54 protein-coding genes, 2 pseudogenes and 1 riboswitch (2 of these 57 cut by a window edge) are annotated in these 57,671 nt (G+C 46.1%); of the genes and pseudogenes, 20 read left to right on the top strand and 36 right to left on the bottom strand.

Translation table 11 applies throughout. The annotated features are described in order from the left end of the window. The 4 genes in view from ABH897_RS08690 to ABH897_RS08675 are tightly spaced (at most 25 nt apart) and all read right to left on the bottom strand, a layout consistent with a single transcriptional unit that may run on beyond the window. Window positions 1–277, bottom strand: the 5' end (the start) of a protein-coding gene (locus ABH897_RS08690) for a GerAB/ArcD/ProY family transporter (protein ID WP_283653684.1). The gene continues 848 nt to the left of window position 1, outside the view; 277 of the gene's 1,125 nt are visible here — the first part of the coding sequence; its start codon is at window positions 275–277; the stop codon falls past the left edge of the window. Continuing rightward, a complete protein-coding gene (locus tag ABH897_RS08685) occupies window positions 274–1,383 on the bottom strand; it encodes a GerAB/ArcD/ProY family transporter (protein WP_404519377.1) in 1,110 nt (369 codons plus the stop codon). Before ABH897_RS08685 ends, ABH897_RS08690 begins: the two co-directional genes overlap by 4 nt. 25 nt (window positions 1,384–1,408) lie before the next feature. Then, window positions 1,409–2,650 carry a Ger(x)C family spore germination protein gene (locus tag ABH897_RS08680; RefSeq protein ID WP_283653685.1) on the bottom strand — a complete coding sequence of 414 codons (1,242 nt, stop codon included), beginning with the start codon at window positions 2,648–2,650 and terminating at the stop codon, window positions 1,409–1,411. After that, window positions 2,628–4,262 carry a spore germination protein gene (locus ABH897_RS08675; protein ID WP_283653686.1) on the bottom strand — a complete coding sequence of 545 codons (1,635 nt, stop codon included), beginning with the start codon at window positions 4,260–4,262 and terminating at the stop codon, window positions 2,628–2,630. Before ABH897_RS08675 ends, ABH897_RS08680 begins: the two co-directional genes overlap by 23 nt. Before the next feature lie 225 nt (window positions 4,263–4,487). Between ABH897_RS08675 and ABH897_RS08670 the strand changes: the two genes are divergently transcribed. Continuing rightward, complete coding sequence (locus tag ABH897_RS08670) at window positions 4,488–5,579, top strand: GGDEF domain-containing protein (protein ID WP_283653687.1); 1,092 nt, start codon at window positions 4,488–4,490, stop codon at window positions 5,577–5,579. Between the two features lie 116 nt (window positions 5,580–5,695). On the opposite strand, the gene ABH897_RS08665 is transcribed toward ABH897_RS08670, so the two are convergent. The 3 genes and pseudogenes from ABH897_RS08665 to ABH897_RS08655 all read right to left on the bottom strand — a co-directional run. After that, complete coding sequence (locus ABH897_RS08665) at window positions 5,696–6,193, bottom strand: Rrf2 family transcriptional regulator (RefSeq protein WP_283653688.1); 498 nt, start codon at window positions 6,191–6,193, stop codon at window positions 5,696–5,698. A 66-nt stretch (window positions 6,194–6,259) separates the two neighbouring features. Continuing rightward, window positions 6,260–9,190 carry a glycoside hydrolase family 3 C-terminal domain-containing protein gene (locus tag ABH897_RS08660; protein ID WP_404591632.1) on the bottom strand — a complete coding sequence of 977 codons (2,931 nt, stop codon included), beginning with the start codon at window positions 9,188–9,190 and terminating at the stop codon, window positions 6,260–6,262. A 135-nt stretch (window positions 9,191–9,325) separates the two neighbouring features. Beyond that, a pseudogene (locus ABH897_RS08655) lies at window positions 9,326–9,456 on the bottom strand (DUF7916 family protein); the annotation flags it as partial. Window positions 9,457–9,577: 121 nt separating this feature from the next. On the opposite strand from ABH897_RS08655, the gene ABH897_RS08650 reads away from it, so the two are divergent. The 4 genes from ABH897_RS08650 to metE all read left to right on the top strand — a co-directional run bounded on the left by ABH897_RS08650 (window position 9,578) and on the right by metE (window position 15,644). Continuing rightward, window positions 9,578–10,048 carry an AbrB/MazE/SpoVT family DNA-binding domain-containing protein gene (locus ABH897_RS08650; RefSeq protein WP_014278591.1) on the top strand — a complete coding sequence of 157 codons (471 nt, stop codon included), beginning with the start codon at window positions 9,578–9,580 and terminating at the stop codon, window positions 10,046–10,048. Between the two features lie 295 nt (window positions 10,049–10,343). Continuing rightward, on the top strand, window positions 10,344–12,293 hold the full coding sequence (locus tag ABH897_RS08645) for an anaerobic ribonucleoside triphosphate reductase (RefSeq protein WP_283653690.1): 1,950 nt from the start codon (window positions 10,344–10,346) through the stop codon (window positions 12,291–12,293). Beyond that, window positions 12,290–12,787: an anaerobic ribonucleoside-triphosphate reductase activating protein gene (nrdG, locus tag ABH897_RS08640; RefSeq protein ID WP_283653691.1), complete on the top strand. Its 498-nt coding sequence runs from the start codon at window positions 12,290–12,292 to the stop codon at window positions 12,785–12,787. Before ABH897_RS08645 ends, nrdG begins: the two co-directional genes overlap by 4 nt. Before the next feature lie 183 nt (window positions 12,788–12,970). Next, window positions 12,971–13,166, top strand: a riboswitch (cobalamin riboswitch). 159 nt (window positions 13,167–13,325) lie between these two features. After that, a complete protein-coding gene (metE, locus tag ABH897_RS08635; RefSeq protein ID WP_404519373.1) occupies window positions 13,326–15,644 on the top strand; it encodes a 5-methyltetrahydropteroyltriglutamate--homocysteine S-methyltransferase in 2,319 nt (772 codons plus the stop codon). A 56-nt stretch (window positions 15,645–15,700) separates the two neighbouring features. Here the strand turns inward: metE and ABH897_RS08630 are convergent, their stop codons facing one another. Beyond that, the gene (locus tag ABH897_RS08630; RefSeq protein ID WP_283653693.1) at window positions 15,701–16,234 is read right to left on the bottom strand and encodes a DUF6985 domain-containing protein; all 534 of its coding nucleotides are present in this window, start codon (window positions 16,232–16,234) and stop codon (window positions 15,701–15,703) included. A gap of 511 nt (window positions 16,235–16,745) precedes the next feature. Here ABH897_RS08630 and ABH897_RS08625 point away from each other — a divergent pair. From ABH897_RS08625 to ABH897_RS08605, 5 genes are all read left to right on the top strand, one after another. Next, complete coding sequence (locus ABH897_RS08625; RefSeq protein WP_044644363.1) at window positions 16,746–17,075, top strand: PadR family transcriptional regulator; 330 nt, start codon at window positions 16,746–16,748, stop codon at window positions 17,073–17,075. Further along, entirely contained in the window at window positions 17,068–17,625 is a 558-nt protein-coding gene (locus ABH897_RS08620) for a DUF1700 domain-containing protein (protein WP_283653694.1), read from the top strand. The genes ABH897_RS08625 and ABH897_RS08620 overlap by 8 nt, the downstream gene beginning before the upstream one ends. Before the next feature lies 1 nt (window position 17,626). After that, a complete protein-coding gene (locus tag ABH897_RS08615) occupies window positions 17,627–18,478 on the top strand; it encodes a DUF4097 family beta strand repeat-containing protein (RefSeq protein WP_283653695.1) in 852 nt (283 codons plus the stop codon). Window positions 18,479–18,634: 156 nt separating this feature from the next. Then, window positions 18,635–19,354 carry a 3-ketoacyl-ACP reductase gene (locus tag ABH897_RS08610; protein WP_283653696.1) on the top strand — a complete coding sequence of 240 codons (720 nt, stop codon included), beginning with the start codon at window positions 18,635–18,637 and terminating at the stop codon, window positions 19,352–19,354. A 191-nt stretch (window positions 19,355–19,545) separates the two neighbouring features. Beyond that, window positions 19,546–19,983 carry an AbrB/MazE/SpoVT family DNA-binding domain-containing protein gene (locus ABH897_RS08605; RefSeq protein ID WP_283653697.1) on the top strand — a complete coding sequence of 146 codons (438 nt, stop codon included), beginning with the start codon at window positions 19,546–19,548 and terminating at the stop codon, window positions 19,981–19,983. A gap of 71 nt (window positions 19,984–20,054) precedes the next feature. On the opposite strand, the gene ABH897_RS08600 is transcribed toward ABH897_RS08605, so the two are convergent. From ABH897_RS08600 to ABH897_RS08585, 4 genes are all read right to left on the bottom strand, one after another. Then, window positions 20,055–20,513, bottom strand: coding sequence for a hypothetical protein (locus ABH897_RS08600; RefSeq protein ID WP_404519371.1), 459 nt, complete (start codon window positions 20,511–20,513; stop codon window positions 20,055–20,057). 103 nt (window positions 20,514–20,616) lie between these two features. Continuing rightward, on the bottom strand, window positions 20,617–21,741 hold the full coding sequence (locus ABH897_RS08595) for a nitric oxide synthase oxygenase (RefSeq protein WP_283653699.1): 1,125 nt from the start codon (window positions 21,739–21,741) through the stop codon (window positions 20,617–20,619). A 150-nt stretch (window positions 21,742–21,891) separates the two neighbouring features. Then, window positions 21,892–22,371 carry a Dps family protein gene (locus tag ABH897_RS08590; RefSeq protein WP_283653700.1) on the bottom strand — a complete coding sequence of 160 codons (480 nt, stop codon included), beginning with the start codon at window positions 22,369–22,371 and terminating at the stop codon, window positions 21,892–21,894. A gap of 230 nt (window positions 22,372–22,601) precedes the next feature. Next, window positions 22,602–23,831, bottom strand: a complete 1,230-nt coding sequence (locus ABH897_RS08585; protein ID WP_404580939.1) for a M20 metallopeptidase family protein — start codon at window positions 23,829–23,831, stop codon at window positions 22,602–22,604. A 578-nt stretch (window positions 23,832–24,409) separates the two neighbouring features. Here ABH897_RS08585 and ABH897_RS08580 point away from each other — a divergent pair. Next, window positions 24,410–24,751 (top strand): annotated as a pseudogene (locus ABH897_RS08580) (Rpn family recombination-promoting nuclease/putative transposase); the annotation flags it as partial. Between the two features lie 49 nt (window positions 24,752–24,800). Here the strand turns inward: ABH897_RS08580 and ABH897_RS08575 are convergent. From ABH897_RS08575 to ABH897_RS08495, 17 genes are all read right to left on the bottom strand, one after another. Then, window positions 24,801–26,528: an adenine deaminase C-terminal domain-containing protein gene (locus ABH897_RS08575; RefSeq protein ID WP_404591629.1), complete on the bottom strand. Its 1,728-nt coding sequence runs from the start codon at window positions 26,526–26,528 to the stop codon at window positions 24,801–24,803. 28 nt (window positions 26,529–26,556) lie between these two features. Continuing rightward, window positions 26,557–27,615 carry an ABC transporter ATP-binding protein gene (locus ABH897_RS08570; protein ID WP_404591627.1) on the bottom strand — a complete coding sequence of 353 codons (1,059 nt, stop codon included), beginning with the start codon at window positions 27,613–27,615 and terminating at the stop codon, window positions 26,557–26,559. Window positions 27,616–27,631: 16 nt separating this feature from the next. Then, window positions 27,632–28,420, bottom strand: coding sequence for an ABC transporter permease (locus ABH897_RS08565; RefSeq protein WP_044644351.1), 789 nt, complete (start codon window positions 28,418–28,420; stop codon window positions 27,632–27,634). 6 nt (window positions 28,421–28,426) lie between these two features. Further along, the gene (locus tag ABH897_RS08560) at window positions 28,427–29,248 is read right to left on the bottom strand and encodes an ABC transporter permease (protein WP_283653704.1); all 822 of its coding nucleotides are present in this window, start codon (window positions 29,246–29,248) and stop codon (window positions 28,427–28,429) included. Window positions 29,249–29,275: 27 nt separating this feature from the next. Next, the gene (locus ABH897_RS08555; protein ID WP_283653705.1) at window positions 29,276–30,205 is read right to left on the bottom strand and encodes a nucleoside hydrolase; all 930 of its coding nucleotides are present in this window, start codon (window positions 30,203–30,205) and stop codon (window positions 29,276–29,278) included. Beyond that, window positions 30,205–31,278: an ABC transporter substrate-binding protein gene (locus ABH897_RS08550; RefSeq protein WP_283653706.1), complete on the bottom strand. Its 1,074-nt coding sequence runs from the start codon at window positions 31,276–31,278 to the stop codon at window positions 30,205–30,207. Before ABH897_RS08550 ends, ABH897_RS08555 begins: the two co-directional genes overlap by 1 nt. A 175-nt stretch (window positions 31,279–31,453) precedes the next feature. After that, the gene (locus ABH897_RS08545; protein WP_014278613.1) at window positions 31,454–31,798 is read right to left on the bottom strand and encodes a hypothetical protein; all 345 of its coding nucleotides are present in this window, start codon (window positions 31,796–31,798) and stop codon (window positions 31,454–31,456) included. 232 nt (window positions 31,799–32,030) lie between these two features. Further along, entirely contained in the window at window positions 32,031–32,177 is a 147-nt protein-coding gene (locus ABH897_RS08540) for a hypothetical protein (protein ID WP_283653707.1), read from the bottom strand. A gap of 28 nt (window positions 32,178–32,205) precedes the next feature. After that, window positions 32,206–33,600, bottom strand: coding sequence for a hypothetical protein (locus ABH897_RS08535; protein WP_283653708.1), 1,395 nt, complete (start codon window positions 33,598–33,600; stop codon window positions 32,206–32,208). Between the two features lie 21 nt (window positions 33,601–33,621). Beyond that, window positions 33,622–35,649, bottom strand: a complete 2,028-nt coding sequence (locus tag ABH897_RS08530) for a polysaccharide deacetylase family protein (RefSeq protein ID WP_404580945.1) — start codon at window positions 35,647–35,649, stop codon at window positions 33,622–33,624. Window positions 35,650–35,666: 17 nt separating this feature from the next. Further along, window positions 35,667–36,716, bottom strand: coding sequence for a hypothetical protein (locus tag ABH897_RS08525; protein WP_283653711.1), 1,050 nt, complete (start codon window positions 36,714–36,716; stop codon window positions 35,667–35,669). A 42-nt stretch (window positions 36,717–36,758) separates the two neighbouring features. Beyond that, window positions 36,759–38,132, bottom strand: a complete 1,374-nt coding sequence (locus ABH897_RS08520) for an N-acetylglucosaminidase (protein ID WP_404591625.1) — start codon at window positions 38,130–38,132, stop codon at window positions 36,759–36,761. Window positions 38,133–38,157: 25 nt separating this feature from the next. Continuing rightward, window positions 38,158–39,600 carry a discoidin domain-containing protein gene (locus ABH897_RS08515; RefSeq protein WP_404591623.1) on the bottom strand — a complete coding sequence of 481 codons (1,443 nt, stop codon included), beginning with the start codon at window positions 39,598–39,600 and terminating at the stop codon, window positions 38,158–38,160. Window positions 39,601–39,602: 2 nt separating this feature from the next. Beyond that, the gene (locus ABH897_RS08510) at window positions 39,603–42,449 is read right to left on the bottom strand and encodes a phage baseplate assembly protein V (protein ID WP_404591621.1); all 2,847 of its coding nucleotides are present in this window, start codon (window positions 42,447–42,449) and stop codon (window positions 39,603–39,605) included. Window positions 42,450–42,501: 52 nt separating this feature from the next. Continuing rightward, window positions 42,502–42,879 (bottom strand): DUF4280 domain-containing protein, encoded by a 378-nt coding sequence (locus tag ABH897_RS08505; RefSeq protein WP_283653715.1) that lies wholly within the window; start codon window positions 42,877–42,879, stop codon window positions 42,502–42,504. Further along, window positions 42,876–43,394: a hypothetical protein gene (locus ABH897_RS08500; RefSeq protein ID WP_283653716.1), complete on the bottom strand. Its 519-nt coding sequence runs from the start codon at window positions 43,392–43,394 to the stop codon at window positions 42,876–42,878. Before ABH897_RS08500 ends, ABH897_RS08505 begins: the two co-directional genes overlap by 4 nt. Then, the gene (locus tag ABH897_RS08495) at window positions 43,378–43,983 is read right to left on the bottom strand and encodes a hypothetical protein (protein WP_404591619.1); all 606 of its coding nucleotides are present in this window, start codon (window positions 43,981–43,983) and stop codon (window positions 43,378–43,380) included. The genes ABH897_RS08500 and ABH897_RS08495 overlap by 17 nt, the downstream gene beginning before the upstream one ends. A gap of 632 nt (window positions 43,984–44,615) precedes the next feature. Between ABH897_RS08495 and ABH897_RS08490 the strand changes: the two genes are divergently transcribed. From ABH897_RS08490 to ABH897_RS08475, 4 genes are all read left to right on the top strand, one after another. Continuing rightward, window positions 44,616–44,975 carry a DUF4181 domain-containing protein gene (locus ABH897_RS08490; RefSeq protein WP_235332153.1) on the top strand — a complete coding sequence of 120 codons (360 nt, stop codon included), beginning with the start codon at window positions 44,616–44,618 and terminating at the stop codon, window positions 44,973–44,975. Between the two features lie 149 nt (window positions 44,976–45,124). After that, a complete protein-coding gene (locus tag ABH897_RS08485; RefSeq protein WP_404591617.1) occupies window positions 45,125–45,337 on the top strand; it encodes a helix-turn-helix domain-containing protein in 213 nt (70 codons plus the stop codon). Between the two features lie 251 nt (window positions 45,338–45,588). Beyond that, on the top strand, window positions 45,589–46,044 hold the full coding sequence (locus ABH897_RS08480) for an IS3 family transposase (RefSeq protein WP_404519492.1): 456 nt from the start codon (window positions 45,589–45,591) through the stop codon (window positions 46,042–46,044). Between the two features lie 41 nt (window positions 46,045–46,085). Then, the gene (locus tag ABH897_RS08475; protein WP_283653719.1) at window positions 46,086–46,283 is read left to right on the top strand and encodes an ATP-binding protein; all 198 of its coding nucleotides are present in this window, start codon (window positions 46,086–46,088) and stop codon (window positions 46,281–46,283) included. Window positions 46,284–46,331: 48 nt separating this feature from the next. Here the strand turns inward: ABH897_RS08475 and ABH897_RS08470 are convergent, their stop codons facing one another. Beyond that, entirely contained in the window at window positions 46,332–47,288 is a 957-nt protein-coding gene (locus ABH897_RS08470; RefSeq protein WP_404591615.1) for a nucleoside hydrolase, read from the bottom strand. A 208-nt stretch (window positions 47,289–47,496) separates the two neighbouring features. On the opposite strand from ABH897_RS08470, the gene ABH897_RS08465 reads away from it, so the two are divergent. Beyond that, window positions 47,497–47,673, top strand: coding sequence for an aspartyl-phosphate phosphatase Spo0E family protein (locus tag ABH897_RS08465; RefSeq protein ID WP_082067086.1), 177 nt, complete (start codon window positions 47,497–47,499; stop codon window positions 47,671–47,673). A 140-nt stretch (window positions 47,674–47,813) separates the two neighbouring features. Here ABH897_RS08465 and ABH897_RS08460 read toward each other — a convergent pair whose 3' ends face one another. The 3 genes from ABH897_RS08460 to ABH897_RS08450 are packed head-to-tail and all read right to left on the bottom strand — an operon-like array spanning window position 47,814 to window position 51,324. After that, window positions 47,814–48,422, bottom strand: coding sequence for a pentapeptide repeat-containing protein (locus tag ABH897_RS08460; protein WP_283653721.1), 609 nt, complete (start codon window positions 48,420–48,422; stop codon window positions 47,814–47,816). A 36-nt stretch (window positions 48,423–48,458) separates the two neighbouring features. Next, complete coding sequence (locus ABH897_RS08455) at window positions 48,459–48,968, bottom strand: MarR family winged helix-turn-helix transcriptional regulator (RefSeq protein WP_283653722.1); 510 nt, start codon at window positions 48,966–48,968, stop codon at window positions 48,459–48,461. Beyond that, window positions 48,958–51,324 carry an ATP-dependent DNA helicase gene (locus ABH897_RS08450; RefSeq protein WP_283653723.1) on the bottom strand — a complete coding sequence of 789 codons (2,367 nt, stop codon included), beginning with the start codon at window positions 51,322–51,324 and terminating at the stop codon, window positions 48,958–48,960. The genes ABH897_RS08455 and ABH897_RS08450 overlap by 11 nt, the downstream gene beginning before the upstream one ends. 167 nt (window positions 51,325–51,491) lie before the next feature. Between ABH897_RS08450 and ABH897_RS08445 the strand changes: the two genes are divergently transcribed. Together ABH897_RS08445 and ABH897_RS08440 are read left to right on the top strand one after the other, a co-directional pair. Further along, window positions 51,492–52,568: a diguanylate cyclase gene (locus ABH897_RS08445; protein ID WP_404591613.1), complete on the top strand. Its 1,077-nt coding sequence runs from the start codon at window positions 51,492–51,494 to the stop codon at window positions 52,566–52,568. Window positions 52,569–52,729: 161 nt separating this feature from the next. Next, window positions 52,730–52,885, top strand: a complete 156-nt coding sequence (locus ABH897_RS08440; protein ID WP_283656341.1) for an aspartyl-phosphate phosphatase Spo0E family protein — start codon at window positions 52,730–52,732, stop codon at window positions 52,883–52,885. Window positions 52,886–53,020: 135 nt separating this feature from the next. Here the strand turns inward: ABH897_RS08440 and cidR are convergent, their stop codons facing one another. Continuing rightward, entirely contained in the window at window positions 53,021–53,920 is a 900-nt protein-coding gene (gene cidR / locus ABH897_RS08435; protein ID WP_044644329.1) for a cidABC operon transcriptional activator CidR, read from the bottom strand. Window positions 53,921–54,052: 132 nt separating this feature from the next. Here cidR and ABH897_RS08430 point away from each other — a divergent pair, with 132 nt between their 5' ends. Next, window positions 54,053–54,424 carry a CidA/LrgA family protein gene (locus ABH897_RS08430; protein ID WP_014278636.1) on the top strand — a complete coding sequence of 124 codons (372 nt, stop codon included), beginning with the start codon at window positions 54,053–54,055 and terminating at the stop codon, window positions 54,422–54,424. Next, entirely contained in the window at window positions 54,421–55,098 is a 678-nt protein-coding gene (locus ABH897_RS08425) for a CidB/LrgB family autolysis modulator (protein ID WP_283653726.1), read from the top strand. Before ABH897_RS08430 ends, ABH897_RS08425 begins: the two co-directional genes overlap by 4 nt. A gap of 435 nt (window positions 55,099–55,533) precedes the next feature. Here the strand turns inward: ABH897_RS08425 and ABH897_RS08420 are convergent, their stop codons facing one another. Further along, entirely contained in the window at window positions 55,534–56,943 is a 1,410-nt protein-coding gene (locus ABH897_RS08420) for a glycoside hydrolase family 1 protein (protein WP_404519352.1), read from the bottom strand. Window positions 56,944–56,993: 50 nt separating this feature from the next. Next, window positions 56,994–57,671: the 3' end of a beta-glucoside-specific PTS transporter subunit IIABC gene (locus tag ABH897_RS08415; RefSeq protein WP_404519350.1), read on the bottom strand. 1,239 nt of this gene lie beyond the right edge of the window; only the last 678 of its 1,917 coding nucleotides appear in the window; the start codon falls outside the window, past its right edge; it ends in the stop codon at window positions 56,994–56,996.

Below are 57,671 nucleotides of genomic sequence, written 5' to 3'. Positions count from 1 at the left end.
GAATGTACAGTATCCCCACTGCTGTTCCACTCGTATTCCCGAGCAATTTACGGGCATAGGTGGTCAACGTTTGGCCGGGAAACATTTCTGCTGTGTAGGTATACATTCGAAACAATACGATCCCGACACCCATAGCGATGAGCTGGGCAATCCATGTATCCCGTTCATATTCATTATCCAAATTGATAATGACCGCATTTCCCAGCAGAAAATGGAACATAAGAATGAGCATTTGCCCGGTACTGACCAGCCTTACGTGTCCAAGACCATGATTCACGAAGCATTCTCCTTCCTTGTTGTGTTTTCGGTCTTCTTAAACCAGGACACCATTAGCAACAGGAGCGGGAAAAATACAGAAAATATAGGGAATATGTATTTCAACACGAAATCGCCTATTTTAATATGCTCCTGATAGCTTTGAGCCATCAGTACCGAAGATATGAGCATAATTATTCCGAATGGCAGCAGCAACTTGCGGCTAGAAGTGTTAAATACGTCTTCTGCTGCCTTTATCGCCGCATAATAGAAAATAAAGATCTTAAAAAAATCAAAGATAATAACGGTCATGACCCCAATAACATCCACCCTGTCGATGAAATCCGATATTTCCACCTTGCTGATCGTGGATAGTATCGGGTACGTGGCCCGCTGGAACACGTCCTCTCCGAGTGAAAGTACGTTTACCAGCGCAACTATGGTCAGGATGATGCCCCCCAGCAGCACAGCGGAAACACCAACGCCGTTGGCACGATAGTCTTTCTTTAATGTGGGAAGAATCATCGTAAAGGTAACCATCTCACCAAACGGCAGCATCAAGGCCTGTGAATAAATCACCCGCCATATCGGCTGCCAGCCATGCTGGGCAATAGGCAGCAGATTCCCCCAGTCCACAATGCCGGACAACACGAGCATTACATTCGTTGCGAGCCCCAGTACCAGCATAAAGACCAGCAGCCAAATCGCTGTTCGCCCCGCCACTTCAAGCCCTAAATGCATCACGTACATCACAAGCGCGATCATCAGAGCACTGATGATGATTAACGGTGTATGCGGGAGTGTCCGATCGGCAATCAGTGTCCCCGTATCTCGAAGATCACGTGCCCCACCGTACATAAAAAAAACAATATACAAAAAAGCAATCACGCCTCCTGCCTTTCTGCCCATGATAACTTTGCTGTATTGCGTCATAAGCAAATTGGGGTAGCGTCTGTGAAGGCTGCCGTAGCACAGAAAAAGCAGGGCCCCAAGCCCTGTAGCGATGAGGATAGCCAGCCATGCATCCTTGCCCGCATCCCTTCCAGGAATGGACATCATAGACGTTCCCAATTCAAATAGAATCATGAGGGAAATTATCTCTATCGCATCTATTTGTATTTTTTTCATCGCCTTGCCTCCTCCCCCTGTTCGACTATTCGGACTCACCCCTTGAATACGGGTTGGTCCGTGCCTGCGTATGCTTCAGTACCGAAGTGACCTGAACACGAACGGTGCTTTCTGCAAAATAACGGCTCCATCGGGAAGAAAGCCTTTTCCATTGCGCAGGATGGCTTCTCTCCAGCTCAAGGCCGAAGCCGAGTACATCGCTACGGGTACGCTGAACCTCTCTAACCGTTGATGAAATCACTTTTTTTGTTTCCTCTGCCCATTGCCTCTGCAAGCTTTTCATCACCTCTGGACTTTTCAAGTCAATCGGACACTCAGCTTCCTGTATCGCCCCGACTTGCTTTAAGTCAATTACAAAAACAGGCTCTCCTTGCTCCATCAGGCTGCGTACATTTGCCTTAGAGAACAAGGTTTCGATCCCGATGACTTCGCCTTTCTTGCCGCAGCTCAATGTGGTTTCAGCACTTTTCACCTTGTTGTTCACGATAGACAGTCCAATCGCCTGGTCATCTTCCAACCAGTGTACGAGACGATCCTTTCGGAACACTCCCATCCCGGTAATACGCACGATCGCTTCCGGTAAAATATTGTCCACATTGTTCTTACGGGGGGCCTGCTCCATCCTACCATCCACTTTTACGCCCGTAAGAAGAGGACCGCCGCCCTTATTGGACATGCTGCGAATGACATCGTCGAGACTCACGGCGTAATCCCCTGCATACAAACGCTGAGATGTTTCCAGCTTTCCTGAAATATCATTAGCAGGAATACGGCCGATCGCGGTCATGGTTGCCAGTACATCCTTCCCAGTCTCACCGCGCGCTACCAGCATTTTCATCGTGAGCCGGGTCTCCGTATACCTTTCCAGAAAATCCAGCGTATCTCCGATTCCACGCCGTGCCAGATTTTCCCCAATGACGACCAATCTTGCATGGGCCAGAGAAATTTCGCGTGGAACCTTCTGTGAAGCTTTGCGGATGGCTTGAAAAAGACTGTTCCCCTTTTCCTGAAACAACACGATAGGGGTATCTCCTCTCGCTTTGGCCCCGGCGATTTCATCTGCCACGATAACCTGCAGGGAAACCTCATAATCCGTTTCTCCAGCCACATCAATGCCTATTGCCGCTACGACTGCTCTCTGATTTAGCTCTACTGAATCCCAACAACCAGACAGGAGGGGCATCAATAGTAGCCCCACCAGGCTCAGAGCCCACATTCTCCCCTTGAAGGTTACCGTGCTTCGTTCATTCCCCTTCCCCTGATACACCCTCGGCTCCCCCCTCCTGCATCGGTGTCGTTTTATCGGAAGAGGAAATTCCGCTTCCATCCTTCATTCGTGTCTGGTTAGTAGATGTAATGCTTTTAGGACGTGTCCGCATCATCCAGAATGGGAGACGCAATACAGCATCCTTTTGACTCTCCAGTACAAAGGGGCTGAAAGGGGCCATGTAGGGCACCCCAAAAGAACGTAGGCTGTTCATATGGGCAATCAGCGCAATCAGCCCCAATGTAATGCCATACAGCCCCATAAACGCTGATAGTATCATAAAAACAAATCGGAACAGTCTCCCGGCCACCGACATGTTATAGGCTGGAATGGCGAAGCTGGCAATCCCCGTCAGGGCTACCACAATCGTGAGCAGCGGGGTGACGATCCCGGCCTCCACAGCCGCTTGTCCCAAGACAAGCGCACCAATAACGGATACCGTTTGTCCACCCACACGTGGCATTCGAATACCCGCTTCACGCAAGATCTCAAAAGTAACCTCCAAAATAAGCGCCTCCAGAAATGCCGGAAAAGGAACGGATTCCCGCTGAGCCAGTATGCTGATCAGCAGCGGGGTCGGTATCATTTCGTAATGATACGTCGTTAGGGCAATGTAGAGAGAAGGCCCCAAGATTAGAATGATAAAGCTGATATATCGAATGAGTCGGACGACAGTCGCCATATCGTAACGTTCCTCATAATCCGAAGCACTCTGAAAGAATTGGGCAAATACGGTAGGCATCACTAGTACAAACGGATTTCCATCTATGATGAGCGCCACTCGGCCCTCCATAATATTGCTACTGATCGTATCTGGTCTTTCCGTGTTATAGATCGTTGGGAATGGTGTGAAATTATGGTCCTGTATCATCTCCTCTACCATACCGGATTCGAATACGGCGTCGATATTGATGTTTTTTACCCGTTGACGAACTTCATCTACAACACTTTGATCTGCAATATTCTTCATATACAGCATGGCTACATTCGTGAGGGACGTGCTTCCTACTTTGAACATCTCCATCGTAAGATCGGAGCTTTTAATCCGCCGTCGGACAAGAGAAATATTCGTGAACAGGGATTCCACAAATCCCTCTTTCGGTCCCCTGACGACAGACTGTGTGGTGGGCTCGTTGACCGCACGCTTCTCTCCTCCACGTGTGCCACACGCAATGGCCTTTGTACACCCTTCCAGTAAAATGATCGTATCTCCCATCAAGAGCTGTTCCATCATGGAGTTCCAATCATCGCATTCCTTCACTTCACCAAGTTCAAGTGCATGGCCCTGTATCCGACTGTAAAGCCCTTCTGCACTTTCTACCTCAGCAGCCACCTCGGCGGATGGTCGGCTAAGCAATGATTTCATGACGAGTTCATTCACTGTGTCCGTCTTGACCATACTATCCAGAAATACAATGGCAGCAGGAACGTCAGCTTTCAGCCCCAGACTAAAGCGGCGAATCAGGAAGTCCGGGCTGCCTGACGTCAATTCCTTGATTTGCTCCAGGTTGGTTTCCAATTGAGCCTCGATCTTAAGAAAATGCGAAGAGCTTCCATTATTCCTGTCCGCCCCCGACTTTTTATTATATTTGCGATAGGGATAGCGAATCATGAGCAAACCTCATCTCCAAAGTGGCAGTAATGGACCCCACATCTTTTTCCTAATTATTGTATATTTGGAGTATGCTCAATCTATTCCCAGTTATGCACTAAGTGTAAGGACGAAACGTTATAAGTCACATCCGCGTAATAAATTTCAATAAATTCTTCATTTCCAAGCCTAATGTCAGTTTTTTTGATAAAATGAAGAAATATGCCTCTCGGGAGGGTTAACATCTTGTTCAGTACGTTTTTTGTAAATACCTGTATCCTTGTCACCTTTTTGTACATAACCGGGCTCATATCTCAAAGATATAAAATCCGCCTACATACCTTAAAGCGTAAGGCACATTGGATCGGAGGCGCTCTTTTTGGATGCTATGGCATTATCTTGATGTACTATTCGTTCCCAGTGGGCTTTAATACAATTGCCGATCTTCGTCATCTGGCCATCGTAGCTACGGCGGCTTACATTGGCGGACCGGCAACACTCATGACTACCCTATTTATATGCTTAGGCAGATTAATGCTGTTTGGTATCACCACTCAAGCCATTGTGGGGGCTTTTTTTATGATGCTCGTGGGCCTGGGTTGCGCTTTGCTGTCACATCTGTCCTGGTCACGTTTAACGAAGATGATGATGATGAACGTTTTCGCTTTGGGCATTATTTTCTGCTCTCTCACAATTAATTTGAATGATATTAATGATGTTCTGGACGTTTATCCGCTCCATTTTGTTATTTCTATGGCAGGCGGATTTCTTCTGTATCTCATTGCTGAGTCCATCAATACCTCCAATGAGCTATTACTTCGTCTGGAGCATACCTCCTATACAGATCATCTCACCAATTTAAGCAACAGAAGACAGCTCGAATTTTCATTGGAAGAGCAGCTTCCTCAAGCTCGTCAACGTCACGAGCACTTATCTGTACTGGTGTTGGATATTGATCATTTTAAGGAAGTGAACGATACCTACGGTCATGCGGCCGGGGATGCAGTGCTGCGTCAGCTAGGTCAGATTTTGAGGGAAAAATGTCGCTCCTTTGATGTGGTAACCCGCAGCGGCGGGGAGGAATTCACCGTACTTCTGCCGAATTGTGCTTTCCGGCAAGCGTTACGCATAGCGAATCAGATCCTTGGCGGGGTAGATCAGTACGAGTTCGTTTTGTCAGACGGGCTTGTACTCAAAGTCACGGTGTCTATCGGCGTAACGACCTTTCCCGATACCGGGGAGGATATGTCAGGGGCGGCTCTGCTGGAACAGGCGGATAGAGCGCTATACGAAGCTAAAAATGCAGGGCGTAATCGGGTCTGCTCCTATCAGGTATAAAGCGGGCATTCTTTTCATTTACGATTTCGCATCATATGAGCACCCTACAGAAATAGCCGATACAACCCTCTCTCGGAAGAGTCGTATCGGCTATTATCCGTTTTGAAAAAAATGTGTTAATCCCCTTTGGAAGAAGCCTTGGCATCCTCGCCTTCACTATGGCTACTGCCGCCCACCACCAGCGTTGTACGCTTGGCGAGTGAGGCCAGCGTATGAGACTCCCATACCTCCAGCATACGTCGTTCGCTCTCGACTACGATTTCCGATACGGCGGTTGCAAGCTCCTCACAAAAAGGATTCGTCTCTGGCTCATGCATCATACCTGGAAAAATCGGATCACATATTTCAATGGCGTGGTATATATCGGCAAGTGTAATATGGTCTGCCGAACGGGTAAGCACATAGCCTCCCTCACGGCCTTCACGTGCTTCTATTAATTCTGCCTGTACAAGTCGCGTCAGCACCCTGCGCACCAAGGTGACCTCACAGTCAATAGAGCGGGCAATAGACCCGCTGGCACAGAGCTCTCCATGCTTTTCCAAATAGACAAGAGCCTTTACCGCCACCCCAAGCCATCTGGGCGTTGCGGTGCGTAGTCTTTTTTCACTATTCAAATGAAATGACACCCCTAAGCTGTAGAAACTTCGTTGAATGCATTGTACGTGAAGTCAGAAGTAAGTTCAAGCCTGAAGGCTGGAATCTCCTGTAGCACAAGCGCTCAAAGTAAAATAACTTAGCCGCACTTCGCCACTCAACCACAGGTACACATCACGTGAACCTGAGACTGTACCCAGTGCTTCGGAGAGCGTCATCCATGCTTGCGCTCCTCCCGTATGGCCAACGTTTATACGTGCTGCAACTTCGCTGTCCGGCGTATCCAAACAAAGCTCAATTGCTGCATCGCTACTATTGCCTGACACGCGGCATTGAAGTTCAACCGCGCTCACCGTATCTAATTCTACGCCATGAAAGGCAATCCAGCCGGGACGTTGAGGTGAACGCGGACGTACACAGGCCTCCTTTTGCTCCTTGCTTTCATCCAGCAGGATACGGGAACAATCATCAAAGTTTTCGGCGCGAATGCTTTGTTCGGCTTGACGGGGCGGAATAACTTCACCTCTAACGTTCACAGGGTGCTCCAGCCGGATATCCGCTGAAGAAGCACCTGCCAGCAAGGTGTACTCGCCAGCTTCAACGCAATAGCGATCCCGTGTGACATCCCAAATCGCCCAATCCTTCACTCGCATTGTAAAAGAAATCGTTCGCGTCTCCCCCGGCTCCAAGCGGATGCGTTGAAATCCACACAACGTCTTCAATGCTCGCTTTACTCGCGAAGCTCCGGGCCGTACATATAGCTGTACAACCTCCTCCCCAGCAGCTATGCCCTGATTCGTAACGTCCACCCATACATTCAGGGTATCCGTGGCATCCAGGGCACCAAAAGAGTTCACACGACCTTCGGGGACGGACCTGTCGTTTGAATCGGGCGCTTGGGCATCTGTGCGCAGATGGCTGTACTCAAATGGCGAATACGTCAAACCGTGGCCGAACACGTATAAAGGTTCACCTTCAAAATATTGATAGGTACGTCCGCCGCGAATAATATCGTAATCTTTGATATTACCCAATTGATCCTCCGCTTGATACCATGTCATATTCAAACGACCCGCTGGCGCGTAATCCCCAAACAGCACATCCGCTACTGCCGTGCCATGCTCTTGCCCGGCATGAGACGTGTACACGATCGCTGGAATATGCTCCTGTACCCAAGGGATGGCAAACGGATAGCTGCCCGTCAGAACCACGATCGTATTAGGGTTAACCCGATACACTTCCTCGATGAGCCGCTGCTGGGAAGCTGCCAGCTCCAAGCCCGGACGGTCATTCTCTTCCTTACCGTTAATCAGCGGGTGATTGCCTACGAATACAATCACTGTATCTGCAGCTTGCGCAGTGGCTATTGCTTCCACTAAACCATCCGACACCGTCTCTACCCGGAATGTTGTATGGTCCTGGTTAGCGGCTTCCGTTACCTTCAATGAACCCTCTGTCCCTGTGATCACAGGCTTGCCGTTCCATGTCGTCCACAGACGCTCCCCTTTTTCAACAGGAGTCAGTCCAAAGACTTCTTTGACATACCAGCCATACGCTTCCTCAGCTGTCACACGAAGCGTTTCCTCATCGCTCGTCACATAGGTACCCAGGCGCTCGTCGGTCAACGTGACGCTGCCGTAGCCCCAATCGTTCACGGTCAAAACCGTTGGTTCGGCATCATGGGACAACCGCATGTCACCGAAGGAATCAACTGTGACCTTCGCTCCGTCAGCCGCCGCCGCGAAGGTCACGCGATCCTTGGCATCGCGGTATATGACGCGCTCCTGCGCGTCTTCGGTTTCCAGCTTGGCGCAAATCGCTTCAAGCGGTGTCACAAAATATGGAAGTGTACCGGAATACCAGTCGCGGTACACCTCATTGCCGAGCGCCCCGATCACCGCCACCTTGCCGCACCCCGCAGGGTCCAGCGGCAGGAGCGAACGCTCATTTTTCAACAGTACGATCTGCTCTCTCGCTGCACGCAACGACAGTTCACGGGCTTGCTCTGTCATCAGGGCCTCTTCCCCGATCAAGGCATAGGGATTGTCTGTGGCCAGATCAAATTCCCCCAGACGAAAGCGAACACGAAATGTATGGAACAACGCCTGATCCAGGTCCGTTTCTTGCAGCTTTCCTTGTGCCAAGGCATCACGAATGGCCTGCTTGGACAAATCCGCATCATCTGTAATGCTGTCGATCCCCGCGCGAATAGATTCAGCCACACCCGGTGTGTGGGAGTCATAATACTGATGGTCCTTTACGATTCCCATCACATCACCAGCATCACTGACGACAAAGCCATCCATTCCCCATTCGTCCCTGACAATATCATTAACACCGTGGTACAACGTAGCAGGCGTTCCATTAATCAGGTTGTAAGAGGTCATCATGGACTGGGCTTTGCCTTCCGTAAAAGGCTTCTCAAAGGCTTTCAGATAGTATTCACGAAGGTTTCGCGGGTCTATGCTGGAGGAATCACTTCCCCGGTCCACCTCGTTATTGTTTCCGAGGAAATGCTTTAATGTCGCAACCGCTTTCAAATATACCGGATGATCACCCTGTATGCCTTTGACCAATTCCTTCGCCAGTTCTCCCGTCAAATACGGGTCTTCTCCATACGCTTCCTCACTACGCCCCCAGCGCGGATCACGCTCCATATCTACGGTTGGTGCCCATAACGTCAGTCCGTTTAGAGCCGGGTCACGGCGGTAGTACACACGCGCTTCATCCGAAATAACCGAGCCGACTTGTCGCATCAGTTCCGTATCCCACGTACAAGCCAACCCCACAGGCTGCGGAAATGAAGTCGCCTCTCCTAACCAGGCTATACCATGTGCTGCTTCCGTACCATGCTTGTATGCGGGGACTCCCAATCGTTCAATGGCAGGCTGATATTGCAGCATGGAATCAATCTTTTCCTCCAAGGTTAGCCGAGACACCAAATCCCGTACACGTTCGTCCAGATGAAGCTTCGGATTTTGAAAAAGATATTCTAGATCCGTTGTTTCATGACTCATATCCGTCATCTCCTTGTCTCCATTTAAAATATCATAAAAGGCCGTTATGAAAGCGTTTTAATATATCATAGCGAAAAAGGAGTACCCCGGCAACAATTGCTGTTGCTCACCATTTGGTGTCTTTCCTCAATCAATACCGAATAGACCAGTGTCGCCAATGGCGTGGATATCGGTGTTTGTTAGGACATGAGCTTATAATCACGAATTGTAGCTTCGTCCGCGCCTTCTACAGAACCATTCAGGAAGCTCTTAGCCAATGTACCTGGTTAGTAACAGTGTGTAAATTAAAAAAATTGTATATTTTCTTCAATAAATAAAGCAAAAAACAAAGCAAAAAATAATATTTTTTGGTATAATCAGGATATATAATCAAAGGAGGAAGGGTTTATGAAAAATACCGGAATGACACGGCCTCTGGATCAATTGGGGCGAATCGTGCTTCCCAAGGAAATGCGCACCACGATGGATATCAATATTGGTGATTCGCTCGAATTTTTCGTGAATGAAGAAGGATTTGTATTAAGGAAATATACAGGTGTATCCTGCAAATTTTGCGGCGCAGTTGATCATTTGACTTATTTTCGTGATAGCTTTATTTGCGCCGATTGCATTCAGGTATTAAAGACAGAGGAAAATGTACATCCCACCAGCACCGAAGCCATCCAGGCTCAAGAACATACCAAGCCGGTTCGTAACCATACAACCTGGCAGCCTAAACAATCCAGAGTCCAGCAAGGAGAAATGGTAAAAAAGCTCCGAAAGCTGATTCAGGAACATCCCAACCTGCCGCAAAAGGTATATGCCGAAATGCTCGATATCTCACAAGGCCGGGTGTCCCAACTGAAAAAGCTGCTTTAAATTATTCAGTAATTTATTACAAAACATACTCAGATCCAATGGATTGCCATCCTATTTGTTTTCCGTCAAATATTCGATCGTCAGGTGTAGAATAAGGAGCGTATTCGTTGATGTGTTCCTAACTTTCACCTGACTTTTTTGTGCGTTCTCCCCCTGTCGACGTGACAATAATCACATACTCTCTATCCATCCATATATACAATATATAGACCGAAACAATTGTTTAGTACACGATATCGTCAATATATTGTTTTTTGGAGAATAATATATATTTTACTATATGGAGGTTTTTGCAATGAAAGTGTTGGAGGAACATCAATTATACAGCATCGGCGAGCGGGTCATTGGGGCACAAGACTTGGACATGCTGCGGGAGAATGCAAATTTGAATGGAGAGTCGTTCAGTGGAAAAATGAGTAAGCTCGGCTCCGAGTACGCCAAATGGTATGCGCGACTACGTGTGCTTCCGCCTGAACTGACAGACGCTATCGACCACGGATATGTGTATGTTCACGATTTGGACCAATATGTGCTCGGGACTACGAACTGTATCTTTATACCTTTTGGTCGTTTGTTGCAAGATGGTTTTAATACAGGCAATGGCTCTGTGCGCACACCACAAACCATTATGTCTGCTATGGCACTGGTGGCTATTATATTTCAGTCTCAGCAAAACAGCCAATTTGGAGGTGTCTCTGCCAATAAAATAGACTGGGACCTTGCTCCTTTCGTGGCCCGGTCCTTCCGCAAGCATCTGCGAAAGGGACTCCGTCTGTTCGGAGAAGAAATAGAACCCACCCTGCCTGATGACGAATTACATATAGCCAGCAGCCTATTACAGGAGGTCTGCCCTCGTTCATACGCATTCGCACGTGAAGAAACGGAGACGGAGACCCGCCAGGCCGCTGAATCCCTTATTCATAACCTGAATACCATGAGCAGTCGGGCAGGCGGGCAAATTCCGTTCACATCACTGAATTACGGTATGTGTACTTCTGCTGAAGGGCGGCTTGTTACGCAATCATTGCTGGAGGCCACTATTCGTGGCCTGGGCAGCGGGGAAACCCCTATTTTCCCACAGCATATTTTCCAATGCAAAAAAGGAATTAATCAGGCCGAAGGCGATATCAACTATGACTTATTCATGCGGGCAGTAGAATGCTCCAGCAAACGTATGTATCCCAATTTTGTCAATGTGGATGCTACCTTCAACCTGCCCTATTACCGCGCAGATGATCCGGATACCATTATTGCGACGATGGGCTGCCGTACCCGCACCTTTGCTGACCGTTTCGGCAGAAACCGTCAAAGCGGCAAGGGTAATCTCTCATTCAATACGATTAATCTGGTGCGTCTTGGCATTGAGTACGGTATTTGCACAGGCAAGCGCAAGATACCTGACCGGGATGGCTTTGATACCAGATTGGAAGAGGTTATGCGCATTGCCGTGGACGGACTGATCCATCGCTACCATATACAGACCAGCCAGCCGGCAAAAGCCTCAGACTTTATGATGCGCGAAGGGGTATGGGAAGGCGGAGAAAAGCTGGAGCCGGATGAAAAAGTGGGCAACGTACTGAAGCACGGTACGCTGTCGGTCGGGTTTATCGGGTTAGCCGAATGCATGAAGGCACTGTATGGCAAGCACCACGGAGAGGATGACGCTGTATACCGTGAAGCACAGCGAATCATAGCTTCTATGCGTGTCTACTGCGACCGTATGAGTGAATTGCATGATCTTAACATTACACTATTCGCTACGCCTGCCGAGGGTCTATCCGGCAAGTTCACGTTGCTGGATCAGCGTGATTTTGGAATTATTCCCGAGGTAAATGATCGAGAATACTACACGAACTCTTTCCACATTCCTGTGTATTACACGCTCCCGGCTGCCCGTAAAATCAGCCTCGAAGCCCCATTTCATAATCTGTGCAACGCTGGTGCGATTTCGTACATCGAGTTGGATGGTAATGCGCGGAATAACCCGGAGGCGTTTCTTAAAATTGTACAATACGCGCTCCATCAGAACATTGGGTACTTCTCCATCAATCATCCGGTAGACCGCTGCACGGAATGCGGCTACGAGGGCATTATCGGGACAAGCTGTCCCGAATGCGGTGCTGATGAAGAACATACGCATTTTCAGCGCTTGCGCCGGGTAACCGGATATCTGACAGGTGATTATACCGTTCGCTTCAACGCCGCGAAGCAGGCTGAGGTGCGTGACCGGGTGAAGCATCGGTGAATTTGTGCGGCTACATTCCGGAATCTCTGAACGAAGGGCATGGCCTGCGTACCGTCGTATTCATTAGCGGTTGCCGCCATGCCTGCCCCGGCTGCTTCAATCCCTCGTCATGGAGCTTCCGCGCAGGTGAACCGTTCACACTGGAGCGACAGCAGGAAGTCATCCGTGACATCGCAGATAATCCACTGCTGGACGGGTTAACCCTTTGCGGCGGAGACCCTTTTTTCTCGGCATCGGAATGCACGCAGTTTGTGCGCGACTTCCGCGCTGCCTGCCCTGACCGAACCGTGTGGGCCTATACGGGCTTTGACTATGAGGAGCTGCTTACGGATCAGGCCCGCCGGGAGCTGGCGCTGCTGTGCGATGTGATTGTGGACGGTCCTTTTGTAGAACAGCAAAAGGATCTGACCCTTCCCTTCCGGGGCAGCCGCAATCAACGACTGGTGGATGTGAAGGCCAGCATTCAGGCAGGATCTATAGTTACATTAGCCTAAGGCGATGTTATACTCGCATGAGATACTACACCCTAAGACAAATCCTTTCCTTATGGAGAGGGCTTGTCTTTTTTTGCATGTAGTTCATTTTAGATTTAAACAGAGTTTATATTGCGTATCCTGCAAGTTTCACTTATGATGGTGAACAAGTATACGAGTGCATAATTATTCGTCATACCATAATCGCATAGCTTGGAGATAGGTGTCTGTTCTATTCAGTACAGGCTTAAAAGGGAAGCTGGTGCAAGTCCGGCGCGGTCCCGCCACTGTAAACGGGGAATTTTCAGCTGTTGATACACCCACTGGTCCACAGACCGGGAAGGAGCGCTGAAAGTCATGATCCGTAAGTCAGGAGACCTGCCTATTTCAACAACATCGCAAGTACCTACGGGAGATAGGGAGGTGTTAAGAGCAGTCGCCGAATTTTCATTTTTTAAATAACGGAGGCATTCTTTCCCTACTCATTTTTAACCCCGGGGAGGAATGTCTTTTTTTGTACGCAAAAATAAACTGGCTACCAGCCTGGGAGGAAAAGTACATGTCATTTACCGAATTGCCTGAGTTGTCCGGCTTGATCAGCAGTAACCTGGGATATCCGCGTATCGGAGGAAACCGGGAATGGAAGAAAGCACTGGAACGCTTCTGGAACGGCAGCATGGATGAAAGCGAATTGCATACCGAGATGAAACGATTGCGATTGGAGCATCTGAGCAAGCAGCGCGACAAGGGAATCGATCGAATTCCGGTCGGAGACTTTTCCTATTACGATCACATGCTTGATACATCCGTGATGTTCGGTCTGGTGCCGGAACGGTTCAACTACCGTCCCGATGGGCCTGTTCCTCTGTCCGTCTATTTCGGGATAGCCCGTGGACAAAAGGGTGCCACCGCCAGTGAAATGACCAAATGGCTGAATACCAATTACCACTACATCGTACCGGAATTGGCAAATGCAACTCCGGTGTTCACCGAGAATAAGCCGTTGCAGGCTTATCGTGAAGCGAAACAGGAACTAGGAATTGAAGGTAAACCCGTCATTATCGGTCCTTATTCGTTCGTTGCTCTGTCCAAAGGCTATGACCGTAAGGATTTGGCCGCGATCATACGAAGCTTCCTGCCACTGTACGCCCGCGTCCTGTCTGAGCTGGCTGCGGAAGGCGTTCAGTGGGTGCAGGTAGATGAGCCTGTCTTGACCACCTCATTCCCGACAGAGGATTTGGACATTATTCAGGAGGCCTATGAGGCTCTGGCCCAAGCTGCTCCATCCTTAAATATCGTGCTGCAAACCTACTTTGGCAGTCTGGATCATTATGAGCGCCTGTCCACGCTCCCGGTACAGGGAATAGGTCTTGATTTTGTGCACGATGATGGCGAAAACCTGGAACATGTGCTACGACATGGCTTCCCCGCAGGGAAAACGCTGGCCGCTGGTGTTATTGACGGGCGCAATATATGGCGCTCCGATCTGAACACCGTAGCTGCGCTGCTTGGACAACTGGCAGAGCAAACCACCGCTGCACAGCTCATCGTGCAGCCATCATGCAGTCTGCTGCATGTGCCAGTCAGTCTGGAAGCAGAGCACAAGCTGGACCGAGAGCTGGTGCAAGCGCTGGCCTTTGCCGATGAAAAGCTGGAAGAAATCGCAGCTTTGACCGCTGCGCTTGGCAAACGCGAACCCTCGGCAATTGCCAAGCTTGAGCAGAGTGCGGACGCGGTAGCCCGCTTCAACAGCTCGGCGGCACGAGTACAGACCGCTACCGATATGGCGGATCTACTGGCGAAAGAGCCGCAGTCACGCAGCGTTCCCTTCGCTGAGCGTCGTGTGATCCAGCAGGACAAGCTGAATCTGCCTCCACTGCCTACGACGACGATTGGCAGCTTCCCGCAAACCGCAGAGGTTCGCAAAGCCCGTCTGCACTATCGCAAAGGGGAATGGTCTGCCGAGCAGTATCGGACGTTCATTCAGCAGCAAATCAAGGAATGGATTGATATCCAGGAGGACATTGGCATTGATGTGCTCGTACACGGGGAATTTGAGCGGACAGACATGGTTGAATTTTTTGGCGAAAAGCTGAAAGGCTTTGCCTTTACACAAAACGGGTGGGTGCAGTCCTACGGCTCCCGGTGTGTTAAACCACCGATTATATACGGAGACGTGTCGTTCGATCAACCCATGACCGTGGAAGAAACGGCCTTCGCCCAATCGTTGACCTCCAAGCCAGTCAAAGGAATGCTGACAGGTCCGGTAACGATTTTGAACTGGTCCTTCGAACGTAATGATATTCCTCGCAGTCAGGTTGCTTTACAGTTAGCACTGGCCCTGCGTGCAGAGGTAGAAGCACTGGAAAAAGCGGGGATTGGCATGATTCAGGTCGATGAACCCGCGATCCGTGAAGGGCTTCCACTGAAAAAAGAACAGCAGCAAGCCTATCTGGCGTGGGCGGTTCAAGCCTTCCTTGTTACAACAGCAACCGTTGAACCCGCCACCCAAATCCATACGCATATGTGCTATTCCGAATTTCAGGATATGATCCAATCCATCTCCGATATGGATGCCGACGTCATTTCTATTGAAACCTCGCGTAGCCACGGAGAACTGATTGTCAGCTTTGAGGATCAGGTGTATGACAAAGGCATCGGTCTGGGCGTATATGATATCCATAGCCCGCGCATTCCCGATGTGTCAGAAATGCTGAGTATGATACAGCGTGCCCTGCGCGTACTGCCTTCTGATTTATTTTGGGTCAATCCAGACTGTGGCCTGAAAACCCGCACCAAGGATGAATCCGTCGCCGCATTACAGCAAATGGTGCTGGCTGCTCAAGCAGCCAGAGATTCGTTGGCTGTATCCAGCTAATTTCTATAACCCTCCCCTTCCCGGCCCTCTTTTTTCCTAAACGCCGGAAGGGGATTCTATTCCAAATCATATAATGTGTATGCCCCTTGAATATGCTCGGGTGTTCCCTGCTTCATATGTACACCCAAGCCATGCTCTCTATCCCAGGAACAGCTAAAATTCAAATACAGCTCATCCTCTTCCGCTGAGTCTGGAATCAATATAGACACCAGCTGTAACCGTTTCAGCAGTTGTTCCGAGCGTTCCACATAAGGCGCATATTCATCCGGGTCTTCTCCCCATGAGGTATAAGCGCTCCGGTACTTTTCCACTACATCTGCATAGTAATGGTGTATCGCTTCCAGCACACGAGGATGAATGTCTGACCCATGTGCCATATATTGCTCCCATGTCTTTTTTTGCTCCTGCTTAGGCTCTCTTACGGCCTGTGCTTCTTCCTCGGAATCGGCGGACACAATAAACTCTATCTCTACCTCCGAGTCCTGTCCGTAAAAATGGAGTTGTACCGTGCCCCGAAGCACGACTTCCTCTGATACTTCCCAAGTCTCATCATCCTGATCCAGCTCCATATACCAGCGTTCCCAATTCATCCTTTACCCCATCCTTTTCATAAGAAATGATCTTTATCTCTATGGACCCTTTTATTTGAGCATTTTGCAACAATCCCAAGAGCGATTTCAAATCAGCAATATATAGATCGGAACGGTTTAGTTCGTCTATCTATTGTACTTTCGAGCGTTGGGAATCGAATGATGCAACATGCTGATTTTACAATTTAACATCCTTAAGAATGAAATTAAAGCAGTTCCTTTTCCGCAAATTCCCCCAAGATTCGGCGTTTTTCTAAATAGAACTACTTTTTTCAGCAGCATTCGCTATCTCATTGACTCTAAAAGCGAAAGAAAACTCCTAAAATGAGCCCGCAGATTTATTTTTAAAATTTTAGTACCTTGCATTAAACAGTACATGATGTTAAATTATACCTGACTACTGATTTATGATTAGTACCTGAAATCTCTTATGTTCAAGCACACATTTCTCCCCCATACTCCAAACGACACCCATGAAGCAATGATAACATCCAGGAAGGGAGCACCGCTCATGAATGTGAACATCCAATTCAAAAAAGGGGTGCTGGAACTGTGCGTTCTTGTTTTAATTGGGCGCAGGGACCGTTACGGCTACGAACTGGCTCAGGCCGTCTCCCGTCATATCGAAGTAGCCGAAGGAGCTTTATATCCGCTGCTTCGCCGTCTGGTATCAGAGGGATACTGTACAACTTATTTACAGGAATCGACCGAGGGACCCCCCCGTAAATATTATCGGCTGACCGATGCAGGCAGCAATTACACGAGAATACTTACACGGGAATGGAATGAATTTGTCCATCATGTCGCAAGCCTACTGAAGGAAGGAAATCCCGATGAATAGAAAACAGTTTCTTACAGAGGTGGAGCAACGTCTCTCCCCTCTCCCCGCAGAGGAACGTAATGAACTGCTTGGTGATTTAAGTCAGCATTTTGACTATGGGTTGGTGAATGGAAAAAGTGAGGCCGAAATTGCCAGCGAATTGGGCAACCCGGAGGATATCGCTCGCGAAGCGCTGGATGATCCCAATGCAACCTGGAATACATCCCCTCCTCCACTTCGCCAGGGAAGCTTCGCACGCAATCTATTTACTTTCTTAGGGCTGTTGTTTCTCAATTTGTTAATCTCCATTCCTGTCTTAGCGTCTTTGTGGGCAGTATGGGTTTCGTTGGCCGCAGCAGCGGTCAGCTTGATAGTGGCCCCCCTTCTTGCTATCGCAGATTATGCGCTGAACGGCAACTTTTATCCCGCTAAATTCTTTTTTTCCATCATGTTGACCGGGATTGGCCTATTGCTGCTGTCTGGAGTACGCTACCTTTTGAACCTTCTGGTCATAGGTACGGTTCGATACTGGAAATGGAATCAGACTACCCTGAGGGGAGCTAACGAGTAACATGAATAAAAAATGGTTTATTGCAGCGGGTCTATGTATCATCATCGGTGTGGCCGGGATGGTAGCCTACGGTGCTCCATGGAACCAACAAGCGATGCAGGAAATAACAGCTATTGATAAAAAATGGACGTTCACACGTGGACAGCTACAGGAACTTAAAGTGAATAGCTCCGATGATGTCTCTATTGTCTTTACTCCCGGTTCCGGCGAGCAGGGCACGATACGCATGAGTGGAGAAGTTCAGACAAAAGTAGCCGACCAGATTCATAATGCCCGTATTGAGAACGGTAAGCTTTCCATTCAATCTGAGCCAGCCCTTTCCTTGGCATTCTTCTCTATCTCTCCTGATTTGAAACAAACGATCACGGTAGAAATGCCCGCTGGTGAAACCCTAAAAGGGCTACAGGCAGATGTACATTCAGGAAGCGTAAACCTCCAGGATGCCTCCATTCAAAACACAAACATCACAGCCACTTCTGGCAATGCCGAGATTTCAAACCTCCAAAGTACCCGCTTGGTCGCCAAGTTAACATCCGGCAGTTTTACGGCTAGTCAGGTTACAGCAAATATGGAATTGCAACTCACTTCAGGGGATGCCAAAATTAACGATTATAGCGGCAATGGTCAAGTTTCCCTGACCTCCGGTATTACGAATATCACACAACGTACCACAGCCAACCTGAAAGTCGATTCAGACTCCGGTGATGTGAGGATTAAGCAGGCCCCTGATTTTAAAGGTATTTATAATGTCCGCTCCGACTCAGGAAGTATAGATACTCCCGAATCCGTTCCCGGCAGTGTGAACGTTATAAAGGTCAAAACGACTTCAGGCGATATTCATATTTCCAAATAGGCCATCATGACCATTGTCAGCGGTCTTCTACTCCAGGTCGCAACTAAGCGAAATAAGCGACCTGGAGTGGAAGTTTGGTTCAGGGAAATTAAATCAGTATAATATAACCATGTGCTTAAATGCACAACTTGTATGTAGCCATAAGGAGGAGACTGGATGGAACTTAAAAATAAAATAGCCATTATTACAGGCGCCACCAAAGGCATTGGTAAAGCCATTGCCGAGGCCTTGGCCAAGGAAGGCGTCAACCTGGGATTAATCTCACGCACACTACCTGACCTGCAAAAGCTGCAAGATTCACTGGGGAGTACATACGGCGTGAAGGTGGTTAGCGCTGTCGCGGATATATCTGATCGCGCACAGGCCGCTGCAGCTGTAGCCTCGCTGGAGCATGAGCTGGGCGCTGTCGATATTTTGATTAACAACGCAGGAATTGCTACATTCGGCACAGTCGCAGACATGGACCCCGAAGAGTGGGAACGCATGATCCGCGTGAATTTGCTGGGAACCTATTATGTCACACACGCGGTTCTTCCGAGCATGCTTGCTCAGCAGAGCGGCAACATTATTAATGTATCCTCTACAGCAGGGGAACGAGGCTTCGCCACAGGCTCGGCGTATTGCGCCTCCAAGTTTGCTTTGATGGGCTTCACGGAGTCACTGATGCAGGAGGTTCGCAAATCCAACATTCGCGTCACCGCGCTGACTCCAAGCACAGTCAATACGGAACTGGCAGCAAATGCAGGTTTGCCGATTGGCGACGAGGACCGCATGCTTCAGCCACAAGATATGGCCGACCTGACATTGGCGGCATTGAAGCTGCCTTCGCGGGTTCAATTAAAAGTAGCCGGTATTTGGACAACCAACCCACAATAATTTGACTCGACATCTTAGATTCATTGGGCTGTACCACGCTCCGGCAGACGTCATTGTTCGTCATGCTGGAGCTTCTTTTTTGTTCATAGCTAATACAATTCAAACTGCAATATACGCGCTTTGTACTTTACAACATACATAACCTACGATTTTTGCACCGATAAGCGCAATTATGAGAGGGGAAATGAATAATGAAAAATACAGGAATGACACGACCATTAGACCATCTGGGCCGCATCGTACTGCCCAAGGAGCTGCGAAATTCTATGAATATCAATATTGGAGATGCCCTTGATTTTTTTATTACATCAGAGGGCCTGATGATCCGTAAATATACAGGGGTATCTTGTTATTTTTGCGGTGCTGTAGATGACCTGAGCTACTTCAGAGATCATCTGATATGCAGCGATTGCATTGAGAAACTAAAGAGCGATAATCCCTCCAGTCATTCAGGCGAAACACGTCCTGCTCAGCCCAAGAAAAGAAGGAATTACAGAAATCAGACTGAGCTCCTGCATAAACTAAAACAGCTCATGGAAAAACACCCTAATGTTTCACAAAAAGAATTGGCCGAGATGCTCGAATTGTCTCAGGGACGTGTGTCACAGCTAAAAAAACTTCTACTTTGAATCGTTCCAATTACCCGCTTTTGATCTCGCCACACAAAAAAAAGAGCCTGTCGGCTCTCGGATCATCATCCTTATGCAATGTCAGACTGCTCCACAACCGGGACCCGATAGGCCAACAAGGACTCTTCAATAACGGTGGAAATGAACGTTGTCTCAATCTCCGGCACCAATCCGAGCGCATAGTTCCATGCGTTTTCTTCAATTTGCAGCGCAAACCGTTGCCGGGTCCCTAACTCGCTCTCCTGTTCCATAGCATCGGAGAGGTCAGGCAGCTCAGAATCAGCGGCGTGTCCAATCTCATGCGCAAGCACAACCGTAAAGTACTCCTCGACTCGTTCGACGCTGCCAAACATCTGAATACATTGTGTTTCAATCGTGTCCATATACATTGTAATGGTGTGAGCATTCATGGCATATTTGCCCCCAATCAGCCGCCCGCCGGGAAACCGTTTCTCCAGCTTGACCGTCACACCTATATCAGCCCGTTGCAAAAGCTTAGCGACGATGCGCTCTGCTTGATTTCTTTCCAACTCCGCCTCGCTCCTCGACCTTATGACATGAAAAAGCTCAATTTACTCTAAACATATAGAATAGGAACCCGAATCCGATACTTAAAGCTTTCCATGAACATGATCAAGAATGGAAAGGACAGCCTTGGGGCTTCTTCTGCATATACGGCTTCTCTTGAACTCCGAAATTTGGCTTTACAAGCCGATTATCGTAGGAACTATGAAAAATATGCGTTGTCGCCGGAGATAACGGCGGGATCAGCCATGTCCAATCGCCTGTGAGCGCACGCCCCGCCTGGGCTTCCCGTTCCTCAAACAGCTGGAATTGTGCAGCTGCCGTATGGTGATCGACAATGCTGACTCCCGCTTTTTTAAAAGAATACAGCACAGCACTGTTCAACTCCACCAGCGCCCGATCGCGCCATAACGTCGTTTCGCTTGAGGTATTCAGCCCCATCAGCTCGGCTACCTGCGGCAGTATGTTATAACGGAAGGGATCGGCAAAATTACGCGCACCAATCTCTGTCCCCATATACCAGCCGTTAAAAGGAGCTGCGGTGTAGATGATACCGCCAATCTCCAGCGTCATATCTGAAATCATAGGCACGGCATACCAACGCAAACCCAACGAAGCCAACCCCGGAAGTTCCGGGTGTTCAATAGGTACCTCCTGCACCAAATGTTCGGGAATATCAAACAGCTCAGGAGGCTGTCCACCTGCTTCCACAATCAGCGGCAATACATCAAAGGGAGTCATGGCTCCTTGCCAGCCCATGCGGCGGCATGCATTTGTGAATTCTACCGAGATCGGGTCCCCGATTACTCCTTCAGCGCTCTCATAGCCGGCATACCGAATCAATTGATGATTCCAAATGCGAATATCCGGTTGCCCCGGCTTGGACGAGCGAAACACGGTAAGCGTCGGCTTGATTTTACCGCCATTTGTCCCTATGCGTATATGCTCTAACAGCTCATGAACCACTTCCGCTGTACTTGAAGCCTCGCGGGCATCCCTTACCAGAAGCTTATCCCAAAACAAACGACCGATACAACGATTGCTGTTACGCCAAGCCATCTGTGCCCCATGCTCCAGCTCATCATAGGTATGATCATACGTTCCCGAAGTATCTATGTCATGACGAATATCAAGAAGCCGGGCCTCCGCTTCATCACGGCTTCGGCCCAGCTCCTCATAACATGTATATATAAACTGCTTCGCTTCACGCAAAAGCTGTTGCTTCACTTCCATACGTACACCCCATCCCGGCAGCTCTCAATACTTATGAGCCAGTTGTCTTTCGCGCCTATCCGTCATTATACTCCAGTGGTGGTCTGGAACCAACGGGATGTGTGTCTTGTTCACCTGATCTTCATATCCATGGGAATCTCTCCCAAAAGCTTATCCCAAATATGCGTTGAGCATCCAGATATGTTTATCCACCGCTTCTCTCAAGCCATTAAGAAGATCCTCAGTCGCTTTGTCATGTGCCGCATCCGCTGCTTCCATGCCGTTAGCCAGCTCAGTAGTGATGGTTTTGAAATCCGTAACCACGGATTTTACCATATCCTCGGCTGTCTGCTCACCTGCTGACTCCTGAATGGCTGACAGTTGCAAATGCTCCTTCAAGGTAGCGGCAGGACGGCCTCCAATGGCCAGCAAACGTTCAGCAATCATATCCAGGTTAGCTGTCGCTTCATTATAAAGCTCTTCAAATTTTGCATGCAGTGTGAAGAAATGAGGTCCTTTTACGTACCAGTGGAAATAATGCAGCTTCGTGTACAACACCGACCAGGTAGCTACCTGACGGTTCAAAGCCTTATGCAATTCTTGAATAACCTCTTGTGTAGGTTGAGCGTTCGTATGATTTAATGTACTCATGTGTAATTCCCCTCTCATCATCCATAGTATAGTTTGAGTGAAGCCTGAATTCCCGTGACATTAGTGTTTGATTAACCTGCAAATCCCATGCGTGATTCCAATAAATACTCAGTAATTAATTTAGACTTAATCTAAATCCTGTTTTAATTATAACATTAGGTCAGTTATTTGCAAGAGCTTATTAGGCCTTAATCATGAAGATTACGTGAAGTGTCATATCCTTTGAAAATTCATTTATCTTTCGTATCGTTCAATACTTGCAACGCAAATTCTATATGCATGCGCGCCCCAAGAATCAAGGCTCGTTCGTCGATATCAAATTGGGGATGGTGCAGCGGATACGCTTGCTGTGTACCTGGTGTGCTTATCCCGATAAAACCGAATACGCCGGGAACCTGCTGTGTATAGAGCGCAAAATCCTCCCCGGCTAAAAAGGGAGCAGCCAGCACTTCCGTACTTTCCACTCCAAAGACTTTCCCTGCCGCGCGCACCGCAGCTTGTACGACCACAGGATTGTTTTGAAGAACCGTTCCTGTCCGTTGCACAATATGTGCGGAGCCGCCATGTAAAGATGCAATACTGTTCGCACGATCCACAATCGCTTGGGTGATCCGTTCAACCGTCTCTGTGCGAAAAGCCCGGAAGGTTCCCGTAATTTCGCTGTGACCTGCGATAACATTTTTGGCGCTGCCTGCTTGCAGTGTACCGAAAGATAGGACAGCCGCTTCCTGCGGATCGATGGCGGTGGACATAAATATTTTAATATCCGTGATGAATTGGGCGGCCATAATTATGGCATCCGAGGAAAGATGGGGCGTGCTATGATGTCCCGAAAGTCCGGCAAACCGGATTGTAAAATGCGAAGAAGCGGCCATAGACGTGTGCCGATGAAATCCAATCGTTCCTACAGGAAGATCCGGCCATACGTGCATGGCAAACACCGTCTTTACATCCTCCAGTACACCAGCCTCGATCATATCCTTTCCTCCACTAATCAGCCTGCCATCCAGGGGAGACACCAATGCCCCCTCCTCCGCTGGCTGAAAAACAAACTTAATCGTACCTCGAACCTGATCTCGATTATGACTGAGCACCTTGGCGGCTCCCAACAGCATCGCTGTATGTGCATCATGACCGCACGCGTGCATGGCTCCGGGTATCGTGGAGATATAATTGGCGGTGTTTTGCTCTGTTACAGGCAAAGCGTCTATATCCGCACGCAGTAGCACCGTATCCCCGGCCTGTGTTCCGCGTAATATACCAACTACTCCTTTACCAAAATGCTTCCCGACTTCTGTCTGTACCTCCAGCCCCCAGCTTTGGAGAAGCTCCGCTATGTACGCAGCCGTCCGTTCCACCTCAAACAAAACTTCCGGGTAACGATGCAATTCCCTTCGAAATGCAATCAAATCCGTTTCCAACGCGTCCGGCACTACAAGACCATCAAAAGCACGAGTCATTATTGAACACTCTCCTAATATCCAATCGGAATATTTGTAGTATATATCCAGCCTAAATGTAGTCTTTATCCCGCAAGCCGTCAACGCGTTATACATAGGTTACATTAATACGAGTATAGAAGATGTTAATTTTGTCTGCTAAAGCACCAGTTCAGCATATATCTCCTTTATATACTCATGAACCCTACCACACGGGGAAAATTGGATGTGATCACCCAACTACACGATTTTCTCATTCCTGGTTATTGACGTTAAAAAATCTGGCTTTCCAAAGTGCTGCTCAATATGTGCTTGCTCACTGGATGACATGGTATAATAGATTAAAAAAAGGTTTGATATAAATGGAAGATTCTCTTGATTTTCGCAAAGATCTTTTTCTTTACGTTTTGAACTTGAAAATTCACATAGAAAACGGAGCAGATAGAATGGTGCTGTACAAGCGAAGCGGTCGCTTTTGTCCCCGGATTTCTCCCCTGATTATAAGCTTTGTTCCGGAAATCCGGGGGCGGTGGCGATGGGAAGCACCATCTGTCTGCGGAGTGGCACTATAGGTAACTTTTTAAGATCATCTTATATGATTGGTAAACTGGCTTTTGTTTCTAAAAGGAGCGAATCCATCACAATGGGAGGTGCTGACCATGAACGAGCCTGTACTGAAAAAAGCGATGAATACCTTGGAATTCCTAAGTCAGGATCGGGAAGCCCGTCTTCAATATGAAGCAAGACAACGGTATTTACATGATGAGGCATCCATGATTGAAGGAGCAAAAGAAGAAGGCAAGGCAGAAGGTAAAGCAGAGGGTAAAGCAGAAAGTCGGGCTGAAATTGCACGAAATATGCTCCGTTTAGGCTTAGGTATAGATATTATCGCCAAAGCGTCCGGTTTGTCGGAAGCTGAAATTCGAGCGCTTCAATCATAAAACTGACCACGACAAAAGAGCCGACCCGCAAAAGGGTCGGCTCTACTAATTATTCTCTTATCTCCAAAGGATCCACAATCAAAGGTACAACCTTGCCCGCGTTTACATCAATCAAGCCGTGATCAGTAATTTTCAAAGCCGGGCTGACTGGCAAAGAATGAGTGCTCAGCGACATGATTGGATTGTAATGGCGGTAACCGAGCGACAGCAAGGCAGAACGCAGCTCCTTCACGTGGGCCGCCACCATTTCTAGCGGTCCTTCTGTTAAAATCCCGCCTACGGTTAACGGCAAATGGGACAGCACCTTGCCATTTTCAACTACGCAAAAGCCGCCTTGACTGGAAAGAACCGTATTCGCCGCTAATATCATATCCTGCTTGTTATGCCCTACGACCAGCAAGTTATGGTTATCGTGCGAATACGTGGTTGCTACCGCCCCGCGCTTAATCGTGTCTCCCCCGATCAAACCATAGGCACGGTTACCATTCTTGCCATATCGCTCAAAAGTAGCGATAAGCCCGTGTTCGCTCTGTTCCCACATCAGCTCACCATTCGCCACCTGCTCAGGTGCAATACGTTCGCTCGTAAAGGTCGATCCGTCCTTCACCATCATAATACGGCAATGATGTGTACCATCCGCTACATCCAGCTCTACGATAAAATCCCGCTCTGTGAGAGGCTTCAGCTTTACACTTTGGTAAAAATGAGGTGGAAAACGGCAGCTTAACGAATCTTGATGATACTCTTCAAATTTATCGAATACCTTTTGCCCATCCTTGTACACCCGCTCTACTTCAAAATGGCTCAGGTCAGACAACAAGACAAAATCAGCTATTTTCCCCGGTGCAATCGTGCCCCGGTCGTGCATACGCATCCGTGTCGCAGGCGTGAACGTAGCGGCATAGATCGCATCCTCAGGCTTCATGCCCATCCCAATTGCTTTGCTTACAATATGGTTCAGATGCCCACGCTCTACGAAGGAATCCGGCATCACATCATCCGTTATAAAGCAAAAATGCTGCGCCACGTCTTCCTGAATCAAATACTCCATCACTTCAGGGGTCATGGATTTTTCCTGAATCTCGATGAACATCCCCGCAGCCATACGCGCCTTCATGCCTTCAATGCTTTGGTGGGTATGGTCCGAGCCAATTCCCGCGTAGATCAACTGATGCAGGTCCAGATCAAGCAACTGCGGCGTATGCCCTTCAATGATCAGCTCCGGGTAATGCTCACGAACATGGCGTAAAATACGGTTGGTCTTGCCCTCCGGATCACGAATCACATCCACATAGTTCATAATTTCTCCCAGACAGATCATCTCACCGGTTTGCAACAGTGCGTCAATCTCAGGAATATCAATCTCGCCCCCTGAGGTTTCGAGCGGCGTTGCCGGGACAGAGCTTGGAATACCGTAAAACATATCAGCCACGCAATCCTTGCTGGCCGCCATCATTTCCTGAATGCCTTCCAATCCAAAAACATTCGCCATTTCGTGCGGTTCCGGTACAATCGTCGTCACGCCGTTGCGAATGAGTCCATAGGAAAAGGTCGCCGGTGTCACCATTGTGCTTTCAATATGGAGATGAATGTCGATCAGGCCGGGAATCATATATTTCCCGTGCCCTTCTACAATTTCATTCACTTCAAACGACTCCAGGCCACGCTGACCAATATACATAAACTTGCCGTCAAGTATAGCAACATTGCCTTCCTCGAACGTCTTGTAATAGCTGTTATACACTTTAACTTGTAAAATCATTTTGTCTGCACGCATGATGTATCTCCTTCATCGAACCCGCTGATTATTGGACCAGCACCATTTTATCTGCCGGAAAATGCAGGGTAACCCGTTGACCGCTCAGGTACGGCGTGTCCATCTCCTGATTGGCGGTGAAGCTTCCTTTCGCCGTTTCTACCACATACTGATAGCTGCGCCCCAGGTAAGTGCTCACTTTAATGATGCCGGGAAGCTCATTTTCTCCCGTCTCATTGCCTGCTGTGCGGATAACCAAATCATCCGGACGAATAGCCCCCTGGCGGGCACCCGGCTGGACTGTACCCTGATTACGGGCCACACTAAACGAAAGATCGCTTGTACTCAGGCGAATTCGTTCCCCCTCCTCAACGCGTTCGTCAAAGGACAAGAAATTATTGAATCCGATAAAACGGGCGACAAATTCGGTGGTTGGATATTTAAAAATCGTTGATGGCGCATCCAACTGCTCGATATTCCCCTTGTTCATAATCGCAACCCGGTCAGAAATCGAAAAACATTCCTCCTGATCATGCGATACGTATACAGTGGTAATCCCCAATTCCTGTTGAATACGGCGAATTTCTACACGCATATTCACACGCAGGTTTGCATCCAGATTACTCAGCGGTTCATCGAACAGCAGCAGGTCGGGTTCAATCACAAGCGCCCGTGCAATCGCAACACGCTGACGCTGTCCACCAGACAGTTCGCCGGGGAACCGCTTTTCAAAGCCCCCCAGACTGACTGTATCCAGCATAGCCATAACACGGCGTTTTATATCATCTTCCTTCACCTTGCGCAGCCGCAGTCCAAAGGCAACATTATCAAAAACGGACAAATGCGGGAAAAGCGCATAGCTTTGAAATACAAAACCGAAATTCCGTTTGTTCACCGGAACCCGGGTGTAATCTTTATCGCCAAACAAAAACGTCCCTTGTTTAGCTTCAAGAAATCCTGCAATCAGACGAAGCGTGGTCGTTTTGCCACATCCACTCGGTCCGAGCAACGAGAGCAATTGCCCCCGTTCGAGCTGCAAATCGAAATCCTGCAAGATCAGTTGGTTATCATAAGCGACCGATACACGATCCAGAGTAAGCAGTGCCATATGGTTGAAGCCTCCATTACCTTTTAGTGAAGTAAGACAATCCCATCAGTCGTTCAATCAAGAACATCAGAATACCGGTCAAAATCATCAGCATTACCGAAATCGCTGCAATCGTCGGGTCAAAATAATTTTCGACGTAGGTCAGCATTTGAATAGGCAGGGTGCTGAATCCCGGTCCTGTCATGAAGACGGAAATGTCGACATTGTTGAATGATTCCAGAAAGGCAATCAGGATAGCCGCAATAATACCCGAACGGATGTTGGGCAGAACCACTTTGAAAAAGGTTTCCAGCCGTCCGGCTCCCAAACTGAGCGCTGCTTCCTCAATCGCAAAATCAAAGTTGGACAAGCTGGACGCAATGACCCGTATAATGAACGGCAGCATAATTACCGTATGTCCGATCAACAGTCCTGCGTATACCGGCAAATGATAAACAATGATCAGATAACGCAGCAGTGTAAAGCCCAGCACAATACCCGGTATGAGCAGCGGGGAGAGGAACAAAGCATTCAGCGCATCCTTCCCGTGAAACGAAAAACGACTAAGCGCATAAGCGGCAGGCATGCCGATCAGCAGCGCCAAAATGTTACCCAGCAGAGAGACGACAATCGACGTTTTGAATGTGGACATAAACAGATCCACTTCAAAAATATTTTGATACCAGCGCAAGGAAAAGCCCTGCGGAGGAAATTTTAATACCGTGCCCGGCTCGAAAGAAGTGACCGATATGATCAACAGCGGACCGAGCAGAAAGACGAAGACCAGCAGGCTAAAGAAGCCTAGTCCGTAATGTTTCTCCCGCATATCCACCTACCCCTTCGGATTGAGTTTATGGGCCGCCTTATTTAAGAGACCGACCACGATAAATGTAATGACAATCATAATCGTTGCAATAACGGAGGCAAGAAACCAGTCATTCAGCGTCATTGCGTTCTGATACAAAAATGTAGCAATGACGCGCTGTTTTCCTCCAAGTAGTGCTGGTGTCGTATAAGCCGTCAAGCTGCCCACGAAAACGAGAATGCTTCCGATAATCAGGCCCGGCACAGACAGAGGAAATACAATTTTACGGAATGCGCTGAATTTGGAGGCACCGAGACTCTGAGCTGCATGGACGAGATCACCGTCGATATTTTCGAGTACACCAATCAGTGAAATAATCATCAGCGGTAAAAACAAATGCACCAGACCAATAATCATCGCCGCCGGGGTATACAAAATATTGAGCGGCTCATCAACGAGTCCTAAACCGATGAGCACGTTATTCAGCAGCCCTTTGCGACCCAAAATGACCATCCAGCTAAATGACCGCACCACCGGACTGGTCAGCAAGGGGAAGATAGCCAGCGCCAGCAAAATCCCTTTGCGGCGCGGGGCCTTTTGCGAAATATAATAAGCCGTCGGGAAGCCGAGTAGCACGCATACGAGCGTCGTAACGATACTGACTTCCAGCGTAGTCAGCAATATTTTCAGAAAATAAGGGTCCTTGAAGAAATGGAGATAGCCTTCTAGGGTGAATGAGCTGTTCTGTACGAAGGTCGAGCCGATCGTTAACACAATCGGAATGACCATGAACACCGCCAGAAAGAGCAAACCTGGCAGCAGCAGCCAATACAAGTATGTTTTCTTCATGGGTAGCTCCTTGCGGTTATCAATATGTTATTCCTTGTTCAGCACCTGAATAAACAGTTCCAGAAATGCCTCGTTTTCCACCTGTTCGCACACGTTCATGTTCGGGCTATGATTGAGACGATTCTGTACATCGCCCACCGTTTGTCCGTCACATATACGGCTGGAGGTTTCCACATCGACATACATTAGCGAAGTTTCCACCAGCCTCGAATTCAGCGCAACGCCTACAGCAAGCGGATCATGAAGCGCACACGCTTTTACTCCGTTACGTTCCTCATAACGCTTGGTATAAATGGCTGTGCTTTCAGCCACATAGCTGCGAATCGCCGGATCGGTGAGACGGGCAATATGGTCCGTCGTCAGCAGTGCCTTCCGTGTTACATCCAGTCCCACCTGTACCAACCGCCCAAATCCGGCATGAAATACGATCCGCGCCGCTTCCGGGTCAGCATACATGTTATATTCTGCTACAGGCGTAATATTGCCGCACCCGTGAATAACACCACCCATAAAAATGACCTCATTGACGTATTGCGTCAACTCCGGGCATTTCAGAAGCGCCAACGCCAGATTCGTGAGCGGCCCGGTGCAAACCAGGGTCAGTTCTCCAGGGTGAGCCATGACTGTATCAATGATGATGTCCGGCGCAAAACCTTCAGACGCCGAAATGGCAGGGACAACTCCACTCAATGCGCCCCCAATACCGTCTTCCCCATGAATACGGTGCTCATGCAATCCTTTACGGATTAATGGAGCATCGGCCCCCCGATAAACCGGAATATCCGGTCTATCCAAAAGGTCGAGGATTTTGCATGTGTTCAATGTTGCCTGTTTAAGCGATACATTACCGCATACGGTAGTAATCGCTGTAACATCCAGCTGGCCGCTTTTGGTGGCTAATAAAATACCCAACGCATCATCAATACCAGTATCTACATCTAATATGACTTTTTTCATTATTGAGCAACTTCCCGGTTCCAGCGATCCGTCCATGCCTTGATATGGTCATTGACGAATTTCATATCCAGCTTGGTCAGCTTGTTGACCACATCTGCACCATACGTAATTCCTTCTGTATCCGCACCGGACAGCACCACCTGCGTATTCACCGGAGAATCAACCTTCGCCTTGGCGGACTTTTCTTGAACTTCCTTGCTTAGCTGCCAGTTGATAAATTCCTCAGCCAATTCTTTTTGGTCGGAGCCTTTCACCACGTTGATCGTGTTCATTACTGCATAAGCCCCTTCACTCGGCGCTACAAATTTGGCTCCAGGCACTGCTGCTTTCAAATCTTTGAAGTACATCTCCATAATCGGTCCGCCCGCGATTTCCTGCTGACTGAACATGTTGACGAATTCGGACGTCTTGCTATAAAACTTAACAATATTCGGACTCAGCTCTTTCAGTTTCCCGAATGCCTGGTCTTCATTAAAATCTTTACTACCCGCTACCTTGGAGGCCGCGTCTACAACCATCGGTCCAGCCGTAGCCGTAATGTTCGGCAGGGTCACGTTTCCTTTGAACTCACTGCCCCACAGATCAGCCCAAGAGGTCACATTCTTTTTAACCAGCTCCGGGTTGTAAGCAATACCAAGGCGGCCAACCGTATAAGCAGGGCCATACTCCTCACCCAGCGGTGCTTTGGCAATATCATAAATTTGATTCAGGTTCGGCACCTTGCTGCGATCCAGCTTTTCAAACAAACCCTGTTGAATTCCCTGTTGGGCATAATAATCAGACAGATAAATCAGATCGACGTCTGTGCTTCCTTGACTAATTTTGTTCAACCGTTCTGCGTTATTCCCAATCTCTACTACAATATCAACGTTGTGTTCCTTCTCAAAAGGCTCATACACTTCTTTGTTAAAAAAGTCCTCGGAGAAGCCCCATGTGGAAATGATTAGCTTCTTCTTGCCATCAGCCGAGCTGCTTTTCCCATCTTCCTGACCTCCGGTAGCATTGCTGCCGCAACCTGCAAGCACAACAGATGCCAAGGTCAAAGCCATGAACCCTTTAAACCATTTTTTCATTTGAAACTCCCCCTATTTATTCATTCTGCGAACCTGATAACACAAAAAAGAAAAGTACTCTTGTAAAACAAGAATACTTTTCTTCGTAAACAAAGAATAAGCTGATCCCGCTGCGCGTTATAACAGGTTCTCCCCTCAGATAGATCCGAAGCGAAAAGCCGAATATCCAATTGTATTAGGATTCCTTCAGTATGATGTTCGTGATTGCCCACTGCGTTGCTGAATCATAGTCGCGCAGTAGAGCTTCAATATCGAGCCCCATATCCTCAATCAGCTTCTCGCGAAGTCTCTTCTTATACAGCATGGACATTCGGAAATCCACTTCCAGCTTCAAGCCGGGGGCTTCCACTTCCAATGCCGCCGAGCGTGGAGAACGCCGGTGCTTCGCAACAAAGGTAACAATGTTGTTCTCAACGGTGGCCCGCAGTAGCGTGGTGCCGAAGCCGAACAGTTCCTTTGAAATTTCGTTGTAAATCTGGCACATCCGCTTCTTGCTTTCATTACTGTCGAGCAGCGTCATGAACCCACCCTCATCAGCATATTACGTACAATCAATCTTTCAACACGATAGATTATACATAAATATATGATAAATAGCAATAAAAATCCCTAATATAATAACATATGATGCGAAAAAGCGAACAATATGTCGAACTTTGTAGAGCATTGTAGAGCTTTAGAATATTTTTGTACTTTTTTTCGGCTAAGATATCATAACCCCTGGATAGGCAAGTAACGTTAAGCCATAAATTTTACCGTTCTTCACTTTTGGTACGATGCTGAATTACATAAATAAAAGGATATTCGCCTTTGCTTATTTTACGTTTCCACTCTTGGATCATATCTTCTTGGGTAGGCGGTTTCTCGTTTACGATTGCTCCTGTAGTTTCTTTAGCCATACTCTTTACCCTCTCACGATGGATTTAGTTATTGCGTCTTTATCTTTTCTCCTGTCATTTTGATGTTACCATCCATTTCTATCAGACTTGTTTTACATTTTAAACCGATGGCATCCTTCGCTGTGACTTGTATTGTGTTACCCGCATTGAATACTAAGTTGCCGTCAGCCTTAACACGGATGTCCTTTTTACTCCGCAGTTCGATTCCATGGTCATCCAGCAGTCGAATCACCACTTCATCGTCATTCCCCGTGATTAAAATTTCATTTTTCTCAAATATAATAGCTTTGCGGTACTTAGTCATAAATATCTTCGTTGACGGGTCCTTAATAAAGTCTCCCCCTTTAGATCTCTTTCGGATCGAGTGGGTTACAATAGCGTCTTTTTCGTTATGGGTCGGAAAGTAGATATCTACAAAGTCAAAAAGCTCCGGCATGCAGTACCATCCCGTATTCCCTTCCGATGTATAAAATGTAGCAGTTGGAAAAGCAAAGGTTTCCTTAACGTTCGGCTTGACCTTATCCATTTCATAAAAGAATACCTTCACATGATCCTGTTCAATTCCAATCACTTTCGACTTCAATGATATGCCACGAATGTTCTCGTTTACAATCAGTTCCTGCTTCATTCCATCAGAGGTGGTTAGCACATATTCATGCCATAAGGAATTGTGTCGTATAAACGCAACAGACTGCAAGACGTATAAAGCTTTCCCTTTGAATTTAACCTCAGCCCCAATTTGTAGCAGGACATCTTTCGGCCCCGTCGTTTGCACTTTATAATACAAAAGATTGTCGTCTTTGCTTGCCCCTGGTTTGGTTTTTCTGGTCATAGAGTAGTTATACTGTTTCAGCTCACCTTTATGGACACCATCGGGTAATCCAAAATAAAACTGAGGGTTCTCTCCTATCGGATCAGGTATCAGTCCCCAACCAAGCCGAGACGCTATACGTTTCAGAAACGACCAGTCCGTCTCGTCGAATTGCATCGTAAATCCCTGTAAAAGCTGATCCTTTAAGCGACTGGTACAATTGGCTTTAGGATATGATTTGAGTACATGTTCAAGCAAAGCCTGTAGCTTCATTTTTACATTTTGAAAGGATTGTCTATGAGGCACTTCATCCAGCTGGCTAGTATAGGATAGGGCTTCGGCGACCAAATAAGCTACATTGGACACCAACTTGATTCTGAACTGCGTGACTAATCCCCGGAACAACACAATCTGTTTCTGATCATCATTCAGGTAAGAAACAACTAACTTAGCTCCTGCCTCCATATGATCCGTATACTCTTCCATTTGAGTGCCGGTTAACACACCCGTTAAAAAGACTTTCACATGCTCATTCATTTTCTGTACAACTTTAATTTTCGGATTTTTAAGAGATAAAACCGTTCCGTTATACTTGATGATTGGATATCCCATGTCTCTGCCCCTTTTTGTCGGTTAGTTTACGTTTATCCGTTGTTTGCTTACGTATTGAATGACATCTTTAATGGTTTGATTATGCCCCTGATCGTTGATGGCCTGATCCAATGCAGGGAGCGTGGTAAAAGTTTTATTTTTCTTTTGAAAGTAGATACCTGCTATAGGAAATGGATCAACTCTACCAGGTCCATGAATTCCGTTATCCACACTACTAATGATGATAACATCCTTTAATCCATCCTTATTCACATCCTTGAAGGCCACCGCTTCTACACCTCCGTAACGTGCGACCCACTCATGATTCCCGTAGAACTCGGGAAATGGATATATAATATGTCCTTGCTCATCTAAAAGGAAGAAAAAGAATTTACGAAGACCTTCCGGATATCCATATGTGGATACAAACCTTACTTTCCCAAAGCCTTCAAGAGTAGTTTGAAAAGACTGCGACTCTTCGACTTCATACTGGTCGGTATCCAATTTACCTTCATTTACAACGGTAGCTGGCTGATCAGCAACAGGACTTAGCTCACTCCATAATTCCTGATTTCGCTTCATATCATTTGGAATTTGTGTAAGACGAATTTCATACTCTGCATGATCCCCTACTGCATGAGCCACGGGTATACTAATTCCCAATGAATCACTTGTGAGATAACTAAACGTATCTAATCCTGAATCCTCAGCTGAACCTTTTAATAGGTCTGCATCTGTTAACCATTGATTTAACTCATCTTGAGTAAAATTACCAAGCAAATCTTTTTGTTCTGGCTCTACAGCTGTGACCTTTCCGCTTTTTATAAGCTCTAAAAAAGGTTTTTCGATCTTTACCAGATCACTCAATCTTAATCTTAAAGCCTGCTTCATATCCAAGTTGGTCGTATAGAAAATATGATTAGGATAGGCTGCGTCCTTCACATAACGAATACCCGTATATTGAACACTCAAGAACCGTTCACTTTGCCGTTTAATTTCATAATCAATCTCTACATGAGCTTCAGTACCAGAATCGACATGTTCGTGTAATCCTTTTACCGCTTCGGTCTTAAGAATTTGGTTTAAAGATTTTTGCTTTGCAGTATCCTTGAGTTTTGTAATTTGAGGGTATTTAATCACGATTCCATGTTCCGAATATTTCGCTTGAATGAGTTCGTAGCTTTGCTGTTCAATATGAGCATTTGAGCTGATGCTATGTTCAGAATCAATACAGACTTCTCCACTTCTAGAGAACTCAATGGTAATGTTCTTATCAGAATGATCACTGTTTATTAAAAAACCATCGCGGTGGTCTAAAACTCCGATACTCATGCTATCATGTTGTCGATTCTCGAAAATAATAGGCTCATTCACATCCTTGTTCAAATACCACAAATCAGGGAGCTTCATCTTATCTATTACTATTCTTTCCTGCGTCCACTTTTGCCCAGACAATTCCCACAAAGCAACAAATACTGGGGCTGGATGATATATTGAAACATATCCCCCTAACATCAACCGTATTCCGTGGTCTGAATCTCGAACCACAAAATCCGTAGTTAATTCTGGCCCATCATCGTTAAGCATCTGGGCGTGCACAAGCTGCTTCGCACTCCACCACTGAACAAATGTATATTTACCTCCGATCGTACCTGTTAGCGTATTAGGTGCTCTATAATTCACAACTCTAACGTTTAGCCGTTGATTTTTTAACTGGAACGTTTTCGTTATCACAGTAAGTTTGTTATCAAACTGTTCTGCAAATTCTCCGTCCTTCATCTCTACACTTTCTGGTTCGTTTAGCAACAAATTAAGATCCTGTGTGAAGTCCTGAAGCTTACTTTCTCTGACATCAGAATCCATATTCTCATTGCTGATTATATGAAGTGTCTCTAGCAACGTATCCAGCCTTTTCGAATAGGAAATCATTTTGGCTTCATTTTGGAGAGAAAGCGTATGATTTGTTGCTGCTTTTGAAGAATCATTTTCCTTCGTACATCCGTTCAGTACTACACAGGAAATTAGTAGTAACAGCACGTAACAAATTCGCCCGTACTTCAAGTAACTCATGCTGGATATCACGCTCTCTACAATTTATCGTTTATCTCTATACTCATAATCCTCCACTTGCCTGACTGTTTTTCTAATGTAAACGTAATTTCTTTTTTTGCTCTTTCTTCTAATGAATTATCTTTTACCAAATATACTTTTCGGTTCTCATCGCCGCTAATCTCTTCATAACTCAGGTCCAACCCCGAGTAAGATAAATATGCTAAACTGGAAAAATCGATGACATCCTCAAAATCATATGTTTGCCTTGCTGCCAGATCGGTGAGCTGGTCCATTTCAGGGAAAGGTAAGCCAAACCATTTCATAAGATAATCGACTTCCAAGTAATTTTGTATCACAGCCTTGGGATCGGTTGGATATACAAACTTTTTATTTTTATACAAAAGCTCCATTTTTTCTGGTCCTGTTCCATCATATTTTTGATAGACTACGATGGTATGCTCCTGAATGTCACTAAACTCGTAATAATCGACACTTTCAAAGACACCGTCATGATCGGTATCTTTTAACGTCCGAATCCCTTGCCCAGTAGCATTAGGAAAATCAGAATTTATACTTTTAATATGATTATTTTCCAAGGCATATATGGAGAATCCCTCGGAGTAAGCACCTCCATCGCCTATAGAGTATACAACGATAAACTTTTGATCCGTTTGATCCAGCTTCATGATTTTCACATCAGTATTTAGATGCACAACTATAACGGGGTCCTCTAGTTTAGCAATGATGTGATAGCCCGCATCCTCCCGGACTATAAATATGTTGTAAATTTCCTCTTTTTCTAATCCAAAAGCAAGCACGTATTCCAGCTTTCCATCACGGTCCAAATCTTCTTTTATTATTTTTTGAAGATGCTCATTCTTGGGTTGAATTTTCTTTATAAACTGATCTAATGTGTCAGAATCTTGCACAGTAGCTTTACTAGAATCTTTCGTTATCTCAGGACTAACAATAGTTGGTGTAGCTGATTTAGGAGCAATACTTTTTACCTCAACCTCTTTATTCACACCACAACCACTGAAAATTAAAATGACTAAAACAAGTACAAATAACTTTTTATTAATCACACTTCCCCTTCTTTCAAATTTCCTATTTTTATAATAACTCGATTATTTTGATGAAGCCTGTGTAGGTTCAGGGCAAGCAGCTGCAGGCATATTTTTATATACGGGTATCCTAAAAGTAAGAGGTGCGTCCACAGTTTTAAGACCCTTGGAAAAACGATCCGATTTTATATATGCATCCATAATATTGGTAGCATACTGCTTACTAATAGTTCCATTGTTCCTGAAGGAATTTACATTCCACTTTAGGCTATAAAGAGTATCTTGCCCTTTTTGAATATAATTTTCATTAATCCATTTACCTCCGCCGATTATTGCACTATCGACAGAATTCCAGTTCTCTGACTTAGCTTTTTTTGCACCATTTTTGAGTGCATTCCCATCGTTTGCACCAATGCCATACATGTTGTACCAACCGATATATTCCGGGACCTGTCCCTTTCCTAAAGTTGAAGTTCCGCCTCCCGATTCAACCATGGCCTTTGCCGCTAAAAATACTGCACTCGCCTCATTGCCGCCTGCCTTTAGAAATACATCCCCTTTATTAGCCAAACTTTTGCTTAGCACTTTATTAACAGCCTCTTTATTTTGGGTGTTCTTATCATACTTTCCGGACAAAAATTGGAATACACGAGACTCGGTAAGAAAATTACGAGGATCTAAAAAATATGAAACTGCCTTAGGAGAAGCAGCATTATATCCTCTATCATATTTGAACTTAGGGTCTCTCCAAGGCGGTGAATATCCATATTTGCTTACTTCGGTACATACCAGCCCATTTTTCATTTCTGCGTTGAGAAAACTATTAAAATCTACATTAGTTTCTTCTGCTATAAAACGCCAAGAGGGATGCTGCTTGTGTAATTTTAATAGCGCTGGCCTGTATGATTCCGGGAATTTAGCAAGCTCAGCTTCAAAGCTATCATTTTCTGACTTATCAGGAGGTGCTTGTTCAGTTTTAGGATCATCCTTCGATTTGTTGGTAACTGGTTCTTTTGGTGGTTCTTTAGTGCTCGTATCGATCAGGCCCAACTTCTCGCGAATGGCTCGTCCCGCCTTCTCAGCGGCTAACTTTTGCTTGATATTTCCGCTTGCCTCAGCAGCCATCCAGCGGACGGTTTCTTTTTGCATCTGCTCTTGAGCCCACTTGGGGAACGTGGCCATTTCACGTAACTTGCTTCGAAGTCCCTCTGCCAGCTTTTGCGCTTTACGCATCCCGACCTCGTCGCCGTTTGCTTTAGCGATATACCAATCCTCCTTGTATTTACGCATCCAGGTTTGGGCCCAGTCAGGATAATTCAGTTTTTGTTTCTTCTGTTCTGCTACCAGGTCAAAAGCCTTCGCTTTCCTATGCGCATTAGCGGCTGTTAAAGCTTTCAACATAGGTGTTGCACCAAACGTTGGTTCTTTCCATTTCATATGCCTTCTCCTTTTTGTAAGAATGCTAGAAAAGCCGTACATCGGAAATACATGTATCCTGATATTTCGTTCCACGTTCAACTGATAAAATAGTAAGTTTAATAAATGAGGTATTAATAGGCTCTTTAAATTTCTTACGTGTGTTAAAATCATTCATTTCTAGAGAGGAACCATCTGAGAATTCCAGTTTTAGTTTTTGAACTCTGTTATTCTCCCGATAACTTTTTTCAGATTTAGCATATCCGTTAATCAACTCAATACCCTTTACCTTCTGTGATGATCCCAGATTTAACAGTATAGTCTCCCCCTCCCCGTCGCCTTTCACGCCTTCACACCATGCAGTAGATGTATCTCCATCCACCAGATTTTTGGCATCATAAGTCTGCACGCCTTTACTTGGCAGAGTGGATGAAGCTTTAATTTGCTGTACTTTTATTTCGCTATCATATTTGGAAAAGTCATTAGCGGTATAAAACCATTGCACAGGTGTTGCCATATTCCCATCAATTGCAGTGATGGATACAGCTTTACTTTCGAAACCTGTATTTATATTTAGTTTATAGTTGAATGCCGAGTCTACCTTTTCAAACCATAACTCCGATCCATCACGAGACATTAAGAGTCGTTCCATCCCTTTGCCTAAAAGGTGTTTCTCTCCATTGCTTAAATTTAACAGGTGCGTTTTAGTCACTGACATAGAATTAAGGGAATAGATTATTTTATCTTTCTGAATCCATTGGTTGACTATCGCCATACCAGAATCTATATGGATTTTCTTAATGATTTTATGAGTTGATACATCAAATACGACAATATTCTGCTGGCTGTCAGTAAAACAAAACTGGGTACTGTCTGGAGAAAATTTTCCTTGATGAATGTCATCTACATCTATAGAATCTCCATCTAATTGAATAGCTGTTGATTGATTAGTTGACGTGTCATATATATACGCTTTATCTTTATCCTCATATAAATACTTCGTTAAATCAGAAGAAATTACTGGGTGGTTATAAGGCAGCATAAATTCATTTACTTTTTTACCCGAATCCAAATCATAAATTTGTATTATTAATCTCGCTTCTTTAAATAAATCTAATACGAATGCGATTTGACTCCCATCTTCTTGGATTCTCCCTACATCTACATAAGAATCTCGATATTTCTCTTTATCCTCCTTCGACTGTAGGAGACTAATCAGTTTCTCGGCACTTAAGAACCGTTCAACTTTTGACCCTTCCAGCTGAACCAAAAATTCTGCTGGATCTTCTGTGCCTTCTTCTACTATTAAAGCCCATTCTTTCTTGCTATTCTCTTTAACAAGCTCCGTTTTATTATTTTTATTAGATGATTCCACCACTTCTGAAGCCATATCCACCGTTTTCGAAGAAAAGGAAGTAGGGACTTTTTGAGAAGCATTACATGCTGACAACACGATTAAAAAAAGAATGATTAATATGTTTCTGATCATCTTCACTTTGATCTATCCTTCCGATCAAGAATAGCTAGCCCTTTTACAGGATTAGGTCTTTCATCCAATGAACTCCGCACCACACCTACTGAACTCAAAAATCTTACATACTCGTCTTTATGGACTGTAATACAAGCTGTTGAAGTCGGCCTACCTTTAGTATCATTATTGTAGCCCTTGTGTATATTTACGCCTTCTGCTGTGGTATCCTTTTTTTGGCTTCCTTTGGTTGCTGGAACTGCTGCACCATCCCGAATCCGCAAAGCAGGATAAGTACTCAGATGCAACCCCCCTACAAACTCATATACTCCATCTTTAACAGTTTTATACTTGCTCTCATAATCAGGAAGTGTGCTGGCGTTCTTACTTGTATATTTAATTTCGCCGTCTATCACCACAATTGCCATCGCTCCATACCGACCTTCCGGGTGATCTTCTTGTTTATGACTATAAGAGCCGTCTCCTTCAAAGAAGAACACAAGTGGTGCCTTGCGGTTCGAAGAAAGCTTCTTTTGAATAATACTGTTATTGGTGTAATCATTTACTCTATACAGAGCTTGAGCCTGATTACCTTTTATGCCTTTATTACTTATATAATTTTCAATCTTTTTCACTGCTACTAATCCATCTTTATAATCCTTAGGATTTAATGGCTTCGGTTCTTCCTTCGTCGGCTTTTCAGGAGTAATCGGCGTCTTCTTGCCCGGTTCCGTTTTCGTTGTTGGAACAGTCGGCGTTGCAGCCTTATTAACCTTAGGCCATGGAAGAATGCCGTTGGCTACTTGATGCAGATACACTGCGAGCACATCACGGCCATAGCCCTTATTCTCCAGACCGTATTTTTTCGCAAAATCTTGCAGTGCAGCGTTAAGCTCCTTATCCCAATCGCCTGTTGTTGGAAGCTTGTACGAGAAGCTGTCTGGATACTTCTTGGCAAGCTTGTTCAAATTCTCTCTCGCAAGCTGGCTGTTCACGCCATACTTACTCCGCAGGGCGGCGGCTTCCTTGGCTATGGCCTTTTGATCAGCAACAGTCAGCTTATGAGCCGCATCTGCGTATTGTCCAGATAGTTCTTCTAGCCGGTTCGCATCGAGATAGGAGTTAGCTGAATGCCCACGAATCAGCTCGTTGATTAGCACATTGTCACGCAGTTGGTTCGCGAGAAGATGCATCTGCTTTTGCTTGGCCTTGTCATTTGCGCCGTGGGCTTCCCACCACTGGGACGTGTATTCATGCATTTGCGCTCTGGCCCAGGCAGGCATACGATCTATTTCTGCCACCTTCTGACGCAATTGCTTGGCCTTGGCTGCTGCTTCCTTGGCACCCTTTTTGTCACCTGCTGCCACGGCTTTGTAATAGTCCTTTTTAAATTGAAGCAGCAAATCCTGCACCCATTGCGGATATCCCTTTCCCTTCAATTCTTGAATCAGGGATTTATAGGCTTTCAGTTCTGCATCAGGCACCTGATTTTTTATGAGCTTACTGGCCTTGATATGAAGCGTTCCATCGGTTCGGATATAGCTAGTTTTGCACGTCAGAGATATTTCGCGAGTAGCGGTCATCTGTACCTTTTTACCATGCAGCACCAAGTCTGTATCGGCGTGAAAGGTAAGATCGTGATGACTATACACGTGAATACCGGAAGCAGGATTTAAGCGTACAAGTATCTTTTCTTTCTGGGTGGAGAGAGCTACTTCTTTATCATCGAATCTCGCCACTTTTTGAGTTTTGGTATGAAACAGCTTTCTTGCTGGCTTGCTGATTTCATCTCCTTTGTAGTCTCTCTTACGCAGGGATTGAACCACGCGAGCTTCCTGCTCTTTGTTGGACGGAAAATATAAATGGACATGATCCCCAAGCTCGGGCATGCAGTGCCAACCGATTCCACCACCGGTATACAAGGTGGGGTAAGAAAACCAGCAACCCCCAGCTTTGGACTGCAAAGAATCCACGGACAAGTGAAGTTTAACCGACTCTCCTTCACCATCTAAATCAATGACTTTCCCTTCAATGGAGGTACCTTGTATGTGTTGATTATATATAACCTCCCTCGGAATGCCTGTTCCCGGAACGAGAAAGTAGTCATATGTCATAAGACCTTGCTTCATCTCTGCATGAATCTGATCGATAACCCAATGCTTTCGTTGAAACACGACGACATCTCCAAGTTCAAAACGTTTCGTATCCTCCACTTCAGCATATGTATACTGGGGACCTGACTTTGTTTTTTGGAGGGAAAAGTTAATGCTTCGCAGTTCACCTTTCACCTGATCTTTCGATGTGCCCAACCATAGTCTCGGGAACACGGATGTAATCTCGGCAATCAGTCCAGTTTGCAGATGAGAGGCCATTCTTTTTAAAAACTCCCAATCACTCTCCCCATACTGAATCGAAAAGCCGTCCAGCTTTTTATCGCTGTCAGTCAGGTCAATAAAATCCCCGTGTGGATAAGCATCTATGAGTTCGCGGAACAATTGGTAATACGTCAAGCTACTGTTTTGAAACGAACGGTTTTTCCGTTGTTGATCCATCAAATATGTAAAAGAGGCAGCCTCTATGTACATGTGATATACGCCTTTTTTGAATCCAATGCTAATATTGGTGACTATTCCTTTAAAAATACTAACCATCCCTCGATCTTCATCCGTCTCATATACCTCCAGCACATCCTTATCATGTGCTAAACCGTCATACTTAGCATGATCCTCATCCGGTATGAGAGCAGTGATGTACACCTTGCCGTGCTCATTCACCTTCTGTGTCAATTCAAAGTCCAGCAGCCGGACAATATCATACGGTGCATTTACCCTAATATTTCCATACGTCAGCACAGTTCCTGCCAGTCCCATCTTACTCCCCCCATTTGTCTTAACATGTGATGTCACTTCTTACAATCAGTAGCTATTCCTGCCCGTCTGTCGTGAATGAAATTTTTCCACACCACATGCATAAGTTCGTGGAGCAGCTCATAAGAGCCGGAGATTGATCTACGTATACATCCTTCTTTCCATTCAACCAAGGCATAGATACGCTCGGTTTGCAGGGCTGCGGAATGATTTTTCCGCAATTACCTTTGTTTGCAGAAGAAACTGCAGGATTATGCATACTGCGGCACATTCCGAATGAAGGGATATGAGTCTGTGGGTGAAAATCTTGAATATTCCCCTGTAATTTATCACCAATGCTAATCCCCCTGTTAGCTGAAACACTAAACCTTCCTGTATGACTTCCATAGTTACACTGTATCTGTGCCCCATCCACTACATAGCTCTCACTCATTCTTGGACTCTCCTTTGTATAGATGGCCCCTCTGTATCGACCTTTTGTAATTTCAAGCCTGCCAAATTGAACTTTAAAATACATTCAGCCACATCAAGATCCACAATGATATGATGATTGGCATTCTGAATCCTGAATATCTTATGATTCTCCACTGCATATTCATCTAAAATGATTTTCCTCAGTGTACCGTCCCTATGATATTCACTAAGTGGTGATAAACACATAAGGCTAGGCGGATTAGCCAGCCAATACCTCGTTTGCTGCATTCGCTGCATATCGGCAAAAACAACCAGCTTCCAGCTTAATCCGGCTTGATATACATCAAATATTTCCTTTAGCTGCTCTGAAACTATGGATACCGGATGCTCAATAAAATCGATATAGTCTGCATCACCCGAAACATAAAATTGTAAAATGGAATCCTCCGCGCTGGCTGCCCACTCCAAGAGCTGCCTACGATTCATCTCTTCGGAATGCATATACTCTGTAATACGGTTATCCTGATGAATCATGTAATATTCCATATGCTGCTGAATACACCGCCTCACTGATTCCTTTATACTCCCCTATTCTTACTTCCAAATCATCTTCGCACCTCAAAGCCCTGAATTCCGGTAGTTGTATAGCCTGTGGAATAGCATCCTTAGCTAATTGCAAAATGTATTTATGATATTCCACTGCAGCCTGCCGTACAAATCGCTCAACATCAGGCTGCATAACTTTGTTCATATAGGGTTTTCGGAGCTGATTCAATTCATCCTCCAGTTCTCCCAGATAGCTAAATGCCCATCCTGCATCATAGGTTCCATGACAAGGTTGAGGATCAAAGAACCAATTTTTATCATAGGCTTCGATGACATAGTTATAGTTTCGATCCATCAGATACGTGCGCCTCATTGAATAGGTAATGTATCCAATCCTTGTCTTGGCCACTTCTGTAGAATTGGCTTGCAGGCAGATCAATTGAAAGGATTGAATAAAAGATAAGATGAGCTCGTCTTTTCTTTGCTCATACAAAGACATTACTTGGTGTAATTTCTGATTCAGCACATCTTCTGCATAGGTCTTTTGAAAGTGTTCTAGTGCTTCCAGTCTATTCATAATCCCACCTCTGAACCTATTATATAGAATATTTACATGATATTACTGGTCCTATTATCCTATTTAATTACACTTTTTTCATATGATGAGATTGCAAACGAATGTATAAAAAACCAAAAAAATCATTTAATAATTTCATAAATATGTATTCGTATACCCTATACCTCTCAAAAAACCTCCTCACTAGACCTACGAAATGAAGGTTTGCGCAAGCGAATAGGTAAATGGAAGTAGAAAGCCCGGTCTACAATGAAATAATCATGTATAGGGGCAGTACCAGCGAACGTGACACCACCCGCAAAGTAGTTACCATCAATTTCCACATGTTTGCACTTCATGACAGCTACGTGGTTCAAATTGCGCCTTGGAAACCACGTTGAACCAGAATAACGAGTGCAAAGCAGAACTATGGTTCCGATACCAACAAAAACCGGAACTTTTCACTGGTTTACTTTACGGGCTGTGACAGCTTCGCTGGTACTACCCCATAAATGCTAATTTTTTGTATCGTTTGATAAAGATTCGTTCAAGCTGCGACGTGACCTTGAGATACAAAAAAGAAAGCCTTGAACAGGAAAATATTGGATCATTTGTTTATTGATGCATGAAAAATTTGGATTGGTGTAGTATAGTTGAACAAATGGAAAAAGAAGGTGATACCAATGAGTTTTGCTCTTGTATTATTTATTGCAGCTGTGATTCAATTTGTTCTGGATAAAATTATCAGCAAAACAGATGAGAAGATATCAGACACGGATGGTTTTATCCCATACAGGTGGTTCATTGTGATTGGGGGTATTGTGGTAATTTTGTCAGTTCTTTTTGTTAAAGAACCTTATAAATATGTTTGGATTGGCGTATTACTTATTCTAGTGTTCGGTGTTCGATCTATCTTCCAATGGAAATATATTCGAAGTTCACAAAAACATATTATTTCACTATTGATGATGGCCATATCTGTAGTTGGTACAATTGTTTACGTTTTAATTTAACAAAAAAACCGCACAATTAGTGGTAATATCCCCTTTAAGTAGACACTCATAAAAAAACCTTGTGTTAACATGAGGAAACGAGTGAACTTGGAGGGGATTTTTTTGGCAAAAAGGGACAGGTATTTCAAGCATATACGGAAGAGTTCAAAATGAAAGCAATTCAAACATATCTGGCTGGAGCGGAGAGTTATAAAGTAGCCGCAGAGAGGTTGGGGATTAAGCACTGCACCCAGCTCAAAGTATGGGTAAGAAAGTATCGAAATGGAGAGCCACTCGATACACGCAAGGGCTCCTCAAGCCCTATGAAGGACGTCCCCCCCGTAAGGCGTTTGCCAGTATCAAAGAAGAACGGGATTACTTGAAAGCTCAGGTGGACTACTTAAAAAAGCGATATCCAAATCTGGTAACGGAGCGAAGCTTAGACTACAAGATCACTACGAAGTGATTGAAGAACTGCGTGACCTCCATGGCATTACGCGCCTACTAGCCATTGCAGGGCTATCCAGGGCCAATTACTACAAATGGCGAAATACACACGCGCAACGAGCTGAAGCCCATACGCGGGACCATGAAATCAAGGAGCATATGGTAGCCATCCACTTAGCACACCGATATTACTTATATCTCGGATGGCACCCATTTTTATTACCTGTCCGCGATCCAGGATCTCTTTAACAATGAGATTGTCGCTTGGCAAATCTCCGACCGTAACGATGTGAAACTGGTCCTGGATACGGTGGAGCAGTGGACACGAAAAAGAGACGTCTCGGAAGCCGTACTCCATTCGGACCAAGGCTTCCAATATACGTCTCAGGCGTACAACACACGATTAGAGGCATTCAGCGTCAAAGGCAGCCACTCTCGCAAAGCAACCTGCCTGGATAACGCATGCATCGAATCCTTTTTTTCGCATCTCAAGACAGAGAAGTTGTACCTTCACCAGTGTAAATCAGAAGCAGAGATCCATCAAGCCGTAGAGGAATATATCTACTTTTATAACTACCAACGGTTTCAAGCTAAACTCAAACAGCGCGCACCGATTGAATATCGGCACGCGCTGGCTGCATAGCTTTTTTCATCTGTCTACTTGACAGGGGTATGACCAGGCGAATGCTGATCAATTTGGTAGACAACGCGGTGAAGTTTACAAACGCGGGGGAAGTCACTCTGTCTGCTGCTACCCAATTGTATGATCATTCCGGCATTTGCTTAAAGCAGAGGCTGAATTCTACTCATACATGGCCTAAAAGGGCACAAAAACCCGTGACGGATATCGTCACGGGTTTTCATGTCATGGATGTTTGCTAATAGGTAGTAATTGTCTCTCTAAACTTACGTATATGTGCAGGGCTGGGCCTAATAACGCTTGGGAGCAGCCAGCTTGGCCAAATCCGCCATGTACGTAAAAAAGGCTTCCGGATCCGTGTCATATACCAGATTAACAGGGCGGCCTTCCGCCTGTTCCACGGTTCTGCCCTGACTTGGACCATCTGCGATGACGCTGCAATGTACCGTTTTTTTCTTTACAATATCCGGACGTCCCACCGATGCGGTGGTCAGCACATCCCACAGATAGTAGGTTGAGTTCGTCTCGCTATAGACGAGCGGCGGACACCCTGCGTAGCAGTTGCCCAGGAAATCCACGCCTTCATAGCGGCGCTCGGCAGCCCAACGATTGCGTACGGCTGGCGTTAATGGCACTTTGCTTGTGCTTTCCAGTGCCACCAGATCAATGGTAATGCCGCTTTGCCATACCCGATATGCTGCTTCCGGATCCCAGAACACATTCCATTCTGCTGTGCCGTCATGCTCAGGCTCCTCTACATTACCTTTTTCAAAGGTACCGCCCATCCATACCAGCTTGTCAATTTTCGCTTCAATATCCGGTGCCTCATCCAGCGCGCGTGCCAGATCGGTCAGCGGTCCAGTGAACAGGAGCAGTGTTTTGCCTTCGGCTCCACGTACCTTCTCGATCAGATGCTGATGAGCCGGCAGAGCTGAAAGCGGCGCTTCCATTTGTCCCGATTCATTCAGCACTGGCAATGCATCTACATAAAAGGAATGTAAACGCCAAGCGGCAGGAAATGGATTTTTACCGCGTGAATTAGATTTAGCGACTTCCACAGGCCCTTTATTTCGGCCAAAACGATCAATAATTTTACGGCTGGCATCCGTCGCAGGCTCCAGGTAACCATCTGCTGGAATAACCGATACTCCGGTCAAATGAACTTGCTCCATCTGAAGCAGCATAAACAGGGATATCAGATCATCCACTCCACCATCATGATTAAAATAAACGTTTGTCTGACTCATCTGTCTCTTCCTTCCTTATATCCCCGCGTAACAGGCATGTTCTCATCGGCAATCATCTTTAATTATGCCTGATCACTTCGCTAGAGTAAATGTGCTATACTACTTTACATCAATAAAAAAATGACCTATATTTACCATTAATGTATAATTCAAATTTTATGCAATTACTTTTATAATCTAATGAGCAGCAGGGAAGAAGGTGCAGCCTATGGTATCCAATCTGAATGCAGCCGGGGATGGTTTGCTTGCCATCATTGAAGAATTGCGCAGCGAGCTTATTACAAAGGCACAGCATGAAGCCTTTACCGACCCTTCCATTGTAGAGCTAAGTCAACGTCTGGATCATTATGTAGTCCTTGCCCAACAAAGAAAAAAGAAAAGCTAATGCCTCTTTGGTCCCCACCATACAATCCTCCCCCTCTCGGGTCAGTTCAACATATAAAGCACCCATTTCCCTGTCCAGTCCCGGCCCTGATCCTCAGGTTCTGCCGCTGGAGCAGGAATTTTTTTGTTTACTCCGTGCTTTTACCCTTCCACCTTCGCTCCATAGGATCGGGCCACGGCTACCGCCTGCTGGATATCGAGCTTCGCTCCGGTGATATCCAAATCTTTAAAATTCACGCCATCCATCTTCGCACCCCGCAGATCCGTTCCTTGAAGCTGCGCCCGGTGCAGCCTTACTCGGGTAAGATCCGCTTCCCGCAAATCTGCCTTTTCCAGATTACATTCGGTTAAGTCAGCTTCCTTGAATCGTATTTTTCGCAAATCCTGTTTTCTTAAATCTGCATGACGCAAGTTCGTGTATGACCAATCTCCGCCTGTAATCGTGATACCATCCATATTCGCCCCCGCGAAATCTGAGCCTACCAGCTTGCAGTTATCAAACCGGGCCACAAACAGATTGGCACTGGTAAATAGACAATTCGTAAAGGCAGACTCCTTGTAATGAGAGGCATTCAGGATGGCTCCGGTAAAATCACAGTCCACAAAAGTACAGTCTTCAACAAGAGATTCATTCATCTCCACCCCCCGAAAGCGACAGCGGATAAACTCACAATTTCTCCACTCGCCTTCCCGGGCATCCATCGAACCAAAATCACGCGCTTCATAGACCTCATCTGTATAAAAAAACATGTTCTCCCCCTATTCCTTATCCCTCATATCAGGAACTCAGCATTTCGGCAAAGACCGTTCAAAACCCCTTTTCATTTTACCGAGCAAGCCCTTCATCATCTCATGATCCTCTGTCGTAAACTCGGACATACATGCACGGATCAGCTTCATATAGTAAGGCACTACCGTTACCAGTAGCTCCCGTCCTGCCTCCTTTAGTCCGACCGTGACCATTCGTCCATCGCTCTCGTGAGCCACCCGTTCAATCATTCCATCCCGCTCCAGACCGTCGATTAGCCCCGTCATGGTTCCCCGCGTCACATCTGCCTTTTCTGACAGCTCTGATGGTGTCATCCGGTGCAGCGTATGGCAATGCAACAGGCTAAGGACGATGATTCGGCCCTGAGAGACTCCCAGCTTGGTAAGATCGGTATCTATTTCTCTGAAAATACCGTTAGCCAAGCGCGCAAAAGTCACAAAAGTCTCCATATTGTCCACTTCTGCTTCCTCTTGTCCAAAACTACGTAGTACCCCGCGTATAGAGTCATTATGAAAATTAAAATTCATGGCCTGTCCATTCCTTCCCTGATCCCGCTTGTTCCGTCAAACGATAGCTTCTCCATTCCTCCGGCAGCAAAGAAGCATACGGCTCCTTGGCAAACCGGTCATCTATCAGCACCAGCAAGCCTTCGTCATGCTCTGTGCGGATAAGCCTGCCCCCTGCCTGAAGAACCTTGTTCATCCCCGGATACACATACGCATAGTTGAATCCATTCCGTCCCTGTTCCGAAAAATAATCTCGCAGCACATCCCGCTCTGCGCCAATTTGCGGCAACCCGACACCAACAACTACGACTCCGTTCAAACGATCACCCGGCAAATCAACGCCTTCCGCAAACACGCCTCCCAGTACGGCAAAGCCAAGCAGGGTACGCTCTTGCCCCGGCTGAAAAGCCTCCAGAAAGTGATCCCGCTCCGGTTCGGTCATCCCTGGACTTTGTACCAGCGTTTCCACGGACACGCCCCGGGTCATAAATTCCTCATATACCTCTCGCAGATACGGATAGGAAGGGAAAAACACGAGCATATTCCCTTTACGTTCCTCAGCCAATCCCGCCAGCATATCTGCAATGGCCCCTTTCGAGCGCTCACGATCCCGATAACGGATAGAGAGTGGTAACAGGCGTACATCCCATTGCTCCTGATGAAAAGGAGAAGGAACCTGCAACGTGTAATCTTCTTCCCTTGCTCCCAGCATATCCCGGTAATACGCAAGCGGCGTCAACGTCGCAGAAAAATAAATCGCAGAGCGATAGCCCTTCACAGCCTGTCCCAGCAAATGCGAAGGATCCAGGCAGAACAGCTTGACCCGCACTTCACTGCGTCCCGCCTCAATATAAGTGACGTAGCGTTCATCGTACAAAGCTGCAATCCGCAGCATGTTTTGAGCGGCAAAATACGTATCCAACAGCAATGTATAGGCCGCTCCCGAGCTGCTCGTACTACCGACGCCCGTTAACAGTTCATGTTCGGCTGCCTCTACAAAAGGTGCCAATAGATCCAGCACCTCATGCGGTGCCACCGTATTTACTGCTTTTCCTGTATCCGCGTATAGCTTGCGCAATGCAATCATGTGCGCGTTAACTGCACTAGCCGACCCCGCAATCTCCGGGCTTAGCAGCTTGAATTCTTTTTTCAATTCCAAAAAAGACGATTTCAAAATTTCCGCCGAAAACATATCCCGGCCGCGTTCCACCAGATTATGCGCCTCATCCACCAGCACAACACCTTTTCGCTTGTGCTCCTCCAGCAGTCTTTTCAAGGAAATACGCGGATCAAAAACATAATTATAGTCACTGATTATACCCTCCGAGGCATATGCCACGTCCAGCGAAAATTCAAACGGACATACCCTATGCTTGCGCGCATAATACTCAATCACCGCCCGGGTCATCAACGTCTCGTTCGCCAAAATATCGGACACCGCACCGTTGATCCGGTCATAATATCCCTCGCACATGCTGCATGCTCCGGCATCGCAATCATTTTCATCCTTGAAGCAGATTTTATCCTTCGCCGTCAAGGTTACTACATGCATATGCAGCCCTTGGGCCTGCATTTTGGCATACGCTTCTTCCGCTGCTGCGCGGGTTGTGGTACGGGCCGTCACATAATATACCCGGCTCACCAGCCCTTCACCGATGGCCTTGATTGCAGGAAACAGGGTAGATACCGTTTTACCGATACCCGTAGGCGCTTTAGCAAACAGATTGACCCCTTCTGCAATCGTCTTGTACACCGAACCCGCCAGAGGCCGCTGGCCTGAACGATACGTGTCAAAGGGAAAGGCCAGTGTTGCAATACTGGCATCCCGCTTCTCTGCATGTGCTCTCAGCAGGAATGCATACGGCGCATAACCCTCGACCATCCTCAGCGCAAAGGTCTCCAGCTCTGCAAAGGATAACTCCCGTCTGAAGCGCCGAATTTCTCCGCTGTATGCCTGTACATAAGTAAGCTGGGCCTGCATGGAATTGCGCTGCTCTTCGCGGGCAATCATATAGGCGTACAGAAACGCTTGCGCCCAATGCACAGGTTGACCGTCCCCCGGAATATCTTCGAGAGGAATGGAAACCGACTTGATTTCATCAACTGTCCATATGCCGTCCAGCTCAATCAGTCCATCACAGCGGCCCTCAACGATAAATAGAGCACCCTCATATAGAATTTCTGTACGCAAATGTACCTCTTTGCGGTCATGCTCCTTATAACTTTTTTGGATAAGCTGGTGTACGCGTGTTCCCTCCAGCATGCTGCTGTTCGAGCGGAAACCACCGTGAATGCTGCCGCTCCGATGCACATATTCCACAAGGGGTCGCACCGATATGTTAATTGGTTCCTTCATACGATCACCCGTTCCGATCATAGTCCTTTCACTTTATCACGAAGATAAAGGAAACGTAAGGGTCATAAGCATCGTTTATGGTCGATTGGTATTCACTCACACTTATTTTTTACCGAAATATAGAAGTGAGGCTTATTACTTTATTCTCAGCATTGTCAAACTCACATTACAGCATAAAGGATAGGGTTATGTTAAAAGAATTAATTAACAACTTCGGATTATTAACGAGCTTCTTATTCTTTGGAAATTTGCTTTCACGAAAATACGAACGTTACCTGGAAAAACATGTATTCCTTTATCGGGTAATGAACGGTTTAATGCTGGGACTGTTTGGTATTCTTTTAATGATGACTGGTTTATGGATCCGCGAGCATTTTGTGGTCGATCTGCGCCAATTGGCTATTATCATATCTGTTTATATGGGAGGACCAATATCCGGTCTGTTGACCACCCTGATCATAAGCCTGTACCGTATTTATATCACCGGTGGTTGGACAGATGTTTCTCTGACTGCTACTGTCAATTGCTTCATGACACTGGGCATTTCACTTACCTTCATTCGAGAAAAAAGCCTAACGCTCCGCAAATGGATGTCAGCCGTGCTTGGAGCTGCTGTTGTGTCGCTGTTATCTACTTTCTATGTGGTTAATCCTCCTGATAATGAAACTATTATAATAGTCACAACCGTTAAGTTGCTTGGCGGCCTGTTCACTTATTTTATGGTGTCCCATATCAAAAAAACAGAACGGGCCATTCATCTACTCGAAGACGCTGCGAATCGGGACCATTTAACCGGATTATACAGTCCGCGTGCTTTCGATGCGCTATTTGAAGAGGTCTTTCATACTTCCAAGGCTACTAAACAACCCTTTGGACTCCTGATGCTGGATATTGACCACTTTAAAAATATTAATGATACGTATGGCCATTTGAACGGTGACACCGTCTTAAACCAATTGGGAATTTTGTTAAACCGGGAGTCTACAAGGAAGACATACCCCTCCCGTAAAGGCGGAGAAGAATTTGCCATTCTGATTGGAGATTGCGACAGCCGGAAAGCAGCAAGCTTTGCCGAAAAGATTCGAAAGGCTGTGGAAAACGGTCCCTTTCAACTAAATGACGGAACCATCGTTTCTCTGACGGTATCTATCGGAGCAGGCAGCTTCCCTACCATTGCAGCGGATAAATTATTGGAGAAGGTGGACGACGCTCTATATGAAGCCAAACGCTCAGGACGCAATCGGGTAGAAATAGCAAAACGATAATTATAAGTCGCTAAATGTCTGGAAAGCTGGATTATTGTTAATAAAAAGTGGTAAAATGGAAATAAGATTTGTATTAGAAAATCTTCTGCCGTTAGAGGAGACATGCCTTACAATCGACATGGGGGGTGGGCTTTTTGGACCTCGAACAATTGGAAAAACTTATGGAAAAAGAACGCTGCGAACTAAATCGTATGGCAACCTTACATGGATTAAGGGATGAACGTGTATTGGTCAAATCCTCTCGACTTGACCGAATTATGGACAAGTATCTCCACACCAAGCGAGCGATAAATGGCGACAATCAGGCACATCCATAGAAGAAAGCTACACCGCTGCCCTTACGGGCAGCTTTTTTTGTACATAGCCTCGTGTTCCGCTGCCGTACCTGTACGTGTTAACTTTCCGGTAGGATACCCTCATCTTACTTATTTCTTCCCTTACTTCCTCGCTTACTACTTTCTTCGGTACTCCGTCCGCAGTAGTTCCTGCGTAAACGTAATCCATTCTCTCGCGGCAAAGGACAGATACCGATCCTTTCGCCAGATCATCCCTAGATGCCAGGGAATGACGGGATCAACGAGTGGAATAACACGCAATCGTTCAGAATCAAGTTCACGGCAAATCGCTTCCGGCAGTAGCGCTATCCCCAAGTTCGCAGCAACCATTTCGCTGATCAGGTCCCACTGTGAGCTTTCATAGACGACGCGCGGCTGGAAGCCAGCCCGGACACACTCTGCAATAATACGGTCATGCAGTGTAAAATCCTCGCGGAACAGTACAAACGATTCCTCCGCCAGCGCTGCCAGCGGTACCTCTGTACGCTCTGCCAGTACATGCGTAGGGTGAACCAGCAAGTTCAGCTTTTCCTCCACGAACAGAAACGTCTCGAATATATCCCCACTTGCTGGCAGCACAATTACACCAATATCCAGTGCGCCCGCGCCTACGTCCTGTTCTACTTTTTTTGCCCCATCCTCAAATAGCTGAATGGTCACATCGGGATATGCCTTGTGAAATTCCCCAATGACGCGTGGAAAAAAGCTCGATCCGACCATGGGAGGCAGACCGATACGGATGTGCCCTTTTTTCAGGTTCATCAAATCACTCAGCTCGGACGACAAGCTCTGGAAGGACTTCACAATCGCTTGCGCCTGAAGCTCAATCACCTTGCCCGCGTCCGTCAGCTCGATTCTTTTGCCGATCCGGTCAAACAAAGCGACACCCAATTCATCCTCCAGGCTTTTAATCGTCTTGCTGATCGTCGGCTGTGTAATAAACATGCTCTGGGCCGCCTTCGTAAAGCTGCGCAAGCGCGCGACCTCCAAAAAATACTGCAAATGTCGGATATCCATCCCATCACCTTCTTCCATAGACAAACGGAATACATCGTATTCTTTATATGCATTTTACTCATGAAAGCTTGTGATGTAAAATTTCATTACAGTTTGAAAAATAACGGAACTCATAGATAGGAGCCATTATATATGAAAAGCTTCATACGCGGTGTCCTCCAGATCGCCGTCCTGATGGCCTTTTCGCTCATCCTGAACGCGGTGGTCTCCTGGCTTCACCTGCCTGTACCCGGTAGCATTATCGGCATGCTGATTCTCTTTATTCTGCTGCAAACAGGCGTGATCCGCCTAAGCTGGATTGAGATCGGCGCAAACTGGCTGCTGGCCGAACTGCTATTATTCTTTATTCCCTCCGCTGTCGGCGTTATGAATTATTGGCCGATGCTGGAGCACGATGGTATGAGCATTATGCTGGTCGTACTGCTTGGTACCTTTCTCGTGATGGCCTGCACGGGCATGATCGCCAGTCTGCTCGGCAAACGAAAGGAGCACAAATCATCATGATCGGTCTTCTATGTATTGTATTGACGCTCGCTATTTACTGGATGGCCAAACGCATGTACCGCACGCTCCCCAAGGTGTATATGTCTCCACTACTCATTACACCGATCATTATTATTTTAATTTTGACGCTTTCGGGTATAAATTACCGTTCCTATAACTCGGGTGCCCATTTGCTCTCCATGCTGCTCCAACCAGCCACGATTGCATTTGCCGTCCCTTTGTACCGATATTTCCCTGTGCTGAAAAAACATGCGACCCAAATCGTGCTTAGCGTGCTGTCCGGTTCAGTCGTAGCCGTAGTATCCTCCATGGTACTCGCCAAATGGATGCATCTGGATTCCTCGCTGATGAGCAGCCTGATTCCTCGCTCCATTACGACACCGATTGCCATGAATGTTTCACAAACGATTGGCGGTAATCCGACAGTCACGGCTGTGTTCGTTATTTTAACCGGATTGAGCGGTCTCATTATCGGTCCGATGATCGTGAAGCTGTTCCATATCGAAAATGAAGTTTCGCGCGGTGTACTGCTCGGTACCGGGGCTCATGGTACAGGTACCTCCAAAGCGTTCGAGTTCAGTTCGCTGACGGGCACTATTTCCAGCATCTCTATGGTGCTCGCCGCCCTCTTTACCTTGGCGGCTGCGCCGTTCCTGTTCCACTTGATGCTGTAAGCTCAGTAACACACGAGATATTGAATGGATACTGCCCCTGATATACACAACGAAGAAGCTCCGTTCCACTAGCTGTAGTGGGACGGAGCTTCTTCGTCTATTCGGAAGATAAAAGTCATTTATCTCCCGTACCATCAGATTGCTTTAACAGCGCCGGGTATATTCTCAGCCTCAACAAGTATTGTCAGTAACGATTATAAATGAGAGTAAGGATACATTCATTTAAAACATTTCGTAATTATTATAATTATAAGTGATACTTTCTGTAAAAATAGATCCGCTCCCTATATCTGGTCATATTTTGACTTCACCCGCTCTCCTGTTCTTGAAAGAGAGGAGACTTTCACACCCTTTAATCATCACCTATTTACAGATTTACAGAGAGGTAATGTTCCCAACACTTGCTCCATGTATTTTCAATAGCACATAACCGTACTACAATCCAGTACCGTTCGTTGCAATTACGTTTGCATACCAATGATAACTCTTCTTTTTTATGCGTGCGAGGTCCATCAGATCGGAATTTGAACGGTTAACATAGACCAATCCATACCTTTTGCCCATACCGTCATGACCGCTGATTAGATCCATGAATGACCACAGACAATATCCAATCACCGGATATCCCATATCGATACATTCCTTCAGTTCCTTCAGATGTGCTGACAGATATTCTATTCGATACTCATCGTGGATTTGCTTATCCTCGGTTAGCTCGTCGAACGCCCCTAGCCCATTTTCAGTAATGAGAACAGGAATATTATACCGGTTAAATATCTCCATGATAGCCATTTTCAAACCAGGTGCACAGATTTCCCATCCCCATTCCGTTACAGGAGTATAAGGGTTATCGACAATCTTATAAATACCTGCTTCTTCCTGCTTGATAACTCCACTACCTCTATACTGGATTTCGTTTTTACTGCTATGTTCAATCGTTTTAGCCATATAATAATTTACACCGATATAATCGGGGGGATTGTTGCGCATTTCCTCAAGATCGGCTTCCTCAACTTGAGGGAATATTCCACGATCAATCAGATATTTCTTGTAGACAGGGGAAAAGATCCCCTTGCAGTGCATATCCAGCAAGTAAAAGCTTGCAATTTCATTATATTCCATAGCAGCAAGAGCATCCTCGGGTTTCATCGAAGCAGGAACTCCGAACATAGGATTCATTGCCGGACCGATTTTTCCGCCCTCAACCATCTCGTGACATAATTTTATGGCTTTGGCGGTTGCAGCGCACATGTGATAAGAGACTTGATGGGCAATTTTATCGAATTCCTTATCAGACAGCTTCTCCTTGATCCCTAATCTTTCTGGCAAATGAATGACATGATCCTGTTCATTAATGGTTAACCAATACTTCACTCTGTCTCCAAAATGCTTAAATAGTACTGCTGCATAATTTACATAATCTTCAATACTTTGTCTCGATAGCCACCCTCCGTATTGGTCAACCAATCCTTGCGGATAATCAAAATGATAAATGGTGACGACTGGCTCGATTTTGTATTTTAAAAGCAAATTGATGACTTTATTATAAAACTCTATTCCCTCCGTATTGATTTCTCCATTGCCTTCAGGCAGGATTCTTGACCAGGACATTGAGAAACGATAGGCTCTCAGTCCAGCCTCATACATAAGTTTAATATCCTCTTCAAATCGGTGATAATGGTCAACCGCTACTTTATAGTCGGCCAGCTTGTCGTTTCTGGGTAACATATCGATAACGGATAATCCTCTTCCGTACTGGTTATAGGCTCCTTCGGCTTGAAATGCCGAAGACGAGCCTCCAAAAAGAAAACCTTCAGGGAAAAATGGTTCCGGTATAATTTTCATATGAATTTTCTCTCCTATCCTAACTTTATCTATATTCAAAATTTCATTTATTACTTAACAACCGTAAGCAATTGTCTTTGTGTTGATGCATGGGAGCCTGCTGGTTCGGATACGATAACATTGGTATAGTCCATACTGTTCGTAACAATGATCGGTGTAATTGTAGGATAACCAGCCTTACGAATCTCTTCCAGGTTAAACTCCGTCAGTAATTCTCCAGCCTTTATTTGTTGCCCCTCTTTCACAAACACCTCGAAGTGCTGCCCCTGCAGCTTAACGGTATCCATACCAACGTGTACCAAAATTTCGACACCTTGTGTTGACTTCATTGCAATAACATGTTTTGTTCGAAACACGGTCTCGATTGTCCCGTCAAAAGGAGCGTAGATTTTACCTTCAGCAGGTTCGATTCCCACCCCTTTACCCATTGCCTCCTGTGAAAAAGCTTGGTCAGGAACATCTTTTAAAGGAACAACAGTTCCATTGATTGGACTTCTCACTGTCAGATTAGATTCTGTAGATTCAACTACAGTCTCCGCCGTTTCCAATGTAACAGCCGGTGTCGCCGTACCTTTGGAGGTCTCCTTTGTATTCTCTTCTGGTACATCCTCAAAACCGAGGATGTAGGTGAGAGCAATCGTCAAACCAACGGTAATCAGTGCTCCAATAATTAGATAAATAAACTCTGGTCCTATAAATACTGGCAGCGCAGTAATCCCCGGAAGTAC

The sequence above is a fragment of the Paenibacillus sp. RC73 genome (genome assembly GCF_044908085.1).
GTDB classification, from domain to species: Bacteria; Bacillota; Bacilli; order Paenibacillales; family Paenibacillaceae; genus Paenibacillus; species Paenibacillus terrae_A.
The sequence above is the reverse complement of the archived record's forward strand: the minus strand, read 5'-3'. Positions and strand labels throughout refer to the sequence as shown.

Coding starts and splice junctions, on each gene's coding strand:
- ABH897_RS08625 (WP_044644363.1), top strand. CDS start 16,746: ATGAATGTGAACATCCAATTCAAAAAAGGGGTGCTGGAACTGTGCGTT.
- ABH897_RS08500 (WP_283653716.1), bottom strand. CDS start 43,394: ATGATTCATCAGGATAACCGTATTACAGAGTATATGCATTCCGAAGAG.
- ABH897_RS08450 (WP_283653723.1), bottom strand. CDS start 51,324: ATGATCGGAACGGGTGATCGTATGAAGGAACCAATTAACATATCGGTG.
- ABH897_RS08630 (WP_283653693.1), bottom strand. CDS start 16,234: ATGAATTGGGAACGCTGGTATATGGAGCTGGATCAGGATGATGAGACT.
- ABH897_RS08560 (WP_283653704.1), bottom strand. CDS start 29,248: ATGAAGAAAACATACTTGTATTGGCTGCTGCTGCCAGGTTTGCTCTTT.
- metE (WP_404519373.1), top strand. CDS start 13,326: ATGTCATTTACCGAATTGCCTGAGTTGTCCGGCTTGATCAGCAGTAAC.
- ABH897_RS08505 (WP_283653715.1), bottom strand. CDS start 42,879: ATGAGTGAGAGCTATGTAGTGGATGGGGCACAGATACAGTGTAACTAT.
- ABH897_RS08530 (WP_404580945.1), bottom strand. CDS start 35,649: ATGAGTTACTTGAAGTACGGGCGAATTTGTTACGTGCTGTTACTACTA.
- ABH897_RS08585 (WP_404580939.1), bottom strand. CDS start 23,831: ATGACTCGTGCTTTTGATGGTCTTGTAGTGCCGGACGCGTTGGAAACG.
- ABH897_RS08485 (WP_404591617.1), top strand. CDS start 45,125: ATGAAAGCAATTCAAACATATCTGGCTGGAGCGGAGAGTTATAAAGTA.
- ABH897_RS08595 (WP_283653699.1), bottom strand. CDS start 21,741: ATGGAAGTGAAGCAACAGCTTTTGCGTGAAGCGAAGCAGTTTATATAT.
- ABH897_RS08675 (WP_283653686.1), bottom strand. CDS start 4,262: ATGATTCGCTATCCCTATCGCAAATATAATAAAAAGTCGGGGGCGGAC.
- cidR (WP_044644329.1), bottom strand. CDS start 53,920: ATGGATATCCGACATTTGCAGTATTTTTTGGAGGTCGCGCGCTTGCGC.
- ABH897_RS08610 (WP_283653696.1), top strand. CDS start 18,635: ATGGAACTTAAAAATAAAATAGCCATTATTACAGGCGCCACCAAAGGC.
- ABH897_RS08520 (WP_404591625.1), bottom strand. CDS start 38,132: ATGAAATGGAAAGAACCAACGTTTGGTGCAACACCTATGTTGAAAGCT.
- ABH897_RS08620 (WP_283653694.1), top strand. CDS start 17,068: ATGAATAGAAAACAGTTTCTTACAGAGGTGGAGCAACGTCTCTCCCCT.
- ABH897_RS08685 (WP_404519377.1), bottom strand. CDS start 1,383: ATGAAAAAAATACAAATAGATGCGATAGAGATAATTTCCCTCATGATT.
- ABH897_RS08535 (WP_283653708.1), bottom strand. CDS start 33,600: ATGGGATATCCAATCATCAAGTATAACGGAACGGTTTTATCTCTTAAA.
- ABH897_RS08575 (WP_404591629.1), bottom strand. CDS start 26,528: ATGCGTGCAGACAAAATGATTTTACAAGTTAAAGTGTATAACAGCTAT.
- ABH897_RS08545 (WP_014278613.1), bottom strand. CDS start 31,798: ATGACGCTGCTCGACAGTAATGAAAGCAAGAAGCGGATGTGCCAGATT.
- ABH897_RS08455 (WP_283653722.1), bottom strand. CDS start 48,968: ATGAATTTTAATTTTCATAATGACTCTATACGCGGGGTACTACGTAGT.
- ABH897_RS08555 (WP_283653705.1), bottom strand. CDS start 30,205: ATGAAAAAAGTCATATTAGATGTAGATACTGGTATTGATGATGCGTTG.
- ABH897_RS08550 (WP_283653706.1), bottom strand. CDS start 31,278: ATGAAAAAATGGTTTAAAGGGTTCATGGCTTTGACCTTGGCATCTGTT.
- ABH897_RS08650 (WP_014278591.1), top strand. CDS start 9,578: ATGAAAAATACCGGAATGACACGGCCTCTGGATCAATTGGGGCGAATC.
- ABH897_RS08445 (WP_404591613.1), top strand. CDS start 51,492: ATGTTAAAAGAATTAATTAACAACTTCGGATTATTAACGAGCTTCTTA.
- ABH897_RS08565 (WP_044644351.1), bottom strand. CDS start 28,420: ATGCGGGAGAAACATTACGGACTAGGCTTCTTTAGCCTGCTGGTCTTC.
- ABH897_RS08510 (WP_404591621.1), bottom strand. CDS start 42,449: ATGGGACTGGCAGGAACTGTGCTGACGTATGGAAATATTAGGGTAAAT.
- ABH897_RS08420 (WP_404519352.1), bottom strand. CDS start 56,943: ATGAAAATTATACCGGAACCATTTTTCCCTGAAGGTTTTCTTTTTGGA.
- ABH897_RS08425 (WP_283653726.1), top strand. CDS start 54,421: ATGATCGGTCTTCTATGTATTGTATTGACGCTCGCTATTTACTGGATG.
- ABH897_RS08475 (WP_283653719.1), top strand. CDS start 46,086: ATGCTGATCAATTTGGTAGACAACGCGGTGAAGTTTACAAACGCGGGG.
- ABH897_RS08465 (WP_082067086.1), top strand. CDS start 47,497: ATGGTATCCAATCTGAATGCAGCCGGGGATGGTTTGCTTGCCATCATT.
- ABH897_RS08470 (WP_404591615.1), bottom strand. CDS start 47,288: ATGAGTCAGACAAACGTTTATTTTAATCATGATGGTGGAGTGGATGAT.
- ABH897_RS08440 (WP_283656341.1), top strand. CDS start 52,730: ATGGAAAAAGAACGCTGCGAACTAAATCGTATGGCAACCTTACATGGA.
- ABH897_RS08515 (WP_404591623.1), bottom strand. CDS start 39,600: ATGATCAGAAACATATTAATCATTCTTTTTTTAATCGTGTTGTCAGCA.
- ABH897_RS08570 (WP_404591627.1), bottom strand. CDS start 27,615: ATGGCACTGCTTACTCTGGATCGTGTATCGGTCGCTTATGATAACCAA.
- ABH897_RS08460 (WP_283653721.1), bottom strand. CDS start 48,422: ATGTTTTTTTATACAGATGAGGTCTATGAAGCGCGTGATTTTGGTTCG.
- ABH897_RS08540 (WP_283653707.1), bottom strand. CDS start 32,177: ATGGCTAAAGAAACTACAGGAGCAATCGTAAACGAGAAACCGCCTACC.
- ABH897_RS08645 (WP_283653690.1), top strand. CDS start 10,344: ATGAAAGTGTTGGAGGAACATCAATTATACAGCATCGGCGAGCGGGTC.
- ABH897_RS08615 (WP_283653695.1), top strand. CDS start 17,627: ATGAATAAAAAATGGTTTATTGCAGCGGGTCTATGTATCATCATCGGT.
- ABH897_RS08495 (WP_404591619.1), bottom strand. CDS start 43,983: ATGAATAGACTGGAAGCACTAGAACACTTTCAAAAGACCTATGCAGAA.
- ABH897_RS08605 (WP_283653697.1), top strand. CDS start 19,546: ATGAAAAATACAGGAATGACACGACCATTAGACCATCTGGGCCGCATC.
- ABH897_RS08590 (WP_283653700.1), bottom strand. CDS start 22,371: ATGAGTACATTAAATCATACGAACGCTCAACCTACACAAGAGGTTATT.
- ABH897_RS08660 (WP_404591632.1), bottom strand. CDS start 9,190: ATGAGTCATGAAACAACGGATCTAGAATATCTTTTTCAAAATCCGAAG.
- ABH897_RS08430 (WP_014278636.1), top strand. CDS start 54,053: ATGAAAAGCTTCATACGCGGTGTCCTCCAGATCGCCGTCCTGATGGCC.